This is a genomic window from Pseudomonas brenneri (assembly GCF_007858285.1).
Taxonomy (GTDB): Bacteria; Pseudomonadota; Gammaproteobacteria; order Pseudomonadales; family Pseudomonadaceae; genus Aquipseudomonas; species Aquipseudomonas brenneri.
On the sequence record NZ_VFIL01000002.1, the window covers coordinates 628035 to 682549 of the forward strand.

General features: G+C 59.9%; 58 protein-coding genes and 2 pseudogenes (2 of these 60 cut by a window edge). 31 read left to right on the top strand and 29 right to left on the bottom strand.

What is annotated here, in order from left to right:
* Both FJD34_RS06160 and arfB read left to right on the top strand, forming a co-directional pair.
* Nucleotides 1-795, top strand: partial view of an amino acid permease gene (locus FJD34_RS06160; RefSeq protein ID WP_032862537.1) — the 3' portion only. It extends 627 nt beyond the left edge of the window; the window shows 795 of its 1422 coding nt (coding positions 628-1422); its start codon lies beyond the left edge, outside the window; it ends in the stop codon at nt 793-795.
* 57 nt (nt 796-852) lie between these two features.
* Complete coding sequence (arfB, locus tag FJD34_RS06165; RefSeq protein WP_032862538.1) at nt 853-1266, top strand: alternative ribosome rescue aminoacyl-tRNA hydrolase ArfB; 414 nt, start codon at nt 853-855, stop codon at nt 1264-1266.
* Here the strand turns inward: arfB and FJD34_RS06170 are convergent.
* The 5 genes from FJD34_RS06170 to FJD34_RS06185 form a co-directional block, all read right to left on the bottom strand.
* Nucleotides 1263-2462, bottom strand: coding sequence for an MFS transporter (locus tag FJD34_RS06170; RefSeq protein ID WP_090291811.1), 1200 nt, complete (start codon nt 2460-2462; stop codon nt 1263-1265). The two genes, arfB and FJD34_RS06170, sit on opposite strands and share 4 nt — an antisense overlap.
* Nucleotides 2463-2567: 105 nt before the next feature.
* Nucleotides 2568-2747, bottom strand: coding sequence for a hypothetical protein (locus FJD34_RS06175; protein ID WP_032862540.1), 180 nt, complete (start codon nt 2745-2747; stop codon nt 2568-2570).
* Between the two features lie 74 nt (nt 2748-2821).
* Entirely contained in the window at nt 2822-2950 is a 129-nt protein-coding gene (locus FJD34_RS28620; protein ID WP_262975313.1) for a hypothetical protein, read from the bottom strand.
* 151 nt (nt 2951-3101) lie between these two features.
* Nucleotides 3102-3692: an HD domain-containing protein gene (locus tag FJD34_RS06180; protein ID WP_032862541.1), complete on the bottom strand. Its 591-nt coding sequence runs from the start codon at nt 3690-3692 to the stop codon at nt 3102-3104.
* A gap of 29 nt (nt 3693-3721) precedes the next feature.
* Complete coding sequence (locus tag FJD34_RS06185) at nt 3722-4033, bottom strand: DUF962 domain-containing protein (RefSeq protein WP_032862542.1); 312 nt, start codon at nt 4031-4033, stop codon at nt 3722-3724.
* Nucleotides 4034-4205: 172 nt separating this feature from the next.
* Here FJD34_RS06185 and FJD34_RS06190 point away from each other — a divergent pair, with 172 nt between their 5' ends.
* Nucleotides 4206-5267 (top strand): AraC family transcriptional regulator, encoded by a 1062-nt coding sequence (locus FJD34_RS06190; protein WP_082445657.1) that lies wholly within the window; start codon nt 4206-4208, stop codon nt 5265-5267.
* On the opposite strand, the gene FJD34_RS06195 is transcribed toward FJD34_RS06190, so the two are convergent.
* The 7 genes from FJD34_RS06195 to FJD34_RS06220 all read right to left on the bottom strand — a co-directional run bounded on the left by FJD34_RS06195 (nt 5224) and on the right by FJD34_RS06220 (nt 12822).
* Nucleotides 5224-6678, bottom strand: coding sequence for a TrkH family potassium uptake protein (locus FJD34_RS06195; protein WP_032862544.1), 1455 nt, complete (start codon nt 6676-6678; stop codon nt 5224-5226). The genes FJD34_RS06190 and FJD34_RS06195 overlap by 44 nt on opposite strands.
* A 181-nt stretch (nt 6679-6859) precedes the next feature.
* Nucleotides 6860-8203, bottom strand: coding sequence for an imelysin family protein (locus FJD34_RS06200; protein ID WP_065944017.1), 1344 nt, complete (start codon nt 8201-8203; stop codon nt 6860-6862).
* Nucleotides 8204-8365: 162 nt separating this feature from the next.
* Nucleotides 8366-10417: a putative bifunctional diguanylate cyclase/phosphodiesterase gene (locus tag FJD34_RS06205; RefSeq protein ID WP_032862546.1), complete on the bottom strand. Its 2052-nt coding sequence runs from the start codon at nt 10415-10417 to the stop codon at nt 8366-8368.
* A 300-nt stretch (nt 10418-10717) separates the two neighbouring features.
* Nucleotides 10718-10852: a hypothetical protein gene (locus FJD34_RS28625; RefSeq protein WP_262975314.1), complete on the bottom strand. Its 135-nt coding sequence runs from the start codon at nt 10850-10852 to the stop codon at nt 10718-10720.
* Between the two features lie 191 nt (nt 10853-11043).
* On the bottom strand, nt 11044-11640 hold the full coding sequence (locus FJD34_RS06210; protein WP_032862548.1) for a superoxide dismutase: 597 nt from the start codon (nt 11638-11640) through the stop codon (nt 11044-11046).
* A gap of 178 nt (nt 11641-11818) precedes the next feature.
* Entirely contained in the window at nt 11819-12418 is a 600-nt protein-coding gene (locus FJD34_RS06215) for a LysE/ArgO family amino acid transporter (protein WP_032862549.1), read from the bottom strand.
* 5 nt (nt 12419-12423) lie between these two features.
* The gene (locus FJD34_RS06220; RefSeq protein WP_032862550.1) at nt 12424-12822 is read right to left on the bottom strand and encodes an ACT domain-containing protein; all 399 of its coding nucleotides are present in this window, start codon (nt 12820-12822) and stop codon (nt 12424-12426) included.
* Nucleotides 12823-12924: 102 nt separating this feature from the next.
* On the opposite strand from FJD34_RS06220, the gene FJD34_RS06225 reads away from it, so the two are divergent.
* From FJD34_RS06225 to FJD34_RS06270, 10 genes are all read left to right on the top strand, one after another.
* A complete protein-coding gene (locus FJD34_RS06225; protein ID WP_032862551.1) occupies nt 12925-13818 on the top strand; it encodes a LysR family transcriptional regulator ArgP in 894 nt (297 codons plus the stop codon).
* A gap of 52 nt (nt 13819-13870) precedes the next feature.
* Nucleotides 13871-14869 (top strand): NAD-dependent epimerase/dehydratase family protein, encoded by a 999-nt coding sequence (locus FJD34_RS06230; RefSeq protein WP_032862552.1) that lies wholly within the window; start codon nt 13871-13873, stop codon nt 14867-14869.
* A gap of 112 nt (nt 14870-14981) precedes the next feature.
* A complete protein-coding gene (locus tag FJD34_RS06235) occupies nt 14982-15824 on the top strand; it encodes an ATPase (protein WP_032862553.1) in 843 nt (280 codons plus the stop codon).
* Nucleotides 15825-15965: 141 nt separating this feature from the next.
* Nucleotides 15966-17225, top strand: a complete 1260-nt coding sequence (locus FJD34_RS06240; RefSeq protein WP_090291808.1) for a D-mannose isomerase — start codon at nt 15966-15968, stop codon at nt 17223-17225.
* Nucleotides 17226-17331: 106 nt separating this feature from the next.
* Entirely contained in the window at nt 17332-18618 is a 1287-nt protein-coding gene (locus FJD34_RS06245; RefSeq protein ID WP_032862555.1) for an ABC transporter substrate-binding protein, read from the top strand.
* A gap of 156 nt (nt 18619-18774) precedes the next feature.
* Nucleotides 18775-19683, top strand: coding sequence for a carbohydrate ABC transporter permease (locus tag FJD34_RS06250; RefSeq protein ID WP_029296391.1), 909 nt, complete (start codon nt 18775-18777; stop codon nt 19681-19683).
* The gene (locus tag FJD34_RS06255) at nt 19676-20518 is read left to right on the top strand and encodes a carbohydrate ABC transporter permease (RefSeq protein WP_029296393.1); all 843 of its coding nucleotides are present in this window, start codon (nt 19676-19678) and stop codon (nt 20516-20518) included. Before FJD34_RS06250 ends, FJD34_RS06255 begins: the two co-directional genes overlap by 8 nt.
* 2 nt (nt 20519-20520) lie before the next feature.
* Nucleotides 20521-21678, top strand: coding sequence for an ABC transporter ATP-binding protein (locus FJD34_RS06260; RefSeq protein WP_032862556.1), 1158 nt, complete (start codon nt 20521-20523; stop codon nt 21676-21678).
* A gap of 192 nt (nt 21679-21870) precedes the next feature.
* Nucleotides 21871-23217 carry a carbohydrate porin gene (locus FJD34_RS06265; RefSeq protein WP_032862557.1) on the top strand — a complete coding sequence of 449 codons (1347 nt, stop codon included), beginning with the start codon at nt 21871-21873 and terminating at the stop codon, nt 23215-23217.
* Between the two features lie 213 nt (nt 23218-23430).
* Nucleotides 23431-24276 carry a D-hexose-6-phosphate mutarotase gene (locus FJD34_RS06270; RefSeq protein WP_032862559.1) on the top strand — a complete coding sequence of 282 codons (846 nt, stop codon included), beginning with the start codon at nt 23431-23433 and terminating at the stop codon, nt 24274-24276.
* A gap of 123 nt (nt 24277-24399) precedes the next feature.
* Here FJD34_RS06270 and FJD34_RS06275 read toward each other — a convergent pair whose 3' ends face one another.
* Nucleotides 24400-25260 (bottom strand): MurR/RpiR family transcriptional regulator, encoded by an 861-nt coding sequence (locus FJD34_RS06275; protein WP_169851198.1) that lies wholly within the window; start codon nt 25258-25260, stop codon nt 24400-24402.
* A 219-nt stretch (nt 25261-25479) separates the two neighbouring features.
* Between FJD34_RS06275 and zwf the strand changes: the two genes are divergently transcribed.
* From zwf to FJD34_RS06290, 3 genes are read left to right on the top strand one after another with little or no spacing between them, the layout of a single operon-like run.
* Entirely contained in the window at nt 25480-26946 is a 1467-nt protein-coding gene (gene zwf / locus FJD34_RS06280) for a glucose-6-phosphate dehydrogenase (protein WP_032862560.1), read from the top strand.
* Nucleotides 26933-27646, top strand: coding sequence for a 6-phosphogluconolactonase (pgl, locus tag FJD34_RS06285; RefSeq protein ID WP_090291806.1), 714 nt, complete (start codon nt 26933-26935; stop codon nt 27644-27646). The genes zwf and pgl overlap by 14 nt, the downstream gene beginning before the upstream one ends.
* A 17-nt stretch (nt 27647-27663) precedes the next feature.
* Nucleotides 27664-28329: a bifunctional 4-hydroxy-2-oxoglutarate aldolase/2-dehydro-3-deoxy-phosphogluconate aldolase gene (locus tag FJD34_RS06290; RefSeq protein WP_065944024.1), complete on the top strand. Its 666-nt coding sequence runs from the start codon at nt 27664-27666 to the stop codon at nt 28327-28329.
* A 141-nt stretch (nt 28330-28470) separates the two neighbouring features.
* On the opposite strand, the gene FJD34_RS06295 is transcribed toward FJD34_RS06290, so the two are convergent.
* Nucleotides 28471-29643: an aminotransferase class V-fold PLP-dependent enzyme gene (locus FJD34_RS06295; protein WP_090291803.1), complete on the bottom strand. Its 1173-nt coding sequence runs from the start codon at nt 29641-29643 to the stop codon at nt 28471-28473.
* 12 nt (nt 29644-29655) lie between these two features.
* Entirely contained in the window at nt 29656-29892 is a 237-nt protein-coding gene (locus FJD34_RS06300; protein WP_003213031.1) for a DUF3820 family protein, read from the bottom strand.
* A gap of 205 nt (nt 29893-30097) precedes the next feature.
* Between FJD34_RS06300 and FJD34_RS06305 the strand changes: the two genes are divergently transcribed.
* Nucleotides 30098-30565: a ferritin-like domain-containing protein gene (locus FJD34_RS06305; protein ID WP_032862564.1), complete on the top strand. Its 468-nt coding sequence runs from the start codon at nt 30098-30100 to the stop codon at nt 30563-30565.
* 146 nt (nt 30566-30711) lie between these two features.
* Here FJD34_RS06305 and FJD34_RS06315 read toward each other — a convergent pair whose 3' ends face one another.
* Nucleotides 30712-31182 carry a MaoC family dehydratase gene (locus tag FJD34_RS06315; protein WP_032862565.1) on the bottom strand — a complete coding sequence of 157 codons (471 nt, stop codon included), beginning with the start codon at nt 31180-31182 and terminating at the stop codon, nt 30712-30714.
* A gap of 68 nt (nt 31183-31250) precedes the next feature.
* Nucleotides 31251-32195 (bottom strand): alpha/beta hydrolase, encoded by a 945-nt coding sequence (locus FJD34_RS06320; RefSeq protein WP_032862566.1) that lies wholly within the window; start codon nt 32193-32195, stop codon nt 31251-31253.
* 210 nt (nt 32196-32405) lie between these two features.
* Here FJD34_RS06320 and fadD2 point away from each other — a divergent pair, with 210 nt between their 5' ends.
* Complete coding sequence (gene fadD2, locus FJD34_RS06325) at nt 32406-34094, top strand: long-chain-fatty-acid--CoA ligase FadD2 (RefSeq protein WP_090291800.1); 1689 nt, start codon at nt 32406-32408, stop codon at nt 34092-34094.
* 376 nt (nt 34095-34470) lie between these two features.
* Nucleotides 34471-36162, top strand: coding sequence for a long-chain-fatty-acid--CoA ligase FadD1 (fadD1, locus tag FJD34_RS06335; RefSeq protein ID WP_032862568.1), 1692 nt, complete (start codon nt 34471-34473; stop codon nt 36160-36162).
* Nucleotides 36163-36224: 62 nt separating this feature from the next.
* Here the strand turns inward: fadD1 and FJD34_RS06340 are convergent, their stop codons facing one another.
* Nucleotides 36225-36602 (bottom strand): hypothetical protein, encoded by a 378-nt coding sequence (locus tag FJD34_RS06340; RefSeq protein ID WP_065944029.1) that lies wholly within the window; start codon nt 36600-36602, stop codon nt 36225-36227.
* Between the two features lie 199 nt (nt 36603-36801).
* Here FJD34_RS06340 and FJD34_RS06345 point away from each other — a divergent pair, with 199 nt between their 5' ends.
* The 3 genes from FJD34_RS06345 (at nt 36802) to def (ending at nt 38665) form a co-directional block, all read left to right on the top strand.
* On the top strand, nt 36802-36993 hold the full coding sequence (locus FJD34_RS06345) for a CsbD family protein (RefSeq protein WP_032862570.1): 192 nt from the start codon (nt 36802-36804) through the stop codon (nt 36991-36993).
* A gap of 175 nt (nt 36994-37168) precedes the next feature.
* On the top strand, nt 37169-38122 hold the full coding sequence (locus FJD34_RS06350; protein WP_032862571.1) for a YihY/virulence factor BrkB family protein: 954 nt from the start codon (nt 37169-37171) through the stop codon (nt 38120-38122).
* Nucleotides 38123-38125: 3 nt separating this feature from the next.
* Entirely contained in the window at nt 38126-38665 is a 540-nt protein-coding gene (gene def, locus FJD34_RS06355) for a peptide deformylase (RefSeq protein WP_032862572.1), read from the top strand.
* Here def and FJD34_RS06360 read toward each other — a convergent pair.
* Nucleotides 38662-39078: a GNAT family N-acetyltransferase gene (locus tag FJD34_RS06360; protein WP_032862573.1), complete on the bottom strand. Its 417-nt coding sequence runs from the start codon at nt 39076-39078 to the stop codon at nt 38662-38664. The two genes, def and FJD34_RS06360, sit on opposite strands and share 4 nt — an antisense overlap.
* Nucleotides 39079-39883: 805 nt before the next feature.
* On the opposite strand from FJD34_RS06360, the pseudogene FJD34_RS28825 reads away from it, so the two are divergent.
* Nucleotides 39884-40660, top strand: a pseudogene (locus tag FJD34_RS28825) (PAS domain-containing protein); the annotation flags it as partial.
* Nucleotides 40661-40780: 120 nt separating this feature from the next.
* Nucleotides 40781-41203: pseudogene (locus tag FJD34_RS28830) on the top strand (methyl-accepting chemotaxis protein); the annotation flags it as partial.
* Nucleotides 41204-41328: 125 nt separating this feature from the next.
* On the opposite strand, the gene FJD34_RS06375 reads toward FJD34_RS28830, so the two are convergent.
* The 4 genes from FJD34_RS06375 to gntR all read right to left on the bottom strand — a co-directional run bounded on the left by FJD34_RS06375 (nt 41329) and on the right by gntR (nt 44496).
* Nucleotides 41329-41829 (bottom strand): hypothetical protein, encoded by a 501-nt coding sequence (locus FJD34_RS06375; RefSeq protein ID WP_065944031.1) that lies wholly within the window; start codon nt 41827-41829, stop codon nt 41329-41331.
* Nucleotides 41830-41978: 149 nt separating this feature from the next.
* On the bottom strand, nt 41979-42716 hold the full coding sequence (locus FJD34_RS06380) for an NAD-dependent epimerase/dehydratase family protein (protein WP_090291794.1): 738 nt from the start codon (nt 42714-42716) through the stop codon (nt 41979-41981).
* A 10-nt stretch (nt 42717-42726) separates the two neighbouring features.
* Nucleotides 42727-43359: a glutathione S-transferase family protein gene (locus FJD34_RS06385; protein ID WP_032862577.1), complete on the bottom strand. Its 633-nt coding sequence runs from the start codon at nt 43357-43359 to the stop codon at nt 42727-42729.
* Between the two features lie 105 nt (nt 43360-43464).
* Nucleotides 43465-44496, bottom strand: coding sequence for an HTH-type transcriptional regulator GntR (gene gntR / locus FJD34_RS06390; RefSeq protein WP_162237656.1), 1032 nt, complete (start codon nt 44494-44496; stop codon nt 43465-43467).
* 213 nt (nt 44497-44709) lie between these two features.
* Between gntR and FJD34_RS06395 the strand changes: the two genes are divergently transcribed.
* Both FJD34_RS06395 and FJD34_RS06400 read left to right on the top strand, forming a co-directional pair.
* A complete protein-coding gene (locus tag FJD34_RS06395) occupies nt 44710-45243 on the top strand; it encodes a gluconokinase (RefSeq protein WP_032862578.1) in 534 nt (177 codons plus the stop codon).
* An 83-nt stretch (nt 45244-45326) separates the two neighbouring features.
* Complete coding sequence (locus FJD34_RS06400; RefSeq protein WP_065944032.1) at nt 45327-46679, top strand: GntP family permease; 1353 nt, start codon at nt 45327-45329, stop codon at nt 46677-46679.
* Between the two features lie 46 nt (nt 46680-46725).
* On the opposite strand, the gene alaC is transcribed toward FJD34_RS06400, so the two are convergent.
* Nucleotides 46726-47937: an alanine transaminase gene (gene alaC / locus FJD34_RS06405; protein ID WP_032862580.1), complete on the bottom strand. Its 1212-nt coding sequence runs from the start codon at nt 47935-47937 to the stop codon at nt 46726-46728.
* A 195-nt stretch (nt 47938-48132) separates the two neighbouring features.
* On the opposite strand from alaC, the gene FJD34_RS06410 reads away from it, so the two are divergent.
* Complete coding sequence (locus FJD34_RS06410; protein WP_090291791.1) at nt 48133-48615, top strand: GyrI-like domain-containing protein; 483 nt, start codon at nt 48133-48135, stop codon at nt 48613-48615.
* A gap of 60 nt (nt 48616-48675) precedes the next feature.
* On the opposite strand, the gene FJD34_RS06415 is transcribed toward FJD34_RS06410, so the two are convergent.
* The 4 genes from FJD34_RS06415 to FJD34_RS06430 all read right to left on the bottom strand — a co-directional run bounded on the left by FJD34_RS06415 (nt 48676) and on the right by FJD34_RS06430 (nt 51318).
* On the bottom strand, nt 48676-49281 hold the full coding sequence (locus tag FJD34_RS06415; protein ID WP_032862582.1) for a pyridoxamine 5'-phosphate oxidase family protein: 606 nt from the start codon (nt 49279-49281) through the stop codon (nt 48676-48678).
* 31 nt (nt 49282-49312) lie between these two features.
* Complete coding sequence (locus tag FJD34_RS06420; protein WP_090291789.1) at nt 49313-50512, bottom strand: type II toxin-antitoxin system HipA family toxin; 1200 nt, start codon at nt 50510-50512, stop codon at nt 49313-49315.
* On the bottom strand, nt 50505-50759 hold the full coding sequence (locus FJD34_RS06425) for a helix-turn-helix domain-containing protein (protein WP_032862584.1): 255 nt from the start codon (nt 50757-50759) through the stop codon (nt 50505-50507). The genes FJD34_RS06420 and FJD34_RS06425 overlap by 8 nt, the downstream gene beginning before the upstream one ends.
* 70 nt (nt 50760-50829) lie before the next feature.
* Entirely contained in the window at nt 50830-51318 is a 489-nt protein-coding gene (locus tag FJD34_RS06430) for a GNAT family N-acetyltransferase (RefSeq protein ID WP_032862585.1), read from the bottom strand.
* A gap of 148 nt (nt 51319-51466) precedes the next feature.
* Here FJD34_RS06430 and FJD34_RS06435 point away from each other — a divergent pair, with 148 nt between their 5' ends.
* The 4 genes from FJD34_RS06435 (at nt 51467) to FJD34_RS06450 (ending at nt 54037) form a co-directional block, all read left to right on the top strand.
* Nucleotides 51467-51898, top strand: a complete 432-nt coding sequence (locus FJD34_RS06435; protein WP_032862586.1) for a YybH family protein — start codon at nt 51467-51469, stop codon at nt 51896-51898.
* Between the two features lie 66 nt (nt 51899-51964).
* A complete protein-coding gene (locus tag FJD34_RS06440; protein ID WP_032862587.1) occupies nt 51965-52309 on the top strand; it encodes a YciI family protein in 345 nt (114 codons plus the stop codon).
* Between the two features lie 34 nt (nt 52310-52343).
* A complete protein-coding gene (locus tag FJD34_RS06445; protein WP_032862588.1) occupies nt 52344-52820 on the top strand; it encodes an SRPBCC family protein in 477 nt (158 codons plus the stop codon).
* On the top strand, nt 52817-54037 hold the full coding sequence (locus tag FJD34_RS06450; RefSeq protein ID WP_032862589.1) for an RNA polymerase sigma factor: 1221 nt from the start codon (nt 52817-52819) through the stop codon (nt 54035-54037). Before FJD34_RS06445 ends, FJD34_RS06450 begins: the two co-directional genes overlap by 4 nt.
* A gap of 119 nt (nt 54038-54156) precedes the next feature.
* On the opposite strand, the gene FJD34_RS06455 is transcribed toward FJD34_RS06450, so the two are convergent.
* On the bottom strand, nt 54157-54515 hold the 3' portion of the coding sequence (locus FJD34_RS06455) for a LysR family transcriptional regulator (RefSeq protein ID WP_032862590.1). Its footprint extends 496 nt past the window's final position; only the last 359 of its 855 coding nucleotides appear in the window; the start codon falls outside the window, past its right edge — the gene reads right to left on this strand; the stop codon is at nt 54157-54159.

Genomic DNA, 54515 nt, shown 5'->3' on the forward strand with positions numbered 1-54515 from the left:
ATCATGTTCTCCTTCGGTGGCCTGGAGATGCTCGGTTTCACCGCCGCTGAAGCAGACCAGCCACGCACTGTGATTCCCAAGGCGATCAATCAGGTGATCTACCGCATCCTGATTTTCTACATTGGCGCCCTGGTGGTGCTGTTGTCGCTGACCCCGTGGGACAGCCTCCTGGCGACACTCAACGCGTCCGGCGATGCCTACAGCGGTAGCCCGTTCGTGCAGGTGTTCTCGATGCTGGGCAGCAACACCGCCGCGCATATCCTCAACTTTGTGGTGTTGACGGCGGCGCTGTCGGTGTACAACAGCGGTACTTACTGCAACAGCCGCATGCTGCTGGGCATGGCCGAGCAGGGCGATGCGCCGGCGGCATTGGCGAAGATCGACAAGCGCGGCGTACCTGTGCGCTCGATCCTGGCCTCGGCAGCAGTCACCCTGGTGGCGGTGCTGATGAACTACTGGATGCCGCAACACGCACTGCAACTGCTGATGTCCCTGGTGGTGGCCACGCTGGTGATCAACTGGGCGATGATCAGCTTCTCGCACTTCAAGTTCCGCCAGCACATGAACCGCACGGGCCAGGTGCCCTTGTTCAAGGCGCTGTGGTATCCCTACGGCAACTATGTGTGCCTGGCGTTCGTGGTGTTTATCCTGGCGATCATGCTGATGACGCCGGGGATTCAGAAGTCGGTGTATGCGATCCCGGTATGGCTGGCGTTCATGTGGGTCTGCTATTTTTTCAAGAATAAGCGCAAGGCTCGGGAAAACCTGAGTGCGGTATCCTCGCTCAACAACTAGCCCACCCTGCAGGAGCCGGTAAGCCGGCTCCTGCAGGTGTCAACGGACCTGCTTTCCATGTTGGTGATCTCCAATAATGTGCACCTGCCCGATGCCGAAATCGAGTTGACGGCCATCCGTGCCCAGGGCGCTGGCGGGCAGAACGTCAACAAGGTCTCCAGCGCGGTGCATTTGCGCTTCGATATTCCGGCCTCGTCACTGCCGCCGTTCTACAAGGAGCGGCTGCTGGCGCTGCGCGACAGCCGTATCACCAGCGAAGGCGTGCTGATCCTCAAGGCCCAGCAATACCGGACCCAGGAACAGAATCGTGCCGATGCCCTGGAGCGCCTGGTGGAGTTGATCCTCAGCGCGACCAAGGTCGAGAAAAAACGCCGCCCGACCAAACCCACCCTGGGCTCGAAAAAGCGTCGCCTGGAATCCAAGACCAAGCGCGGCAGCATCAAGGCCGGGCGCGGCAAGGTGGATTTTTAGCCGGCGTTACGTTCGTCGCGGTATTTGGGGGTCTGGCGATACAGGTACAGGCTCAACAGCAGCCCGGCGAAGGCGGCCAGCGCGGCAAACAAAAAGATCGAGGCAAAGCCGAAACCCGCCGCAATCGCCCCGGCCAGTGGCCCGGTGATGCCTAGGGACAAGTCGATAAACAGCGAGTAGGCACCCACCGCCGCGCCACGGCTGGAGGCGGGTACCAGGTTGACCGCTTCGACCCCCAGCGCCGGAAACACCAGGGAAAACCCGAAACCGCTCAAGGCCGCGCCCGCCAGGGCCAGCTCGGCATTCGGTGCCAGCCACAACAGCAGCAGGCCGAGGGTTTCCACCGACAGGCAGGCAATTGCCACGCGAAAGCCACCAATCCGGTTGATCAAATTACCAAACAGCAAGCGCGCGCCGATAAAGCTGGCGCCGAACAGGCTCAGGCACAGCACGGCGTTGTCCCAGTTCTGGGTCGCGTAATACAGGGTGATAAATGTGGCGATGGTGCCAAAGCCGATGGAGCCCAGGGCCAACCCGCAGCCGTGGGGCAGTACGCGGCCCAGCACATGCATGAAGGGCAGGCGTTCGCCCGCCACGATGGGCGCCGCGACTTTCGGCCAGGCCAGCAGCAGGCCCAGCACCGCCAGTACAATGATGCTGGCGCCCATGCTCCACAGCCCAAGCCGGCTGACCAGCAGCACCCCCAGCGGTGCGCCAATCGCCAGGGCACCGTAGCTGGCGATACCGTTCCAGGAGATGACCTTGACGGTATTCGCCGCGCCGACCCGGCCGATGCCCCAGCCAATGGAGCCCGAGCCCACCAGGCTTTCGGCACTGCCCAGGACCAGACGGCCAATCAACAGGCTGGTCAGGCTCAAGGCCGGCAGATGGGTCAATGCGGCGGATACCAGCATGAATACCCCGCTCAAGCCGCAGCCGGCCAGGCCGTACATCACTGCACGCTTGCTGCCACGGTTATCGATGATGCGTCCGGCATACGGGCGGCTCAACAGGGTGGCCAGGTACTGCACGCTGATCACCAGGCCCGCGATCACGGCGCCAAAGCCCAGGTCGCTGTGGACATAGCCCGGCAGTACGGCCAGGGGAATGCCGATATTCAGGTAGCCGATAAAGGTGAACAGCACGATGGAGACGACTTGCAGCGTGACCGCCATGGGGCGCTGGGTATCTGGCATGGGAAAGATCCACCGTCGCGGCAGGAAAAGATAGGCTGCTTATGATACCGGTGCTTTGCGCTGCGCAGGGAGGCAAAACACAACCCCGCACAAACTCTGTAGCCGTTATGTTTCAGGGTTGAGCATCCGGGTGGTCACTAGGGCTGCCAGGGCGTTTTCCTGGGTGCCAAAGCGCTTGAGCAGCAGCGCCTGTTTTTCCGGGCTGAGGCGGCTCCACACATCGACCATTTGCAGGGCGGCGCCGAGTATCGCTTCATCGGGGGAATGCTTGGGGGTGTCAGGCATGTTGCGTGTCTCTTGATTCAGGCGGTGTGGAAAGCGCGCAATGTCACGCTTTCCACACGGTCTGGGTGCTGCGGTCAGTCTTCGCTATCGCTGTCGACCGGTGCTGCTTGTGCTGGCGCTTGTTTATCGCTGCCGGCCTGTTGTGGGGTTGGCTGCTCGGTCTCGTGCAGGCTTGGGAAGGGGAGATTGGGAATCTCGTGCATCGTCGTCGCTCCTCGCAAGGTCTGTTGTGGGATTGCAGATGTGCCACGCTTTTTACAAAGCCTGGGCAGGATACAGCACTGCAAATGACAAAAAGACTTTTATCTCGCCAAATCCACCAACCTTCCTCTGCAACACACAAGTGACAAGAGGTCACACGCTGGCCTGGCGCGCCATGGCGGCCTTGTAGATCGAGTTCCTGGGCTGGGCAAAGACCCGGGCCAGCATCGGTTCGAAAAAGCTCAGGGGCAGGGTGTCGTAGGCCGGGTCGAAGGCAGCTGCGTCATACAGGGCGCAGAACTCGATGGTTTGCTCATACTGCGGGTGTTCGCCAAATTGTTCGCGCAGATGGCGATCCATGCCCAGGTGATGAAAGAAATAGTACCCCTGGAAAATCCCGTGCTTTTCCACCATCCACAGGTTCTGTGGGCTGACGAACGGTTTGAGGATCGCGGCGGCAATGTCCGGGTGATTGTAGGAGCCCAGGGTGTCACCAATGTCATGGAGCAGTGCGCAGACCACATATTCTTCGTCGCGGCCATCGTGCCAGGCGCGGCTGGCGGTTTGCAGGGAATGGGTCAGGCGGTCCACCGGGAAACCGCCGAAGTCGCCCTCCAAAAGCCGCAGGTGCGCCAGGATGCGCCCGGGCAGTTGTCGGGCGTAGGCACTGAAATCGGCGGCGATGATTGCCCAGTCTTCCTGGGTGCCGTCCTGCATATGAGTGAAGCGGGCCTGCTGGTTCATCGGCGCGTCTCTTATTGTTTTTGGGGGAGTTAGAACGGTACCTTGCCCAGAATCATGTCGCGGTACATGACGAAATCCCCCAGCAGGCTGTAGAACGGATGCTGGAAAGTTGCCGGACGGTTCTTCTCAAAGAAGAAGTGCCCGACCCAGGCAAAGCTGTAGCCGGCCACCGGCAGTACCCACAGCAGCCACCAGGCGCCCTTGCCGATGGCGAACGCGAGAATAAAAATCACCAGGCTGGTGCCGATAAAATGCAGGCGCCGGCAGGTACTGTTGCCGTGCTCGCTCAGGTAATACGGGTAGAACTCGGCGAAGCTATTGAATTGTCTGATATTTTCCACGGTAGCCGGCCCTCTGGTTTTTGTTGTACCCGACGGATGTTCGGCGGGGAGCTTATTTGAGTCTAGAGTCATCACTGGCAAGGGCCAGTGACAATAGACGCCACTTTAGTATCCTTGGGTTCCTGGCTGCCGTTTTAGCCGTCCCTTCATACAACGCGTGCAAGAAAACGCCATGAACGAACGAACGACTTCTGCAAGTTGGGCGATGGGGATAGTCAAGGCGCTGGAGCTCGAAGGCCTGGATTGCCGCAGCCTGTTCAAACAGCTGGGCCTGGATTACAGCGCCCTGGATGACCCCGATGCGCGTTTCCCCCAGGACTCCATGACCCGGCTCTGGCAGCGGGCGGTGGAGGTGTCGGGCAATCCGGCCATCGGCCTGAATATGGGCAAGGTGGTGCGCCCGGCATCGTTTCATGTGGCGGGTTATGCCTTGATGTCCAGCAGCACCCTGGCCGAAGGGTTCGCCCGGCTGGTGCGCTACCAGCGGATCATTGCCGAAAGCGCTGACTTGAGCTTTCGCCTGTTGCCCGAAGGCTATGCGTTGATCCTCACGGTACACGGCGATCACCTGCCACCCACCCGGCAAAGCGCCGAGGCTTCGCTGGCATGTGCCCTGGCGTTATGTGGCTGGCTGACCGGGCGCACGTTGCAGCCGCGCAAGGTGTTGGTGCAGGGCGATCAGCCAGTGGATCTGGAACCCTATAAGCAGGCCTTTCATGCGCCATTGGTGTTCAACGCGCCGTATGACGCGCTGATTTTCGAGCGAGCGGATATGGAAGCGCCGTTGCCCACGGCCAATGAGGCGATGGCGCTGCTACATGATCGGTTTGCCGGGGAATACCTGGCGCGGTTTTCCGAGAGCCGGGTGACCCACAAGGCCCGCCAGGTATTGTGCCGGCTGTTGCCCCAGGGCGAACCCAAGCGTGAGGTGGTGGCGCAGACGTTGCACCTGTCCCAGCGCACGCTGCAGCGACGCTTGCAGGAGGAGGGCACCAGCTTCCAGGCCTTGCTCGACGACACCCGTCGCGAACTGGCTGAACAGTATTTGGCGCAGCCGAGCATGACCCTGCTGGAAATTGCCTATTTGCTGGGGTTTGCCGACCCGAGCAACTTCTTCCGCGCCTTTCGTCGCTGGTTCGATGCCACGCCCGGCGAGTACCGGGCGCGGTTGCTGGAGACGTCGGCGAGTGTCAGTGCCGCCAGAACGCCGGAATACACAGCACAAACACCGTGATGATCTCCAACCGACCCAGCAGCATGCCCAGGGACAGGATCCACTTGGCGGCATCCGGCAGGGTGGCGAAGTTACCGGCCGGGCCGATGGTCTCGCCCAGCCCCGGACCCACTCCGGATACGGTACTGGCGGCGCCGGTCAAGGCGGTCATCCAGTCCACGCCCAGCAGGGACAGGGCCAGGGCGATCATGCAGATGGTAATGGCAAAGAAGAACGAGAACGTCAGGATCGACCGCACGATCTCTTCGTCCAGGCGATGGCCGTTGTATTTCTGCTTGATCACCGCCCGTGGGTGAATTAACTGATTCAAGTTGGCCTTGAGCAGGATATAGGCGACCTGGAAGCGGAAGATCTTGATCCCGCCCGCAGTGGAGCCCGAGCAACCGCCGACAAAACCCAGGTAGAAGAACAGCATCAGTGAGAAATTGCCCCACAGGCTGTAGTCGCCGAGGGCGAAGCCGGTGGTGGTGACCACGGACGTGACGTTCAGCGCCACATGGCGCAAGGCGTCCAGCCAATGCAGGTCGGTGGTCCACCAGTACCAGGTGCCGAGCACGATCCAGGTCACCAGTAGCATTGCGAGCAGGCCCTGCACCTGTTGGTCCCTGATCAGTGCCTTGCGGTTGCCGCGCAACGTGGCGACATACAAGGCAAACGGCAGGCTGCCCAGGATCATCACCACCACCGCCACCCAGTGCACCGCCGGTTGTTTCCAGTGGGCCAGGGACTCATCGGAGGTGGAGAAGCCGCCCGTGGAAATGGCCGACATCGCGTGGTTGATCGCGTCGAACAGGCCCATGCCGGCCCACCAGAACCCCAGGCTGCCGAGGATGGTGATACCGACATAGGCCGCCACGATCAGCCGCGCCACCATATGCGAGCGGGGCATGACTTTTTCGGAGCGGTCCGAGGATTCGGTCTGGAACAGGCGCATGCCACCGATGCGCAGCAGCGGCAGGATCGCTACCGCCATGCCGATAAAACCGATGCCGCCGAGCCAGTGCAGCATCGAGCGCCACATCAGGATCCCCGGCGACATGGTGTCCAGGCCACTGAGCACGGTGGCGCCAGTGGCGGTGATGCCAGACATGCTTTCAAAGAACGAGTCGGTATAGCTGATGTGCTGGGTCAGCAAAAACGGCAGCGCGGCAAAGATACATACCACCACCCAACTGCTGACGGTCAGCAGGTACATGTCCCGGGGGCGTAGTTGGACCTGCTCCGGGCGCCCGGGAATCACCAGGGCCAGGCCTGCGATAAAGGTGATCATGCTGGCCCAGAGAAAGGACGGCAGGTCGCTGGTGCGCTCGAAAAACACCAGGGTGGCCATGGGCACGACCATGGCGACCGCGAGGGTAATCAGGAAGATGCCGATGATGAAACCAATGATCCGCAGGGTCGGCATTGCCATGAATTGCGCTCGGGTGACAGTTGGAGGCGCCATTCTACCTACGGTGCAGGGCTTGTAAACCGGGGGCTGCAAAGCCTGCGCCGATCCCATGTAGGACTGGGCTTAATGTGGGAGCAGGCTTGTGGTAATAGCCAGGCATAAAAAAGGCGACCCGAAGGTCGCCTCATTCAAACAGCGCGGATCAGAACTCGTGATCAGCGTTGTCCGGGTTCAGGTCGCCGATCCCCAGCTTGCCGGCAGCCTGTTCGATGGAGCCGGTCTGCTTGACCAGGGCGGCGATGGCGTCGCGCACGATCTGGTTGCCTGCGGTATTGCCGGCGGCGATCAACTGGTCGTAGTGCTCACCCTTGTTGGCGTGGTCAACCATGACCTGGATCTTCGCTTCGGTAGCCGCCAGGTCAGCCTTGAGGGCTTCATCGGCGGCCGGGTCAACCTTGGCCACCAGCGACGACAGGCTGGCGCCGGTCAGCTTGGTGCCATCGGTGCGGGTGTATTCGCCCAGGTAAACGTTACGGATGCCCTTGGCATCGTAGAACTGCGAGTTGTGGGTGTTGTCGCTGAAGCAGTCGTGCTCGTCTTCCGGCGAATTGGCCTCCAGGGACACCTTCATGCGCTCGCCCGCCAGTTCACCCAGGGACAGGCTGCCCATGCCGAACAGCATCTTGCGCAGGCCGTCGGTGCCAGGTTCTGCTTCCAGGGTGGCGCGGTAGTTGTCTTCGACGTTGGGCTTCCAGTTGCCGACCATTTCTTCGAGGTCGCTGACCAGCAGTTGGGTCACGGCGCGCAGATAAGTGCGGCGACGCTCGTTATGACCGCCGGTGGCGCCGTCGCCTTGCAGGTAGTCCGACGCAGGACGGTTGCCGGCGCCAGGGCCGGTGCCGTTCAGGTCCTGGCCCCACAGCAGGAATTCGATGGCGTGGTAGCCGGTGGCGACGTTGGCTTCGGAGCCGCCCAGCTCATTGAGGCTGGCGAGTTTCTCCGGGGTGATTTCCTTGACGTCGATCTTGTCTTCGCCGACCTGGATCTCGGTGTTGGCAATGATGTTGGCGGTGGCGCCCGGGTTGCCGAGGGCGTGTTCGTAGGATTTGTCGACATAGTCGATCAAGCCTTCGTCCAGCGGCCAGGCGTTCACCTGACCTTCCCAATCATCAATGATGGTATTGCCGAAACGGAACACTTCGCTCTGCAGGTACGGAACGCGCGCGGCGATCCAGGCGGTGCGGGCGGCCTTCAGGGTCTCGTCGTTGGGGTTGGCGAGGAAGGTGTCGATCGCGGTCTGCAGGGTTTTTGCAGTGGATTCGGAGTCGCTGTACACCGCGAACACGATGTCTGCGTAGTGCGCGACGACCGCCTTGGCGGCAGCCTCGTCAACCTGGCCGGCGGTAGCGGCAGCCGCTGGAGCGGTAGTGCTGGCAGCAGGCGTAGGCGCCTGAGGAGCGGCGGCCTTGTCTTTACCCTCGCCGCAACCGGCGAGAGAAATGGCGATGGCCAGCAGACTGGCGGTGGCCAGGGGCATACGAATCATGGCGAACATCCTGCTTCGGGAGTTGATCGGGGGCGCAGTGCGGCGCGCAAAACTGCGACATAATGCGAAAGATTTGCATTTTCTGTAAAGAGTTAACGCAGTAAAAAATTAACATTCCACTGCCAGCCACCCAAGGCGGTGCCTCGGGTGGCCATCATGGCTTTACAGGATAGCGGCGTTATTGCGCTCGGCTTGCTTGAGGTAGGCCACCAATTCCCGGGCCGGCAGGGGTTTGCTGTAGTGATAGCCCTGGCCTTCGTGGCAGCCTTCGTTGATGACGTAGGCTTCCTGCTCGGGAGTCTCCACGCCTTCGGCGATGACCTGCATGCCCAGGCTTTTGCCCAGTTGGATGATCGCCCGCACGATGGTGGCATCGTCGTCGTCATCCAGCAGGTCCTGGACGAAGCTCTTGTCGATCTTGATTTTGTCCAGGGGCAGGCTTTTCAGGTAACTGAGGGAGGAATAGCCGGTGCCGAAGTCGTCGATGGCAATCAGCGCACCGGAGCGGCGCAGGCTCAGCAAGTGTTGGGCGGCGGTGCTGATGTCGTCCATCAGGCCGGTTTCGGTGACTTCCAGCTCCAGGCTGCGCGGGGGCAGGCGATAGATCTGCAGCAGATTATTGACCACCCGTGGCAGCTCGGCGTGGTGCAGTTGCACCGTGGACAGGTTGACCGCCATGCGCAGCTCGGTGAACCCCAGGTCATGCCATTCGCGCAGTTGCCGGCAGGCCTGGTCCAGCACCCATTCGCCAATGGCAATGATAGTGCCGTTCTGTTCCGCCAGTGGGATAAACAGGTCGGGTGGCACCAGGCCGTGTTCCGGGTGCTGCCAGCGAATCAGCGCCTCGACGCCGACCACGCGATGATCGACATAGCTGATCTGCGGTTGGTACACCAAGTGAAACTGGTCGCGGCCCAAGGCCTCGCGCAAGTCTTTCTCCAGTTCGCGACGACGACGCATCTCGCTGTCGACACTGGCGATATAGAACTGGTAGCGATTGCGCGAGCGGCTCTTGGCCAGGGTCATGGTCTGCTCGGCCTTTTGCAGCAGCTTTTCGGTGCTGTCACCGTCCTCGGGGAACAAGGTGATACCGATGGTGGCGCGCAGGCGGATCTGTTCGTGATCGAGGGCGAATTCGGCTTCCAGGTCATCGAGGATGCTTTGTGCCAGTTCGGCGGCTTCGTAGGGTTGCTCGATATCGGCCTGCACCAGGGCAAACTGGTCGCCACCCAGGCGGGCGAGGGCGCCGAGCCGACCACTGTGGGCCCGCAGGCGGTCGGCCAGGGCTAGCAGCAATTGGTCGCCGGCCTGGTAGGTGTACTGCTCGTTGACGCTCTTGAAGTCATCCAGCCCCACGCATAACACGGCGACCCGGCGTTGCCGGCGCCCGGCGTCGATCAGGATCTTGTCCAACTGTTCTTGCAGTTTCTGGCGGTTGGGCAGGCCGGTGAGAAAGTCGTACTGGGCCATGCGTTGCAGGCTGTTTTCCGCCTCGTGACGCAGGTGGGTATTGCGCTCGATCGACGCCAGCAACTGGTTGGCGGTGTTGATCCACAGCCCCAGTTCATTCTTTTCGTGGCCCTTGAGCTGCGGGATCTTGTGCTCGCTGGGCCGGTCGGGGTTGATCGAGCTCAGGTGGCCGATGATCCGCGACAGTGGCTTGGTCAGCAGCCAGTGATAGACCAGGTACAGCACCAGCCCCATGGCCAGGGCGCGTAGCACCCCGGAGATGAAGATGATCACCGAATTGACGATAAAACCCTGGCCATAGGTGGCGGTGTCGAGGGTGATGCTCAGGTCACCGTAATACTCACTGTAAGGCCCGCGCCCCACCAGTGGGATGCTGAAGGTGCGTTCCTGGCCAAGAATCACGTCCGTCAGCCAGCGGCTGGGGGAGTGCTGCAGGTCCCGGCTCTTTTCGGCGAGCATGGGCTCGTTGGGATGGCCAATGGAGGCCATGCGCACCGCATCATCCTGGAACAGGCCTTCTATCACCTGCATGCCCATCTCACGGTCCAGGCTGTAGACGGCCTGGGTCGAGGGATCGCGAAACATGTCGAGGATGCGCTGGGCATCGCCTGCCACAGCCTGGCGCGTCTTGTAGGCATCAAAGACGATCTGCGCCACGCTCAGTGCAACGCCCACTATCAGTGCCGACAACAGCACCACCCGGAGCAACTTCACTGACAAGCTGTTTTTGAGTTCCAGCTTCAAAGGGTCATTCCTTGTTCCTTGCGGGTAGCCTCAATATGCCATGAGTATTGGCAATCCCGTGGTGGCAGTCAAAGGAACATTGAAGCGCAAGGTGCTTTGGACTTTGGCAGGAGAGCTTTTGACAGGCGCTACATAGAGGTGGGCGCCGCATGGAAGGGGTTACGGCGGTTATTGCGCTGAACCTTTGGTAGAACAGGAGGCGTGTTACATCCGCCTCCTCTTACGCCGCTTGGCTTGTTGCACCGTAGGGCGCGTGTTCCAGGCCTCTGGGAAGGAGCGTGGGGAGGCGCGTGGCGTTACTTATTCACCGCCGATTTTCGCGGGGTTATTGTCTCCAGCCTGCGCCAGCATTGCAGACAGGTCCGGTTGATCTTCACCCTGGCCTTGGCCCTGGCTCTTGGACCCGCCACCCATCGCATCCATGATCCCTTTCATTGCTCCACCGATCATACCGCCTACTGCTTCGCCTATTCCGCCCATGATTGTAAGTTCTCCAGAATGGTATGAGAGGGATATTCCTCTCACTGCATAGGTGGCAACTTCCCGTCATTGAGTTCCACTTTTCCGTCTTTAGCGCCTACAAAAAAGCCCGGCAATCGCCGGGCTTTTTGTACTGTCAGTGTCACTTACGCAGTGAAGGTCTTGCCTTCGAACTGCTCGGCAACGAACTTCCAGTTGACCAGGTTCCAGAACGCTTCCACATACTTTGGACGCACGTTGCGGTAGTCAATGTAGTAGGCGTGTTCCCAGACGTCGCAGGTCAGCAGCGGGGTGTCGCCGCTGGTCAGCGGGTTGCCGGCGCCGATGGTGCTGGCCAGGGCCAGGGAGCCGTCAGCCTTTTTCACCAGCCAGCCCCAACCGGAACCGAAGGTGCCGACGGATGTCTTGGTGAACTCTTCCTTGAACTTGTCGAACGAACCGAACGCGGTGTTGATCGCCTCGGCCAGTGCGCCAGTGGGTTGGCCGCCGGCGTTTGGCGCCAGGCAGTTCCAGTAGAAGGTGTGGTTCCAGACCTGGGCGGCGTTGTTGAAGATGCCACCCGAAGAGGACTTGACGATCTCTTCCAGGGTTTTGCCTTCGAACTCGGTGCCAGGCACCAGGTTGTTCAGGTTCACGACATAGGTGTTGTGGTGCTTGTCGTGGTGGAACTCCAGGGTTTCCTTGGAGATGTGCGGCTGCAGGGCATCGTGTGCGTACGGCAGCGGCGGCAATTCGAAAGCCATGATAATTCTCCTAATCAGGTCAGTTGCGGTGAGCGCAAGGCCGATCACGGGCGGCCAAACAAGCGCCGGGGAGTTTGTACTCTTTGCGGCGCAGGGTCTGGATCATAGCACCGGGGGTGCGGCAAAACCACGCAACAACTGTGTGGAATAGAGGTTCCAGAGCGTTTTGGAATAATCCTCAGGTGCTGATCAATTGATAGGCCACGCTGAACATCATCACCGCCACCAGCAGGTCCAGCAGGCGCCAGGTTGCCGGGCGCGCCAACCACGGGGCCAGCCATGCGGCGCCGAGGGCCAGGGCGGAAAACCACAGGAACGAAGCGCTGGCGGCGCCTGCCACATAGGCGCCCGGTTCGGTTTGCTGGGCGCCGAGGGAGCCGATCAGCAAAACGGTGTCCAGGTACACGTGCGGGTTGAGCAAGGTCACGGCCAGGGCACTGAGCATCACCGCGCGTAATGAGCGCACCTTGTGGCCTTCGCCTTGGCCCAGGCTTTGTTTAGAACAGGCGCGGCGCAGGGCCAGGGCGCCGTACCACAGCAGGAACGCCGCACCGCCCCAGCGTGCAACGGCCAGCAACAACGGGTTATGCGCCAGGACCGTCGCCAGGCCAAACACCCCGGCGGCCACCAGCAGTGCATCACATACCACGCACAAGGCTGCCACCGGCAGGTGATGCTCGCGACGCAGGCTCTGCGCCAATACAAACGCGTTTTGTGTACCGATGGCCATGATCAGCCCCAAGGCGACCAGCAGGCCGTTCACATAGCTTTGCCACATAGGGTTTACTCCGCGTTCGCTGCCAGTTGTTGCAACACAGCCATCGCCCGCTCGGCATCGTCGCGGCCGACAAACAGGTGATCGTGGTAAAAGCCGGCGATCACATTGCAACTGATCCCGGCACGCCCCAGGGCGCTGGCGAAGGCGGCGGTCAAGCCGACGGCTTCCAGGGCCGAATGCACATTCAAGGTAATCCACGCCGCCACGTACTCGAAGGCGAGGCCGGCCTGCTCGGCCTGTTGGCGCTCGACAATCACCGTCAACCCTTCCTGTTCGCGAAAGCTGCCGATCACCTCGCAGTCGGGCAGGCGGTTGTCGGCCAGGGTGCAGAACACATAGTCGCCCGCGTTGAGTTGTGGGCTCATGCTGCGCAGCAGGGTTGCCAGGGCGGTTTCGCCAGCCATTGGGAGATCCTTGAAAGAAGATAGACACGGGATGCTGGTCATTCTCCGGTCTGGCGCTGTATAAGAAAAACAAATATTGCTCATCGCTCATTAGGAAAACTGATGTTCGACTATAAATTGCTTTCTGCCCTGGCGGCGGTGGTGGAACAGGCCGGTTTCGAGCGCGGCGCCCAGGTACTCGGGGTGTCGCAATCGGCGATCTCCCAGCGCATCAAATTGCTTGAAGCGCGCATCGGCCAGCCGGTACTGGTGCGGGCGAGCCCGCCAACGCCCACGGAAATCGGCCGGCGCCTGCTCAACCATGTGCAGCAGGTGCGCCTGCTGGAGCGCGACCTGCAAAGCCAGGTGCCGGCGCTGGATGAAGAGGGTATGCCCGAGCGCCTGCGCATAGCCCTCAACGCCGACAGCCTGGCGACCTGGTGGGCCCAGGCGGTGGGCGACTTTTGCGCCGAGCAGCATGTGTTGCTGGACCTGGTGGTGGAGGACCAGACCGTCGGCCTTAAACGCATGCGCGCCGGCGAAGTGGCGGCCTGCGTCTGCGCCAGCGAGCGCCCGGTGGCCGGTGCCCGCAGCCTGCTGTTGGGAGCCATGCGCTATCGGGCGCTGGCCAGCCCGGCGTTTATCGCCCGGCACTTTCCCGGCGGAGTGCGAGCGGAGCAATTGGCACGCACCCCGGCGCTGGTGTTTGGCCCGGATGATTTTTTGCAACATCGCTACCTGGCATCGCTGGGCGTGGACGGCGGTTTCGAGCACCATTTATGCCCGTCCTCCGAAGGCTTTATCCGCCTGACCGAGGCCGGCCTGGGCTGGGGGCTGGTGCCGGAGTTGCAGGTGCGTGACCAGTTGCAGCGAGGCGTGCTGGTGGAGCTACTGCCAGATAAACCCATCGATGTGCCGTTGTACTGGCATCATTGGCGCAGTGGTGGGCAATTGCTTGGCTTGTTGACCGAGCATCTGGCACGGGCGACTGGTCAATTGTTGGTGCCGTTGGAGTGACTGTCGGCGTCAACGCAACGGCGATGAAAAATGAAAGAGCACGGAGTAACACATGAAAATTCTGGTCACCGGCGCAAGCGGCTTCATTGGCGGACGTTTTGCGCGTTTTGCCTTGGAGCAGGGCCTGGACGTGCGGGTCAACGGGCGACGGGCCGAAGGTGTCGAGCACCTGGTACGGCGCGGCGCCGAGTTTATCCAGGGTGATTTGAATGATGCGGATCTGGTACGCGACCTGTGCCGCGATGTCGAGGCTGTGGTCCATTGTGCCGGCGCCGTGGGAGTGTGGGGGCGTTATCAGGATTTCTATCAGGGCAATGTGCAGGTCACTGAAAACGTGGTCGAAGCCTGCCTGAAACAACGGGTCGGGCGCCTGGTGCACCTGTCGTCGCCATCGATCTATTTTGATGGCCGCGATCACCTGGGGCTGACTGAAGAGCAAGTGCCCAAGCGCTTCAAACACCCCTATGCGGCCACCAAGTACCTGGCCGAGCAAAAAGTCTTTGGCGCCCAGGAATTCGGTCTTGAAGTGCTGGCCCTGCGCCCGCGCTTTGTCACCGGTGCCGGTGATATGAGCATCTTCCCGCGCCTGTTGAAAATGCAGCGCAAGAACCGCCTGGCCATCGTCGGCGACGGCCTGAACAAGGTCGACTTCACCAGCGTGCACAACCTCAACGAGGCCCTGCTCAGCAGCCTGCTGGCCACGGGTTCGGCGCTGGGCAAAGCCTACAACATCAGTAATGGTGCGCCGGTGCCGGTGTGGGACGTGGTCAACTATGTGATGCGTCAGATGGAAATGCCCCAGGTCACCCGTTACCGCTCCTACGGTTTGTCCTACAGCGTCGCGGCGCTCAATGAAGCCTTTTGCGCGATGTGGCCGGGGCGCCCGGAGCCCTCCCTGTCACGCCTGGGGATGCAGGTGATGAACAAGGATTTCAGCCTCGATATCAGCCGTGCGCGGCACTACCTCGACTATCAGCCCAAGGTCAGCCTGTGGACTGCCCTCGATGAGTTTTGTCACTGGTGGAAAGTCCAGGAACCGGGGTCCAGGTAGAACCGGCAACACCGGGAACCGATTTTTCGGTTGCGGCTCGACCAAGGTGACGGGTCAGGGGTTTATACTCGCGCCGCTTGTTTTTTTTGTGGGGTTATTTCAAGGTTGATTCATGCGTAACGATACTAAAGACGACTTCGACAATGTGCCGAGCCTGCGTGCCGACGTTGGCGACGACGATGATTTTGTGCCAACTGCTGCCACGTCCATGCGTTCGCGCCCGGCCCCAGTGGTCAAGGTCAAGAGCGCCAGTACCGGGCCGTTGTGGGCCCTGGTCGGCGCGTTGTTGTTCGCCTTTGCAGGCCTGGCGTGGTGGAGCTTCCAGCAGATTTCCCTGATGGGGCAGCAACTGGTGGCGACCCAGGAGAGCTTTGCACGCATCAGCGAAGAGGCCGCTGGCCGTTTGCAGGATATTTCCGGCAAGGTGGTGGCCAGCGAAGCCAGCGTCAATACCGGCAGTGAAGCGCTGAAGCTGCAAATCAAGCAGTTGGAAAGCCAATTGCTGGAACAGGGCAAGCAGCAGTTGGGCGTGGCGGGCCAGGCCACTGACCTGGACCAGCGCCTGGCGCAGATGAGTGCCAGCACCACGGAACTGACCACCGCCAATACCCAGTTGCAGGCCCAGGTGCAAACCCTGGCGAGCGAACTGACGGCCCTCAAGGCTGCACAGGTTGAAGCTGGCAAGTTGAATGCCGAAGTCAAGGAACTGACCACGGATGTGGCGGCCTTGAAGAAGCAGGGTAATCCGGCCACGGCCATTGCCCGCCTGGAACAGGACCTGTTGGTGATCAAGAGCGAACTGGACAATCGTGCGGCCACCGAAGGGCCGTCGAATAAAGAGTTTGACGTGTTCCGCATCCAGACCACCCGCAACATCACCACCTTGCAGACCCAGATGCAGAACCTGCAACGGGAAATGAGCGCACCGGTCAAGTTCACGCCCCTGGGCCAGTAACCCCATTATTTTTGTAGGCGCCGGCTTGCCGGTGCCTACAAATGTCACTGTTCGGTGACATTTCCCATCCCTTTCGTTACATGTCCCTTCTCGGCCCTTGTTTAGACTGCGGTCATCCCACAAAAACAAAAAGGGCGACCCATGACCATCCAACCACTGCCTGCCAGCAGTTGGCTGAACGCACCAGCCCATCACGCCTGGCTTGCCGCCGAAGGCCAGCGCCTGCTGGCGTTTGCCAAGGCTTCCCGGCTGCCTGACGGCTTCGGCAACCTTGACGACCAGGGCCGCCTGCCCATCGATGCCCGTGCCGAAACCATGAACACCGCCCGAATGACCCACAGCTTCGCCATGGCCCACGCCCAGGGGCTGCCGGGGTATGCCGAGCTTGTGGAACACGGGGTTGCCAGCCTCGGCGGCCCGTTGCGTGATGCCTTGCATGGCGGCTGGTTTGCCGTTTCCGGTGCAGCAGATGGCAATACGGGCAAGGCCGCCTACCTGCACGCCTTTGTCGCCCTGGCCGCCAGTTCTGCGGTGGTGGCCGATGCTCCCGGAGCGCAAGCCTTGCTGGCGGATGCCATCCACATCATCAACCAGCATTTCTGGTGCGAGGAGGAGGGCGCCATGCTCGAATCCTTCGCCCAGGACTGGAGCGGCGAGGAAGCCTATCGCGGCGCCAACAGCAACATGCACGCCACCGAAGCCTTCCTTGCCCTGGCCGATGTCACCGGCGATAACCTCTGGCTGGGCCGGGCGTTGCGCATCGTTGAGCGAGTGATCCACCAGCACGCTGGCGCCAATGAATTTATGGTGATCGAACATTTCGACCGCTACTGGCAGCCCCTGCACCGTTACAACGAAGACAACCCGGCCGATGGCTTTCGCCCCTACGGCATCACCCCCGGCCATGGGTTCGAATGGGCGCGCCTGGTGCTGCACCTTGAAGCTGCGCGCCAGCAGGCGGGGCTGGTCACGCCCGGCTGGCTGCTGGACGCTGCCAAAGGCCTGTTCGCCAGTGCCTGCGAACATGGCTGGTCGGTGGACGGTGCCCCGGGCCTGGTCTACACCCTGGACTGGCACTCTCGCCCGGTGGTGCGCGAGCGCCTGCATTGGACCCACGCCGAAGCCAGCGCGGCTGCCCAGGCGTTGCTCAAACGCACGGGCGAGTGGCATTACGAGGTTTGGTACCGGCGGTTCTGGGAGTTCTGTGAAACCCGGTTTATCGACCGTGTCCATGGCAGTTGGCATCACGAACTTGATCCGCAAAACGTGCCCGCCAGCAAGATCTGGGGCGGCAAGCCGGACCTGTACCATGCCTGGCAGGCGGTGTTGCTGCCTGGGCTACCGTTATCGCCAAGCATGGCCAGTGCGCTGGGGGCCGGTTGTTATGTCACCAAGTGGTGACATTTGCCCGTCCCTTTGTTACGTGCCTGGCAAAAAACCCTGTTTAGAATCCTATGCAGCGCAAGCTCCAGACTTGCATGCATAACAACAAGAAAAAGGTACTCAGATGAACGCGATTAATCGCCTCGCCGTTGCTATTTCCATTGCCTCGTTGTTTCCCCTCAGTGCTTTTGCCGCCGACTCGAAAGGGACGGTTGAAGTTGTGCATTGGTGGACCTCGGGCGGTGAGAAGGCGGCGGTGGATGTCCTGAAGGCCCAAGTTGAGAAAGACGGCTTCACCTGGAAAGACGGGGCTGTTGCAGGTGGCGGCGGCGCCACCGCCATGACCGTGCTGAAAAGCCGCGCGGTCGCCGGCAACCCGCCAGGCGTTGCCCAGATCAAGGGCCCGGACATCCAGGAATGGGCGTCCACCGGGCTGCTCGATACCGACGTCCTCAAGGACGTGGCCAAGGCCGAGAAGTGGGATGGCCTGCTCGACAAAAAAGTCTCCGATACCGTGAAATACGAAGGCGATTACGTGGCCGTGCCGGTGAATATCCACCGCGTCAACTGGCTGTGGATCAACCCGCAAGTCTTCAAGAAAGCCGGCATCACCAAAAACCCTACGACCCTCGAAGAATTCTACGCTGCCGGCGACAAGCTCAAGGCCGCAGGCTTCATCCCGCTCGCCCACGGTGGCCAGCCTTGGCAGGACAGCACGGTGTTCGAAGCCGTGGTGCTGTCGGTCATGGGTGTCGATGGCTACAAGAAAGCCCTGGTCGACCTCGACAACGCAGCCCTGACCGGCCCGGACATGGTCAAGTCGCTGACTGAACTGAAGAAAGTCGCGACCTATATGGATGCCGACGGCAAGGGCCAGGACTGGAACCTGGAAGCCGCCAAGGTCATCAACGGCAAGGCCGGCATGCAGATCATGGGTGACTGGGCCAAGAGCGAGTGGACAGCGGCCAACAAAGTCGCCGGCAAGGATTACGAGTGCGTAGCCTTCCCTGGCACCGAAAAGGCCTTCACCTACAACATCGACTCCCTGGCGGTGTTCAAGCAGAAAGATGCCGGCACCTCGGCCGGTCAGCAGGACATTGCCAAAGTGGTGCTGGGCGAGAACTTCCAGAAGGTCTTCAGCATCAACAAAGGCTCGATCCCGGTGCGCAACGACATGCTCAGCGATATGGGCAAGTACGGTTTCGACGCCTGTGCCCAGACCGCTGCCAAGGACTTCCTGGCGGATGCCAAGTCCGGTGGCTTGCAGCCAAGCATGGCGCACAACATGGCGACCACTCTGGCGGTACAGGGTGCGTTCTTTGATGTGGTGACCAACTTCATCAACGACCCGAAAGCCGACCCGGCCGACACTGCCAAGAAGCTTGGCGCAGCGGTCAAGTCTGCCAAGTAACCCTTGGAAGGCTGGGCTTGAGTGTGGGAGCGGGCTTGCCCGAGATGCAGGCGCCTCGGTGTATCAATGACACCCAGGTGATGCCATCGCAGGCAAGCCAGCTCCCACCTAAAGCCGGCCCCCACTAGTCCCTTATTCCTTGCCCTGGATTTTCCCATGAGTTCTGTTGCTGTGTTCAGCAAGGCCTCGCCGTTCGATGCATTGCAGCGCTGGCTCCCTAAACTGGTGCTGGCGCCGAGCATGTTCATCGTTCTGGTGGGCTTCTATGGCTACATCCTGTGGACGTTCGTGCTGTCGTTCACTAACTCGACGTTCCTGCCGACCTATAAGTGGGTAGGCCTGGCGCAATATGCGCGCTTGTTCGACAACGATCGCTGGTGGGTGGCGAGCAAAAACCTGGCGCTGTTTGGCGGCATGTTTATCGGCATCACCCTGGTGATCGGCGTGCTGCTGGCGGTATTTCTCGACCAGCGCATCCGTCGCGAAGGCTTCATTCGCACTATTTACCTGTACCCGATGGCGCTCTCGATGATCGTCACCGGTACCGCCTGGAAATGGCTGCTCAACCCCGGCATGGGCCTGGACAAACTGCTGCGCGACTGGGGCTGGGAAGGCTTTCGCCTGGACTGGCTGATCGACCCGGACCGCGTGGTGTATTGCCTGGTGATTGCGGCGGTATGGCAAGCCTCGGGCTTTATCATGGCAATGTTCCTCGCCGGCTTGCGTGGGGTTGACCAATCGATCATCCGTGCCGCGCAGATCGACGGTGCGAGCCTGCCGCGCATCTACTGGAGCGTGGTGCTACCTAGCCTGCGTCCGGTGTTCTTCAGTGCGGTGATGATCCTCGCGCACATCGCGATCAAGAGCTTCGACCTGGTGGCTGCTATGACGGCCGGTGGCCCAGGTTATTCGTCCGACCTGCCGGCGATGTTCATGTACTCCTTCACCTTCAGTCGTGGCCAGATGGGCATGGGGTCGGCCAGTGCGATCCTGATGCTCGGTGCGATCCTCGCGATCATTGTGCCTTACCTGTACTCCGAGCTGAGGACCAAGCGCCATGACTAGTCTCGCCAAACCTTCCATCAGCTTCAGCCGTGTCGCGATCCATGCGGTGTTGATCCTGGCCGTGGTGCTGTACCTGGTGCCGCTGGTGGTCATGCTGCTGACCAGTTTCAAGACCCCGGAAGACATCAGCACCGGCAACCTGCTGAGCTGGCCGACGGTGATTACCGGTATCGGCTGGGTCAAGGCCTGGGCCACGGTGAACGGTTACTTCTGGAACTCGTTCCTGATCACCGTCCCGGCAGTACTGATCTCCACCACCATCGGCGCATTGAACGGCTACGTGCTGGCGATGTGGCGTTTCCGTGGCTCGCAGTTGTTCTTCGGCCTGTTGCTGTTCGGCTGCTTCCTGCCGTTCCAGACCGTCTTGCTGCCAGCCTCGTTCACCCTCGGCAAGATGGGCCTGGCCAGCACCACCACCGGCCTGGTGTTTGTGCATGTGGTCTACGGCCTGGCGTTCACCACGCTGTTCTTCCGTAACTACTACGTGAGCATTCCGGATGCGCTGGTCAAGGCGGCACGCCTGGATGGCGCAGGATTTTTCACCATTTTCCGTCGGATCATTTTGCCGATGTCGACCCCGATCATCATGGTCTGCCTGATTTGGCAGTTCACCCAGATCTGGAACGACTTCCTGTTTGGCGTGGTGTTCTCCAGTGGTGATTCGCAGCCGATCACGGTGGCGCTGAACAATCTGGTCAACACCAGCACCGGGGCCAAGGAATATAACGTTGATATGGCGGCGGCGATGATCGCCGGGCTGCCGACCCTGCTGGTCTATGTGGTCGCAGGCAAGTATTTCGTGCGCGGTCTCACGGCCGGCGCGGTCAAGGGGTAATCATGGCTACGCTCGAACTTCGCAACGTAAACAAGACCTATGGTGCCGGCCTGCCGGACACTCTGAAGAACATTGAACTGTCGATCAAGGACGGCGAGTTCCTGATCCTCGTCGGGCCCTCGGGCTGCGGTAAATCCACCCTGATGAACTGCATCGCCGGCCTGGAAAACATCAGCGGCGGCGCGATCATGATCGGTGACCAGGACGTCAGCGGCATGAGCCCCAAGGACCGGGACATCGCCATGGTGTTCCAGTCCTACGCGCTGTACCCGACCATGAGCGTGCGCGAGAACATCGAATTCGGCCTGAAAATCCGCAAGATGAGCCAGCCGGCCATCGATGAGGAAGTGGCGCGGGTGGCCAAGCTGCTGCAGATCGAGCACCTGCTCAATCGCAAGCCAGGCCAGCTCTCGGGCGGCCAGCAGCAGCGGGTGGCCATGGGCCGGGCCTTGGCGCGGCGGCCGAAGATCTACTTGTTCGACGAACCGCTGTCCAACCTCGATGCCAAGCTGCGCGTCGAGATGCGCACCGAAATGAAACTGATGCACCAGCGCCTGAAAACCACCACGGTCTACGTGACCCACGACCAGATCGAAGCCATGACCCTGGGCGACAAAGTGGCGGTGATGAAGGACGGCATCATCCAGCAATTCGGCACGCCGAAAGAGATCTACAACGATCCGGCCAACCTGTTTGTCGCCAGCTTCATTGGCTCGCCGCCGATGAACTTCATTCCCCTGCGTTTGCAGCGCAAGGAAGGCCGCCTGCTGGCCCTGCTCGACAGCGGCCAGGCGCGTTGCGAGTTGCCGCTGGGCATGAGCGATGCGGGTCTTGAAGAGCGTGACGTGATCCTCGGCCTGCGCCCGGAACAGATTGTTTTGGCCGCCGGTGAAGGCAATGGTTTGCCGAGCATTCGTGCCGAGGTCCAGGTCACTGAGCCCACCGGCCCGGACACCCTGGTGTTCGTCCAGCTCAATGACACCAAGGTCTGCTGCCGCCTGGCGCCGGATGTGGCACCGCAAGTGGGCGAGAGCCTGACCTTGCAGTTCGATCCGGCCAAGGTGCTGCTGTTTGACGCCAAGACCGGCGAGCGCCTGGGCACTGCCGCCTCGCAACCGCTGCAACACGCCGACAACGTCACCCAATTCAAGGGCCGCTGAAGATCAATAACTGTAGGAGCGAGCTTGCTCGCGAAAAACGTGAGAGCGCCGCGTTCATCCAAGATGCCCGCGTCAGGGTTAACGATCTTCGCGAGCAAGCTCGCTCCTACAGGGATGCATGTTTCAGATAAAAATAGATGTAAACCGCGTTAGATAAAAACAGTTAATAACAATAAAGACGAGGATGTAGGGATGAAAAAGCAACACAACAACACCCGGCTGATCTGCCAACTGTCAGCGGCAGCAGCCCTGGTCTTGTCTGCCAATGCGATGGCGGACGATGCCTTCAGTGCCGACTCCAAGTGGATGACCGGCGATTGGGGCGGTGAGCGTACCAAGCTGATCGAGCAAGGTATCGACATCAAGGCTGACTACGTTGGGGAGGCAGGCTACAACGCGCGCGGCGGCTACAACGATGACAAAACCGGGCGTTACGCTGACCAGTTCGGACTTGGGGTCGCGCTGGACCTGCAAAAACTCTGGGGCTGGGACAACACCCAGGCCAAGATCCAGATGACCAGCCGTAATGGCCGCAACATCTCCAATGACCGTATTGGCGATCCGCGTGCCGGCACCTTGAGTTCGTCGCAAGAAGTGTATGGCCGTGGCCACATGGTGCGTCTGACCCAGTTCTGGATCCAGCACCAGATGTTCGACAAAAAACTGGACGTGAAGCTCGGTTACTTCGGTGAAGGCGAAGACTTCAACACCTTCCCGTGCGAGTTCCAGAACCTGTCGTTCTGCGGCTCCCAGGTCGGTAACTACGTCAACACCTGGTACAACTGGCCGGTCAGCCAGGCCGCTATCCGCGTGAAGTACCACATCACCCCTGAGTTGTATGCGCAGATCGGTGCGTACAACCAGAACCCATCGCAGCTGGAGCACGGCAACGGCTTCAAACTCAGCGGCAGTGGTACCAAAGGTACGGTGATTCCGGTGGAGTTGGTCTGGTCGCCGAAGGTCAATAACCTGCCGGGCGAATACCGTGTGGGTTACTACAAGAGCGCCGCGGATGCGCCTGATGTGCGTGAGGACGTCAACGGTAACGATGCCGCCACCACTGGCGCTGACTACCGCACCCGCAGCAGCAAGAAAGGCTACTGGTTCGTTGCGCAACAGCAACTCACCACCCATAACGGCGACGCGTCTCGTGGTCTGAATATCGCGGCCAACGCCACGTTCCACGACAAAGAAACCAACACCGTCGATAACTACCAGTCGATCATGCTGGTGTACAAAGGCCCATTCGACGCGCGTCCAAAAGATGACGTAGGGATTGGCGCCGCACGTCTGCACGTCAACGAAGATGTGAAGAAAAACGCCGAGCTGCGCAACATTTCCAACGGTGTGAGTGACTACGACAATGCGCGGTTCTCGCCTCTGCGCGAAACCGAGTACAACTTCGAAATCAACTACGGCTTCCACGTCACCAACTGGCTGACCGTGCGTCCCAACCTGCAATACGTTGTCCAGCCGGGCGGCGTGGATAAAGTCGATAACGCGCTGGTGGCCGGCCTGAAAATTCAGTCGGTGTTCTAACGCTGTTGCGATAAGCTCCTTCTCTCTGTGCGCATTTGCGGGTAGCCATGGCTATCCGCTTTTTTTTGCTGTAGGAGCGAGATTGCTCGCGAAAAATTCAAGGGCACCACGTTCATTCTGGATGCCTGCGTCATCGTTGAAAACCTTCGCGAGCAAGCTCGCTCCTACAGGTATGTACACATTTGCGCGACATGATTATCAGGACTGTGGCACATGCATGAGCAACCGCTGCAACGCTTTTTCAAATCCCTGCGCGAGCAACCGGTGTTTGCCTGGGAGCGCTTTCAGATGCGCGACGTGTTGGTGATCGACCACCCGTTGTGCCAGGCGGTGTTCAGTCGCCAGGGCGCACAGTTGCTGCATTTCCAGCCCACAGGCCAGAAACCCTGGCTGTGGTGCGCGGCCAAGTGGCCGCAAGTCGGGGCGATTCGCGGTGGCGTGCCGGTGTGCTGGCCGTGGTATGGCCGTCATCCCAGCGAAAATGCCTGGCCGTCCCACGGTTGGGCGCGCCTGATCGACTGGAAACTGCTCGACAGCAGCAGCGATGACGACGGCGTGCGCCTGCACTGGCAACTGCAACTGTGCGACTGGCAGGTCGACCTGCACGCGCACCTGGGCGAAAGCCTGGAACTGCGCCTGAGCACCGAGCATCAGGATGAGCTGCCGTGCCAATTGAGCCACGCTTTGCACGCTTACTGGCGTATTGGTCACGTTGATGAGATAGCGCTGTCTGGGCTAGACGGGGCGCAGGGTTACGACCAGTTGAGCCGTCAGGCCTGCCAGCAGGAAGGTGAGTTGCGCGTCGATGGCGGCTGCCAGCGGGTGTTCCAGCATGAGGGCGAACTGCAGATCAAGGACCATGCGTGGCAGCGCGAGTTGTGCATCGATACCGGCGACAGTGCTAACACCGTGGTCTGGCATCCGGGCAGCCGGCCGCTGCTGGGGGTGAGCTTTAACGAGGCGTCGGGGTTTGTGTGTGTGGAGTCGGCGATGGCCGGGGCCAGCCTGGCGCCGGGGGAGAGGGCGCATTTGAGTTTGCAGGCCCGGGCTGGGGTTTAGTGGTGTTGCTGATGCCCTCTTCGCGAGCAAACCCGCTCCCACATTTTTGATTTGTGAACACATTCGAATGTGGGAGCGGACTTGCTCGCGATAGGGCCGGCCCTGCTGGAGGAGATTCCAGCTTTAGTTGAACTCATCCCCCACCGGATACCGGCTGTCATTCAAGCTCTCCTTGATCTTGCGCAAATGCGGCTGGAAATCTACGCCGCGGCGCAAGGTCATGCCAGTGGCCAGCACATCCAGCACCGTCAACTGAATGATCCGCGAGGTCATCGGCATATAGATGTCGGTGTCTTCCGGCAACGGAATATTCAGGCTGACCGTACTGGCCTTGGCCAGGGGCGAATTCTCTGCGGTCACGCCCAGCACCGAGGCGCCGTTTTCCCGGGCGATGCGCGCCACTTCCACCAGCTCGCGGGTACGGCCGGTGTAGGAAATGATCACAAACAGCTCGCCGGTATGCGCCACCGAGGCAATCATCCGCTGCATCAGCACATCGGCATGGGCTGTGACCGACAGGTTGAAGCGGAAAAACTTGTGCAGGGCATCCATGGCCACCGGTGCCGAGGCGCCCAGGCCGAAAAAGTGGATCTGCCGCGCCTGGATCAACAGGTCCACGGCCTTGCTGATCAGGTTTGGGTCCAGGGCCTGGCAGGCGCTGTCCAATGAGGCGATGGCGCTGCCAAAGATCTTCTGGGTGTAGGCCTCGGGGTTATCATCGGCTTCCACGGCGCGGCTGACATAGGCGGCGCCACTGGCCAGGCTTTGCGCCAATTGCAATTTCAGTTCAGGGTAGCCACTGACACCGAACGAGCGGCAAAAGCGGTTGACCGTCGGTTCACTGACCGAGGCGGCTTGGGCGAGGGCAGCGATCGAGAAGCGGGTCGCCTGCTGCGGATTGAGCAGGATGACCTCGGCGACTTTTTTCTCGGCCTTGTTCAATTCTTCGAGGCGGTTCCGGATCTGTTCCAGAAGATTTCGCACGCGGTCCATTCAGTCTTTCCTTCGGGCGACGATGCAAATAAGGGCCTGTAATGGGTCGCAGAGCGACCCTTGGCGGTGGCCTATCCTACTGAGGGTAGTTGAACACCACCACTCGCAATGCGTATTTCGGTAAAATGTTGTGGTTATTACTACATTTTCCCTTGAGTGATGCCTTGAAAAAAGGTATTTGTAGCTTAACTTGATAAAAGAACAAACATCATGCCTTCGATAACCGTAGAACCCTGCACCTTTGCCCTGTTTGGCGCCTTGGGTGATCTGGCGCTGCGCAAGTTATTTCCTGCCCTCTATCAACTCGATGGCGCCGGGCTCCTGCACGCCGACACGCGCATCCTGGGCCTGGCCCGTGAGGCCGGTTCCGAGCAGCAGCACCTGGACCACATCGAGCACGAACTGCGCAAATACGTCGGCCAGGAGCTGGACGAAGCCGTGGCCGCGCGCTTCCTGGCGCGCCTGTCCTATGTACACGTCGACTTCATGAAGGCCGATGACTACGTGGCCCTGGCAGACAAGGCCGGTACCGAACAACGCCTGATTGCCTACTTCGCCACCCCGGCGGCGGTGTATGGCGCGATCTGCGAGAACCTGTCCAAGGTCGGCCTGGCGGAAAATACCCGGGTCGTCCTGGAAAAACCCATCGGCTCTGACCTGGAGTCCTCGCGCAAGGTCAACGACGCCGTCGCGCAGTTTTTCCCGGAAAACCGCACCTACCGCATCGACCACTACCTGGGCAAAGAGACCGTCCAGAACCTGATCGCCCTGCGTTTTGCCAACAGCCTGTTTGAAACCCAGTGGAACCAGAACTACATCTCCCACGTGGAAATCACCGTGGCCGAGCAGGTCGGTATCGAGGGGCGCTGGGGCTATTTCGACAAGGCCGGGCAACTGCGCGACATGATCCAGAATCACCTGCTGCAGCTGCTGTGCCTGATCGCCATGGACCCGCCGGCCGACCTGTCCGCCGACAGCATCCGCGACGAGAAGGTCAAGGTGCTCAAGGCCCTGGCGCCGATCAGCCCGGAAGGCCTGACGACCCAAGTGGTGCGCGGCCAGTACATCGCCGGCTACAGCGCTGGCAAGCCGGTGCCGGGTTACCTGGAAGAAGAGAACTCCAATACCCAGAGCGATACCGAGACGTTTGTTGCCTTGCGTGCCGATATCCGCAACTGGCGTTGGGCCGGGGTGCCGTTCTACCTGCGCACCGGCAAGCGTATGCCGCAAAAACTGTCGCAGATCGTGATCCACTTCAAGGAACCGTCCCACTATATCTTCGCCCCCGAGCAGCGCCTGCAGATCAGTAACAAATTGATCATCCGCCTGCAGCCGGACGAAGGCATTTCCTTGCGCGTGATGACCAAGGAGCAGGGCCTGGATAAAGGCATGCAACTGCGCAGCGGGCCACTGCAACTGAATTTTTCCGACACCTACCGTAGTGCGCGGATTCCCGATGCCTACGAGCGGTTGCTATTGGAAGTGATGCGCGGCAATCAGAACCTGTTTGTCCGTAAAGATGAAATCGAAGCCGCGTGGAAATGGTGTGACCAGTTGATCGCTGGGTGGAAGAAGTCCGGTGATGCACCCAAGCCGTACGCGGCGGGTTCCTGGGGGCCGATGAGCTCCATTGCACTGATCACGCGGGATGGGAGGTCGTGGTATGGCGATATCTGATTTGAAACTGCCGCAGGGCGTAACACCCCATGAGTACCGCACGCCGGTACTGCTGGCCGAAGGTTTGGCCAATGACGTGGCCGAACAACTGCGCACGGCCATCAGTGCCCGTGGCGAGGCGACGCTGGTGGTGTCCGGTGGCCGTAGCCCGGTGGCGTTTTTCCAGAACCTGGCACGACAGGGCCTGGACTGGTCCAAGGTCACCATCACCCTGGCCGACGAGCGCTGGGTGCCGGTGGAGCATGCCGACAGCAACGCTGGCCTGTTGAAGAAATATCTGCTGCAAGGCCCGGCGGCCAAGGCCCGGTTCTTGAGCCTCTACAGTGCCGCCGCGAACCTGGACGCGGCTGCCGAACAGGCCGATCGCCTGCTGGCTGAACTGCCGGCGATCGATGTGCTGGTGCTGGGCATGGGCGATGACGGGCATACCGCCTCGCTGTTCCCCAACAGCCCGAACCTGGCCGAAGCGCTGAAACCGGATGGCACCCGCCGTTGCTGGCCGATGCTGGCGCCCAGCGTGCCCCGTCAGCGCCTGACCATGAGTCGCGCCCTGCTGGCTACTGCCAACTACACCGTGTTGTCGATTGCCGGCGATTCGAAACTCAACACCCTGAGCGAAGCGCTGGCCAGTGACGATGTCGCCGGCATGCCGATTCGCGCGTTTTTGCAACCCACTCTAGAGATTTACTGGTGCCCATGAGCCAAGGATCAGCCGCTATGAAAAGCCCTCACCCGACCGTGTCCATGGCGGATAAAGTTGCCCTGATCGACAGCCTCTGTGCCAAGGCGCGGATCCTGCCGGTGATCACCATTGCCCGCGAGCAGGACATTCTGCCCCTGGCCGATGCCCTCGCGGCAGGTGGCCTGACCGCGCTGGAAGTGACCCTGCGTTCGCAGTTCGGTCTCAAGGCCATCCAGGTCCTGCGTGAGCAGCGCCCGGAGTTGGTCACCGGTGCGGGCACGGTGCTCGATCGCACGATGCTGGCGGCTGCCGAAGCGGCGGGCTCGCAATTTATCGTCACCCCAGGCATTACCCGCGACCTGCTCCAAGCCAGTGTCGACAGCCCGATCCCGCTGCTGCCCGGCATCAGCAATGCTTCCGGCATCATGGAAGGCTATGGCCTGGGTTATCGCCGCTTCAAGCTGTTCCCGGCGGAAGTCAGCGGCGGTGTAGCGGCGATCAAGGCCCTGGGCGGCCCGTTTGGCGAAGTGAAATTCTGCCCGACTGGCGGCGTTGGCCCGGCCAACATCAAACACTACATGGCGTTGAAAAACGTGATGTGCGTGGGCGGTAGCTGGATGCTTGATCCGGAGTGGATCAAGAACGGCGACTGGGCTCGCATCCAGGAAGTCACCGCCCAGGCGCTGGCACTGCTGGACTGATTGGATTTACCGAATCGTTGTTGCTGTGCTTCACGGCATTTTTGCGGTGCACTTGGTCGGTGCGCCGCTTTTTTTTGCCTACAGAAAAGCGGTAGATCGCCGCAATCCAAATGTGGGAGCAGGCAAGCCAGCTCCTACTTTTTAATCGGCGTTCAGCCTGGTAATCGCGTTGACCAGCACGCCAATGTCCGCCGCCGAGGTCACCAACCCCGGTGTCACCCGTATGCAGGTACCAAACGCCGCCCCACTGCGCAGGGTGGTAAACAGGTTGTACTCATCGAGCAGTCGATCCGCCATCACCTGCTGGTCGCGCCCGGTGAACTTGAACGCCGTAATCGCGCAATACAACCGTGGATCATCCGACGTCAGCACCTCGACCCCCGGCACTGGCCGTACCTGGCTGACCCACAGATCCCGCAGGTACTTGACCCGTGCGCCCTTGGCCGACGCACCACCCAGGGCCCGATGTTCTTCGAACACCAGCGGCAAGGTCATCAGCGCCGGAAAGTTCGGTGTGCTGTAGGACGTGCGAGCACGGACGTCGGTGGCCGGGTAATGAAACTCGCCCATATCCGGATCGATATCCGCCAGACGCTGCGGGGCAATATAGAGAAAGCCCAGGGTCAGCGGCGCACCGATCCACTTGTGCAGGTTAAAACCGGCGAACGAAATGCCTAGCTGCGCCAGGTCGAAGTCGATCTGGCCAAGCGCATGGGCGCCATCGAGGATCACATCGACGCCATGTTCCTGTGCAGCCTGGGCGATGGCCTCGACCGGCATCACCAGGCCGGTACGGTGGGTGACATAGGTCAGCGCCATCAGTTTCAGGCGTGGGTAGCGGCTGAAGGTGTCGCGATAGGCCTGCACCAGGCTGTCGAAACTGGCCGGGTGGGCGTGGGACACTTCTATCACCTCCACACCCCGGTAGCCGGCGAGCCAGCGCATGGCGCCTTTGACTGTGTCGTACTCCAGGTCGCTGATCAGCACCTGATCACCCGGTTGCAGGCGGTTGTAGTTGCGGATCAGCGATTGCAAGGCTTCGGTGGCATTACGGGTGAAGGCAACGGCTTCAGGATCCGTGTGGATGAGTTCGGCCAGTTGTCTGCGAATCTGCTCATTCTCCCCTTGCTCGAAGCGCTGGCGTACATGCACAGAGTTGCTGCGATTGATAAACGCAACGTGCTCCTGATACTGCGCCAGCACGGCCCGGCTCATACGCCCGAAGTAGCCGTTTTCCAGGTTGATGGGGCCGGGCTCCAGGTCATAGCGCTGGGCAATGGCCTGCCAATAGGCTTCGTCGCGGGTGTTGGGCATGGTCGGGCTCGATTAGTGGCGCGGGGCGGGTTTTCCGTGTTTGGCGCGCAGCGGTTCCAGCAGTTCGGACAGGCCGTTGTGGTCGATTTCCTGCATCAATGCCAGCAGGCCGCCCAACTCGCCGTGGGGGAAACCTTCACGGGCAAACCAGTTCAGGTAAGGGCCGGGCAGGTCGGCAATGATCCGGCCCTTGTATTTGCCGAACGGCATTTCGCGGGTGATCAGCAGTTCGAGTTTTTCAGGGTTCATGCGGGCTTCAGACACTCAGGAAGAAGCCTTGGAAAATACAGGCAATCTGCATGAAGGCCAAATGACAGATCATGCAAATAAAGCGGATACAGATTTTTTGTTATTTATAACTTGCTGAAAAATAAAGATTAAATCTTTATTAAAGACCTGGCACGGGCGCTGCAACTACCTCAATACATTTCTAAACCCGTGAAGGAATTGAAAAATGACTGATATCAACAAAGAATCGATCTCTGTACTCAATGACCTGATCGAGACCAGTAAAGACGGCCAGGAAGGCTTCAAGACCTGCGCAGAAGATATCAAGCATCCAGAGCTCAAGGCGCTGTTCACCAAGCGTTCAGCTGACTGCGCTTCGGCGGCTGCCGAACTGCAGACGGCCGTGCGTGCCTTGGGTGGTGACCCGCAAGAGTCTGGCAGCGTGGCCGGTGCATTGCACCGTGGCTGGGTCGACGTGAAGTCGCTGGTGACTGGCAAGGATGAAGAAGCGGTGCTTAACGAGGCCGAGCGCGGTGAAGACCACGCCTTGAAGGCTTACAAAGAAGCCATCGAGAAGATCAACAAGCACAACCTGGTAGGCATTCGTGACCTGGTTGAGCGTCAGTACCATGGTGCGCAGCGCAACCATGACCAGGTGAAAGCCCTGCGTAACCAGGCTCGCGCCCAGTCCTGAGCCGCGCCGCAGTAACCAATGTGGGAGCGGGCTTGCTCGCGATGGCAGTGTGTCAGTCGACATCTTAATTGACTGATCCACCGCTATCGCGAGCAAGCCCGCTCCCACATTTTGTTTTTTACATGGCCTGAGATAGCGGTGTTTAATCAGCCGATGCTGATGGCCGGCAACTCGGTCAGGGTCACCACCTGTTGCTTGCGTGGCGCCAGGATCTCCGCTTCGCCATCCACCACCAACTCATCGCGCTGGTTGAACACCTGGGTGGCAATCCGCACGCGGAACTTGGGCAGTTTTTCGAGAATTTCCAGACGTACGGTCAGGGTGTCGCCGATTTTCACAGGTTTCTGGAAGCTCATCTGCTGGCCGATATAGATGGTGCCCGGCCCAGGCAGCTCACAGGCGACTGCCGCGCTGATCAAGGCGCCGCTGAACATGCCATGGGCGATACGCTCCTTGAACATGGTCGCTTTGGCGAATTCGGCATCCAGGTGAACCGGGTTATGGTCGCCGGACATGGCTGCGAACAGCTGGATATCGCGCTCTTCCACGGTTTTGCTGTAGGTGGCTTTCTGGCCGACTTCGAGGGCTTCGTAAGGCGTGTTGGTAACCTGGGTCATCTAATCGTGCATCCTGTGGCTAATCGATAATTTTAATTCGTTGATTTTAAACGAAAATATATTTAGGTTCATTCGCAGCGCGCCGGTCGGCGGTGGTTCACGGCCTGGGCTATCCACGCCAGTACATCGGCGGTGACCGCGTCGCGGTTGGTTTCATTGAAGAGTTCGTGGCGCGCTTGCGGGTAGATATTCAACTGCAGGTTCTGGCAGCCGGCATCGCGCAGGGCATTGGCCAGGCTGGTGAGACGCTTGCCCTCACTGACCGGATCACATTCGCCGCCCATCACCAGGATTGGCAGGCCCGGATCAATCTGTTTGAGATTGGACGCTTTGCTGATTTGCTGCAAGCCACCGAGCAGGTCGACCCACAGTTGGTTGGTGCAACGAAAGCCGCACAGGGGGTCGTTGATGTACTTGTCCACTTCGTCCGGGTCGCGGCTCAGCCAGTCGAATGCCGTACGGTTGGGTTTGAAGGCCTTGTTGAACGAGCCAAACGACAGGAACTCGATCAGCGCACTGCGCCCCCGCAGGCCCTGGCGCAGCCGCTCGGCCCGGGCGATCAGGCGGGCGGCGCGGTACAGGGCCACCGGCTGGAAATTCGAGCCACTGAGAATCGCCCCGTGCAGGCTGGCGCTGTGATGCAGCAGATAAGCCTGGGCGATGTAACTGCCCATGCTGTGGCCGAGCAAAATGATCGGCACGCCAGGCGCCTGCTGGCCGATGTGCTGGTTGAGCGCGGCCAGGTCGCCCACCACTTTGCTCCAGCCATCGCGCTCGGCAAACAGGCCCAGGGTGCCTTCATCGGCGGTACGGCCATGGCCGCGCAGGTCCAGGGCATATACGCCGTAGCCGGCATCACACAGGGCCTGGGCCAGGCGTGCATAGCGGCCGCTGTGCTCGGCCATGCCATGGGCCAGCATGATCAACGCCTTGGGTGGCTCGTCCGGTAGCCACTGGTTGACGTACAGGCGGCTGCGATCGTTCGCGCTCAGCCAGAAAGTGGTGTGGTTCATGGCGCTTCCTTTGCTCAGGGTCGTTGCAGTGTATAGCTCATCCGTGGGGTGGCGTCTGATCAGCCCTGGCCTCAGGGGCAAGATTCATACAATCAATGACACGTTTTTGTGTATTTGCCTGTTTGGCCATAACTGCTAACGTCCCCGAAGCTCCGCTTCCCATCAGCATTTGGAATGCGGTCGGGCACACTCAGGTAGAGGACAAGAATAATGCAACCTGATTTCTGGAATGACAAACGCGCAGCAGGCGTTCCCAACGAGCTTGACCTGTCGGCGTACAAGTCAGTGATCGAAGTCTTCGAGCGTTCCTGCAAGGCCTTTGCCGACCGTCCGGCATTCAGCAACATGGGGATCACCCTGACCTACGCGGATCTTGCGCGCCAGAGCGCGGCGTTCGCCGGCTACCTGCAACACCACACCGACCTCAAGCCGGGCGACCGCATTGCGGTGCAGATGCCCAACGTCCTGCATTACCCGATTGCCGTATTCGGCGCCTTGCGCGCCGGGTTGGTCGTGGTCAACACCAACCCTTTGTACACCCCGCGGGAAATGCGTCATCAGTTCAAGGACGCGGGCATTCGTGCCCTGGTCTACCTCAACCTGTTCGGTTCCAGGGTCCAGGAAGTGACGGCCGATACCGAGATCGAATACCTGATCGAAGCGAAAATGGGCGATTTCATGCCCGTTGCCAAAGGCTGGCTGATCAACACCGTGGTCGACAAGGTGAAGAAGATGGTCCCGGCGTACAGCCTGCCCCGGGCGGTTTCGTTCAAGCGTGCCTTGCGCATGGGCGCAGGCCTGGCCGTGACCCGCCATCCGGTAGCCCTGGATGACATCGCGGTGTTGCAATACACCGGTGGCACCACTGGCCTGGCCAAGGGCGCGATGCTGACCCACGGCAACCTGGTGGCGAATATGCAGCAGGTGCGGGCGTGCATGTCACAGCTACGCGAAGACGGGCATCCGCTGGTCAAGGAAGGGCAGGAGGTGATGGTCGCGCCGCTGCCGCTGTACCACATCTATGCCTTCACCGCGAACTGCATGTGCATGATGGTCACCGGCAACCACAACGTGCTGATCACCAACCCACGGGACATCGGCGGCTTTATCAAGGAGTTGAAAAAGTGGCGTTTTACCGGGCTGCTGGGGCTCAACACGCTGTTTGTCGCGCTGATGGAACACCCGGATTTCAAGACCCTGGATTTCTCCCACCTGAAAATCACCAACTCTGGCGGCACAGCCCTGGTCAAGGCCACTGCCGAGCGCTGGAAGCAGATCACCGGTTGTTCCATCGGCGAAGGCTATGGCCTGACGGAAACGTCGCCGGTGGCCAGCACCAACCCGTACGGCGATAAATCACGCCTGGGCACGGTGGGTATTCCGGTGCCGGGTACGGCGATGAAAGTCATCGATGACGCCGGCGTGGAGTTGCCGTTGGGCGAGCGCGGCGAGTTGTGTATCAAGGGCCCGCAGGTCATGAAAGGCTATTGGCAGCAACCGGCGGCCACTGCCGAGACCCTGGACGCCGAAGGCTGGCTCAAGACCGGCGACATTGCGGTGATCGACCCGGATGGATTTGTGCGCATTGTCGACCGCAAGAAGGACTTGATCATCGTCTCGGGCTTCAATGTGTACCCCAACGAGATCGAAGACGTGGTGATGGCCCATCCGAGCGTGGCCAGCTGCGCGGTGATCGGCGTGCCGGACGAGCGTACTGGCGAAGCGGTGAAGCTGTTCGTCGTGGCGCGCGCCCAGGGCGTCAGCCTTGAGGAACTGAAGACCTACTGCAAGGCCAACTTCACCGGCTACAAGGTGCCCAAGCACATCGTGTTGCGGGACTCGTTGCCGATGACGCCGGTAGGCAAGATCCTGCGCCGGGAGCTGCGCGACATCGCCTGACCTGAAATGCGCTTGAAAATTGTGGGAGCGGGCTTGCTCGCGATAGTGGTGTATCAGTGCCAGATGTATTGCCTGACACACCGCATTCGCGAGCAAGCCCGCTCCCACATTTACGGTGTACACCCGCAAAATAGAGCTGTTTCAGGGGGTATAGAATTTTTGCTCTAAAAATGACTACTGCATATTCTTGAGTCATGTTTATGACTGTAGGGCCCTCTTTTGGCTCTAGGCGGCCCTTTGCAAAGCTGCTACTCTCGGCGCGCTTTGTGACCTCTCGGCCTGCTTGAAACAGCCAGAATCACCTAAAAAAACACACACAAATAATAATCGCATCAAATGCGGTGAATGAATTCGCGTCGCTGAGGAGTGGGCTTCCATGATCGAAGACTTTTGGAAGGATAAGTACCCCGCCGGGATTGCTGCAGACATCAATCCAGACGAGTATCAAAATATTCAGGCGGTACTGAAACAGTCCTGCCAGCGCTTCGCCGACAAACCGGCTTTCAGCAACCTGGGCAAGACAATCACCTACGGTGAGTTGTACGAATTGTCCGGTGCTTTTGCCGCGTACCTGCAACAGCATACCGACTTGCAGCCCGGTGATCGAATCGCCGTGCAATTACCCAACCTCCTGCAATACCCGGTCGCCGTGTTCGGGGCTATCCGTGCCGGCCTGATCGTGGTCAATACCAACCCGCTGTACACCGCGCGGGAAATGGAACACCAGTTCAACGACTCCGGGGCCAAAGCCCTGATCTGCCTGGCCAACATGGCGCACCTGGCAGAAAAAGTCGTACCCAAGACTGCCGTCAAGTACGTGATCGTCACCGAAGTGGCTGACCTGTTGCCGCCGCTCAAGCGGCTGCTGATCAACAGCGTCATCAAGTACGTGAAAAAAATGGTCCCGGCCTATCACTTGCCCCAGGCGATCAAGTTCAACGACGTCCTGGCCAAGGGCCATGGCCAGCCGGTCAATGAAGTCAGCCCCGCCAGCGAAGACGTGGCCGTGCTGCAATACACCGGCGGCACCACCGGCGTGGCCAAGGGCGCGATGCTGACCCATCGCAACCTGGTGGCCAACATGCTGCAGTGCAAGGCGCTGATGGGCTCCAACCTCAACGAAGGCTGCGAGATCCTGATCACACCGCTGCCGCTCTACCACATCTATGCCTTCACCTTTCATTGCATGGCGATGATGCTGATCGGCAACCACAACATCCTGATCAGCAACCCGCGCGACCTGCCGGCGATGGTCAAGGAGTTGTCGAAGTGGAAGTTCAGCGGCTTTGTCGGCCTGAACACCCTGTTCGTAGCCCTGTGCAACAACGAAGGCTTCCGCAAGCTGGATTTCTCGGCGCTCAAGGTCACCCTGTCGGGCGGCATGGCCCTGCAACTGGCGGCGGCCGAGCGTTGGAAGGCCGTGACCGGCTGCAACATCTGTGAAGGTTACGGCATGACCGAAACCAGCCCGGTGGCCACGGTCAACCCGATCCAGCATATCCAGATCGGCACCATCGGCATTCCGGTGCCCTCGACCCTGTGCAAAGTCATCTCCGACGAAGGTGTCGAGTTGCCCCTGGGCGAAATCGGCGAGCTGTGCGTCAAGGGCCCGCAAGTGATGAAAGGCTACTGGCAGCGCGAAGATGCCACGACCGAGATCCTCGACAGCGAAGGCTGGTTGAAGACCGGTGACATCGCGATCATCCAGCCAGACGGCTACATGCGCATCGTCGACCGCAAGAAGGACATGATTCTGGTCTCGGGCTTCAACGTCTACCCCAACGAGCTGGAAGACGTGCTGGCGGGCCTGCCAGGCGTGCTGCAATGCGCGGCCATTGGTGTGCCGGACGAGAAGTCGGGCGAGCACATCAAGCTGTTCATCGTGGTCAAGCCGGGCGCAACCCTGACCAAGGAGCAGGTGATGGAGCATATGCGCGCCAATGTCACCGGCTACAAAGTGCCGAAGGCTGTTGAATTCCGCGAAGCGCTGCCGACCACCAACGTGGGCAAGATCCTGCGTCGTGAGCTGCGTGACGAAGAGCTGAAGAAGCTGGGCCTGAAGAAGTAAACAAAAAGCCCCGCAAATGCGGGGCTTTTTATTGGGTGCTGATTGGAGTGCAATCCAAATGTTTACAGGGCGAACTGCGCGAAGTTCACGCCAGCACCCGCCGGGCGCACATCCTTGAGGAACGAATCCTTATCCGCGCTCAGCTCCAGGGTAATCTCCGGCTTGCGCTTGCCCGCATTGCGCACCACCAACCCTTCAAGCTTTTCACGCAGGAACGCGGTCGGTACTTTCAGGTGCAGCAACTGGTCGGTCTCGGCGTTGTGCATCAACAAGTGAATCCACTCGTATTGGCCGATGGCAATGCGCGCCACTGGCAGGTCGAACCACCAGATATTGCGCTTGCGGTCCAGGTCGGTGAAATGGCAGTTGTTGACACCGAGCACGGCACCGCCCAGTTCCAGGTTTCTGCGGGCGATGGCCTGTGATTTATTGAGTTTCATAACCTTCCTACGGGATCTGTTATTCAGCGATTGAGCCTGAATCTGCCGGGCATTCTCGGGGGTTGGCCGCAAAACATAAAGCCAAACCTGTATTGGGTGATGAAATGCCTTACGCAAATAATTGAAACTCTGCGCAAAGGCCCAGGGTCAACCCTTACGTAATGACCAAAACCCTTGATTGTTCTTACGGAGAAATACCATGGGCAGCACAGCGGATAAGGCAAAAGGTTTAGCGAACGAAGCTATCGGCAATATCAAGCAAGGCATCGGCAAAGCCACAGACAACACCAAGCTTGAGGCCGAAGGCAAGATTCAAGAGAAGAAGGGCGAAGCCCAGCAAGCGGTTGGCAAGGTCAAGGACGCGGTAAAGAATACGGTCGACAAAGCCTGATTAACCCGACGGCCAACACGTAGCATAACGGTCATCCACGGATGGCCGTTTTTATGTCACATCTGCTGACTAACGTTTCGAAATTGTTTCAAGGTCGCCAAATAGGCTACCTTGATGTAGAAAACGGCCCCTGAGTCGCCCACGACCTCAACCTTTTGCGGCGAAAGGAGACGCTATGATTTTTCCGGTATTAAAAGGCCTGCCGCTGCACCGCGTGCTGATGCGCACCGTCAAAGAGTTCGTCGATGACGAGATGTCTACCTACGCTTCGGCACTGGCCTACCAGATGCTGTTTTCGCTGTTCCCCTTCCTGCTGTTCCTGATTGCCCTGATCGGTTTCCTGCATCTGCCGGATTTCTTCAGCTGGTTGCGCCTGCAATCGGAACTGGTGTTGCCGCCCCAGGCTCTTGAGCAGGTCAACCCGGTGATCGACCAGTTACAGCAATCCAAGGGCGGGCTGTTGTCGGTGGGTATCGTCATCGCGCTGTGGACCGCCTCAGCAGGTGTGCGCCTGATGATGAGTGCAATGAACGCCGCCTACGATGTGGTGGAAGGCCGGCCGATCTGGAAACGCTTCCCGCTGTCGATTTTCTACACCGTGGGCATCGCCGGGATGTTGCTGGCCGCCGCCGCGCTGATGGTCCTGGGGCCGCAAGTGATGGAGTGGCTGGCTGGGCAGATTGGTATGCAGGAATTCGTGGTCACCCTGTGGACTATCCTGCGCTGGCCCTTGATCGTGATCCTGCTGATGTTTGCCGTGGCCTTGATGTACTACGTGATGCCGGACGTGAAGCAGAAGTTTCGCTTTATCACGCCAGGCTCGGTGCTGGCGGTAGTGGTCTGGATCGTTGCATCGCTGGGCTTTGGCTATTACGTCAAGACCTTCGCCGACTACAACGCCATGTATGGCAGCATCGGCGCGATTATCGTCCTGCTGCTGTACTTTTACATTTCTGCCGCCGTCCTGCTGCTGGGGGCGGAGATGAACGCGGTGATCGAGCATATGTCCGCCGAAGGCAAGGATCCGGGGGAAAAGGACTTTGGCGAACACCACCACGATGAAAAACAGCATGTCTCGGGCCTCGGCCGGGACCATTCGCTTCCCAAGCCCACCACTGATGAAACCTGACCGATGATTCGTGAAATCCTGAAAATGGGCGACGAGCGCCTGCTGCGCATCGCGCCACCGGTGCCACCGGAAATGTTCGACAGCCCCGAGTTGTGGCAACTGATCGACGATATGTTCCAGACCATGGAACACGTGGGCGGTGTCGGCCTGGCCGCGCCGCAGGTCGGTGTCGACCTGCAGTTGGTGATTTTCGGCTTCGAGAGCAGCGAGCGCTACCCGGATGCCCCGGCGGTGCCCCAGACCATCCTGATCAACCCGCTGATTACCCCGCTGAGTCCGGTGTTGGAGGAGGGCTATGAAGGCTGCCTGTCGGTGCCAGGGCTGCGTGGTGCGGTGGATCGTTACCAGCAGATTCGCTACGAGGGGTTTGACCCCAAGGGCGAGCCGATTGTGCGGATTGCCGACGGTTTCCATGCGCGGGTGGTGCAGCATGAATGCGATCACCTGATCGGTCGGTTGTACCCGTCGCGGATCACTGATTTCAGCAAGTTCGGGTTTATCGAGGTGATGTTCCCGGACATGGACCCTGCCGCTGACGATTAACCCTGGCGGCACACGCCCATGGCAATCATCGGTTTGTTGCGTTTATAGCGCACCAGGCGCTCGGCCAGCGACTGCGGCAACACGGTCTGCTGGCTGAAGCCCTGGGCTGTATAAAACCCTTCCAGATCCGGGTGGCACAACAGCCACACCGTCCCTTCGGCGGGTGCGATCGCGTGTGCGATCAGCCGCGTCGCCAGCCCTTGCCCGCGTAAGGCCGGATCGACAAACAGCCCAGTCAACCACTGGCCGCCGACCACGGGGCTCAGGCACAGCCCGGCGACGATCTCGCTGTTGCGCGCCACCCACAATTGGCCGCCCTTGAGGGCTTTCATCGAAGAGTTGTGGCTACGGTAGAACTTGTTCAGCAGCGGCCACAGGGGCTCTGCCAGTCGATCAAAGTGCAACTCGGGCATGGTGGTTTGACAGGCGTGATCAAGGGGCGGGGATTATAAGTCGGGCAAAGCGCCTTCTGTTGGGCAATAGGTGTTATACCCCTTGTTACTTCCTCTGTTAGTGGAGCATGCATCATGGCCAAAGGTATGGATTCAAAGAAAGCCGCGAAGAAAAAACCGGCAAAGACCGCCGATGAAAAACGCGCGGACAAAAAAGCCAAGAAGACCGAGACAGGTCTGTTTGGTCACTGAGTACTTCACTGTAGGAGCGAGCTTGCTCGCGAAGAGCGCTAACGAAAACGCGTGTTTGCAGGTAAAGCGCGGCGCTCTCAAGCTTTTCGCGAGCAAGCTCGCTCCTACAGCGGCATCGATACATCCTGCCCCTGCACATCCCCTCCAACACCTGTTTATCAATGCTGGCTGATTAATGGCCTTGCATAGCGCCAAGCCCTGTCTATGCTCACCCATAACCCTTTATGTCGCTTGCCATATGAAGCGTTTTGGGTGGCTGTTTGCATAGTGGTTGATGAGCACTATACAAACTGTGAATGGATAAGTGCGTATGTCAAAGCGCCGGGAAAAAGGAGCTTCAGGTTAAATGGATTTACGTGTGTCGGTTAAAGCGGGCCCCAGACGGGGTCATCAAGAAAAGGATGCCTTGAAACGAGTGTTGCCTCATGGACTCTCCGATTAGCCATCATTTATCTATCGCCTGACACTTGTCCTGTCTCTGGACGGATGCGTTTGCCTGTTTTGTGGAAAGTTGTACTGGGTCAAATCCAAGAACTAACCGTCATTCAAAGACAGCGCTGAAGGTGATCCGATCATGTTTAACCTCCACCACAAATCCGACCTGCTGGAGATCGAGCGTTTTTCCTGCGCGCTGACCCAGGCCCAGGCTAAGCTCGCGGCCATCAGTCGTTCCATGGCGATGATTGAGTTCGATCGCGACGGCGTGGTACTGGATGCCAACGAAAACTTTTGTAGGACCATGGGCTATAGCGCCGAGGAAGTACGTGGCAAACACCACCGAATCTTCTGTGAAGAGGCCTATTACCGTAGCGATGCCTACGCCAAATTGTGGCGGGACCTGGCTCAGGGCGAGCCCATCAGTGGCACGTTCATGCGCTTGACCAAAAGTGGTCAGGAAGTGTGGCTGGAGGCCAGCTACATGCCGGTGTATGGCCCGGATAAACAGGTGCAGAGCGTGATCAAGGTGGCGTCGGATATTTCCGAACGGGTTCACCACGAACATGAAAACCAAAGCCTGATCGATGCCATTGGCCGCTCCATGGCGGTCATCGAGTTCACGCCCCAGGGGCAGATCCTCAATGCCAACCAGAACTTCCTGAAGACGGTGCAGTATTCCCTCGGCGAAATCGTTGGCCAGCACCACAGCATGTTCTGCCATCGCGCCGAGGTGGAATCACCGGCTTACAAAGCGTTCTGGGCGTCACTTAACCGGGGTGAATTCCACTCCCATCGTTTTGAGCGGCGCAACAAGCATGGTCAGACGCTGTTTCTGGAAGCCTCCTACAACCCTATCTTCGATGCCAGCGGGCGTCTGTACAAAGTGGTGAAGTTCGCCAGTGATATCACCGACCAGGTCACCACGTTGCGTACTGCTGCCGATTCGGCCCACGCCACCTCGGTGCAGAACGACGCCTGTGCCCGCAAGGGCTCGGAGGTGGTGCAACAGACGGTGCAGATCATCGAAGAAATTTCCCGCGACCTCAATCAAGCGGCGGTGAGCATCGACGCGGTGAGCAAGCAGTCGGACATCATCGGCACCATCGTCCAGACCATTCGCGGGATTGCCGATCAAACCAACCTGCTGGCGCTGAACGCGGCCATTGAAGCTGCGCGTGCGGGTGAGCATGGCCGGGGCTTTGCCGTGGTGGCGGACGAGGTACGCAGCCTGGCGGCACGCACCAGCCAGGCGACGCTGGAGATTGTCGAGGTGGTGCGCAAGAACCACGACTTGTCGTTGAGTGCGGTGTCGAGCATGCAGTCGAGCCTGAGCCGCACCGGGTTGGGAGTGGAGTTGGCCAATGAAGCGGGGCAGGTGATCCTGGAGATCCAGGAAGGCTCGCGGCATGTGGTCGATGCCATTGGCCAGTTCAACTCCACCCTACAACTGCAATAGTGCCTCTTTGTAGGAGCGAGCTTGCTCGCGAAAAACCTGAGATCGCCACGGGGAACCAGATACCCCGCGTTATCGTTGAGGCTTTTCGCGAGCAAGCTCGCTCCTACAAGGGGCGTTGTGTTGTGTCAGATGGCCGCCAGGGTGTCTTTCACGGCCTTGATCTGCGGGTCGGCAGTCTTCTCGGCATACTGCTGCGCAGCCTGCATCTTCAGGCGATCAGTGACTTCCTGGGCAATGGCATTCTGCTGTTCGATAGGCATCGCTTTCACATCTTCTTCGGTCAGGCCCTTTTCCTTGAGGATCTGATCGCGAATGCGCTCGGCCGGCGTCTTGCTCATGTAGTCGTTGAAGTCGGCGCGCGCCTGGGTATTGGCTTCGGTTTTCGGTGTAGCGCTGGCCGGCGGCGTTGCTTGCAGTTGCAGGCGGGTCTTGGCAAAAGCGGCATCCACATTGCTGGCCGTGGTGTCGGTGGCCTTTTGCGTGGTCTGCAACTGGGTCGCGGCTGCGGCGTTCTGCACGTTTTGCATGACGCCGCTGTACAGCGCACTGGCGGCGGCGTTGGCCGGGTCCAGATCGGGGCGCTTGGACTGTTGGATCACGGAAGAGACTTGGGTATTGACCAACATGATCGGGTACCTGTGGTGTTGAACGGTCCACAGGGTTTAGCAATTACTGTGCCGGGAGCTAAAGCCCCGCAATCACTGGTTGTCAGGGCTTTGTCGAGGCAAGCGATGTGCGGCTGGCGGCCAATAGTTGCCGTCGGCGGACATTGCCTTCAGTAGGTAATGGGAATATCGAATGTTTGGAAGGCATCATCCTGCGGTTCATAACCCAGGACCCGCGTGGTCTCGCTCAAATCCAGGCGCTTGAAGCGGTTATTGGAAATGCCATGGGCGACCAGGTGCTTGACCCCCGGGGTTTCCACCGAACGCTGCAACAACTGGACGGCATCCCGAGGGCTGAGCCAGGCGCTGAGGTCGCGAGCGTTGTTCAGGTCATGGGTTTGCGCAAACTCAAAGGCGCCAATACGCAAGGCGATGGTGGAGAGCGGGGTTTTTGCCGCGTAGTACCCGCACAGTGCTTCACCGTAGCATTTGCTCACGCCATACAGGTTGGCCGGCAGCACCGGCATGCCTGGGGTGATTTGCCGGTCCACCGGGTAGCCTTCGATGGTCTGGGCACTGCTGGCAAAGACCAGGCGCTTTACGTTGGCAGCCACGGCAGCTTCGAACAGATAAGTAGTGGCGAGGATATTGTTGGGTAGCAGTTCGTCGAAGGTGGCGCTGGCATGGGGGATGCCCGACAGGTGCACGATCACATCGATGCCGTCGAGCAACGCTGCCAAGGTCGTTTTGTCGCTCAAGTCGGCCTGTACGAAACGATGGTCGCCGAGGGCGAAGTCCGGTTCGACGCGGTCGGTTAGGGTAAAGCGGTAGCGCTCTTTCGAGGCTTCGAAAAACGTCTTGCCGATTCTGCCGCAGGCACCGGTGAGCAGTACGTTGAATCCTTTCATCGGGTAATCCTTAGTTGTGACCGTCGAGGGCAAACGCCTTGAAACCAGGGCGCTGGCTGAGTCGCGCGTAGTACGCATCGACAGCCGGGTAGGAAGGGCGCTCCATGGGCGTCATCCGCCAGCGGTGTACCGACAGGCCAATCAGGATGTCTGCGAGTGTGAAGTCGTCACCGGCCACATAGGCGCCGGTGTCGATCAACCGTTGCTCCAGCAATCCCATCTTGTCGTTCCAGCCGCGCACGCCGGCGGCAATGCGCTGCGGGTCCTGGAAGTCCGGATTCTTGCGCACCAGGGCGTGGAAGGCATAGCCCCAGGATGGGTTGAGTTCGGTGGCTTGCCAGTCCATCCATTGCTCAACTTTGGCCCGAGGCCAAGGCTCGGCTGGCAGCAGGTCGTGGCGTCGGTGCAGGCCCACCAGATAGCGGCAGATGGTGTTGGACTCCCACAGTACGCCGTTGTCGTCGACGATTACTGGCACCTGGGCGTTGGGGTTCAAGGCCAGGAACTCGGGTGATTGGGTGGGGGTGAAGCCGATGCCCCAGTCTTCCCGGTCGTAGGCGATGCCTAGTTCCTGGCAGGTCCACAGGACTTTTCGTACGTTGATGGACGAAGTGCGACCCAAGATCTTCAGCGCGTGTCCCATGGTGCTTCCCTGGCAAAATGTGAGTTGGGCAATTTAGCAGGGACGCGCAAGGACAGCGATAGGGTTAAGTGTGGGAGCGGGCTTGAATCCCTTCAGTTGATCGGCCTAGGTACTCTCGCGCACCTTCAACTCAAACCCCATATCCACCACCGGCCTGGCGATCTTGTTGCCTGCCATCACCGTCAGCAAATGTTCCGCCGCGCGTCGGCCAATGGCTTCGCGCGGGGTGCTGATGCTGCTCAGGCGCGGCACCATGAAGCTGGAGGCGGGCAGGTCGTTGAAGCCCAGGACCGCCACTTGCTGCGGAACCTTGATCCCATGGCGCAAGGCTTCGAGCAAGGCGCCATGGGCCAGGTCGTCGTTGCCGAAGAAGATCGCGTCCACATCCGGATGACTGGCCAGCAGTTGCAGGAACAACTCGCCACCCAGGCCGACTGAAGAAGGGCGCGGTGTCAGTAACTCCAGCGCCGGGTCATACAGCCCAGCCTGTTGCAGCCCGCGACGGAAACCTTCACCGCGCAACAAGGTGCGCTGGTCCAGTTGTGCACCCACATAGGCCAGGCGCTTGCGCCCCCGGGAGATCAGGTGCGCGGCAGCAGTTTCGCCGGCACTGGTCTGCGAGAACCCGACACAATTGAGGCCGGCCGCCGGGTCCAGGTCCATCATGTACACGCACGGCACATTGCTCGACTCCACCAGGCGCCGGGCGCTTTCGGTGCGGTCAAAGCCGGTCAGCAGCAAACCCCGCGGCTGATAGGCCATGTAGTTGCGCAACAGGTTTTCTTCTTCGTCCCGGGAATAGTGAGTGTTGCCGATCAACACTTCGAAGCCCTTGGGCCGCAAAACCTGATGAATGGCTTCCAGGGTTTCAATAAACAGCAAGTTGGACAGTGAGGGCACCAGCACCACTACCGACTGGCTCTGTGCAGAGGCCAGGGCGCGGGCGGCAGGGTTGACCACGTAGCTCAGCTCGGCGGCGGCTTTCTGCACCTTTTCCACCAGGTCGGGGGCCACGGTGCTGATGCCGCGCAAGGCCCGGGAGGCCGTGATCGGACTGACGCCCGCCAGGCGGGCAACTTCGTTCAAGGTAGGGCGACCCGTCGTGCGGGTATTTTTATCGTTCTTGGAGGTCATCAGGCGGCTTGCCAAACAAAAATCGAGGCACTAAGGTAGCGCTGTCTCCAAAGGCCTGCAAATACTTGCGCACAGGGTTGCCTGATCCTTGCTCAAACGGTTGGAGCGGATGCACGCGTCACTCCATAAAAATGACAATTAGGCGCGGGAAAAGCCTGTTTTTGCACTAGCCTTAAGGCGTGCAAAGGTAGCGCTGTCTGCGTCCTGAGGTGTTTCATGAGTCAACCTGTTACTGCCCTGGTCATCATGGGTGTTTCCGGCTGTGGCAAGTCCAGTGTCAGCGAGGCCCTGTGCCTGTTGAACGGCGCCACCGCCATTGAAGGCGACAGCTTTCACCCGGCCGCCAACATCGAAAAGATGAGTGCTGGCCATCCTCTCAACGACGACGACCGTGCCGGCTGGCTCGATATCCTCTGCGATGAGCTGCGTCGTGCGCTCAAGGCCGGCGAGCATCCCGTGCTGACCTGTTCGGCGCTGAAGAAAAAATACCGCGATCACCTGCGCGAAGCCGCGCCGGGCCTGGGGTTTGTCTTCCTGGAACTGACCCGTGAGGTGGCCGCCGACCGCGTGTCCCATCGCCCTGGCCATTTCATGCCGGCCAGCCTGATCGACAGCCAGTTCGCCACCCTCGAATCGCCCATCGGCGAACCGCTGACCCTGGCCCTCAATGCCAGTGAAGACAGCATCGAGGCCTTGGCCGAGCAGACCCATGCCTGGTGGCTGACCCATGGCTTTGAACCTTCCCGATGATTTTTTGCCCGAAAGATAGCGCTATCCGGCGGCACAAAATTCAACACCCGCTTTAATAACAACAACAAACAGGAGAGACCCCCATGTTTGGAATGTCCCACGAGTCCTACCTGCTGCTCGATGCAGTAGTCACCATTATCGGGCTGATCGTGTTGATCACCCGGTTCAAGGTTCACCCCTTTATTGCGCTGATCATCGCCGCAGGCTTTCTCGGCCTGACCTCGGGCATGCCCGTGGAGAAGATCATCAAGGCGTTCCAGGACGGCTTCGGCGGGGTGCTCGGTTTTGTCGGGATTATCCTGGCGCTGGGTACGATGCTCGGCAAGATGATGGCCGAATCCGGCGGTGCCGATCAGATCGCACAAACCCTGATCCGTGCCTTTGGCAAGGACAAGGTGCAGTGGGCGATGATGTTCGCTGCCTTCCTGGTGGGCATTCCGCTGTTCTTCGAGATTGGCTTTGTGCTGCTGATCCCGCTGGTGTTTATCGTCGCGCGCCGCACTGGCGTGTCGCTGATCAAGATCGGCATCCCGCTGCTCGCCGGCCTGTCGGCGGTCCACGGCCTGGTGCCGCCGCACCCGGGGCCGTTGCTGGCCATTGGTGTGTTTGGCGCAGACATTGGCAAGACCATTCTCTACGGTCTGATCGTCGCCTTGCCGACCGCCATCATTGCCGGGCCGATCTTCGGTACGTTCATTGCCAAGCATATCCCGGGCAATCCGTCCCAGGAGTTGGTGGACCAACTGGCCCGCGAGACCGACTCGAAAAACCTGCCGAGCTTCAGCATCACCCTGATTACCGTGCTGCTGCCGGTGTTCCTGATGTTGCTCAAAACCTTTGCTGACATCGCCTTTGCCGAAGGCAATGCGGTGCGCAACTGGATGGACATGATCGGCCACCCGATCAGTGCCTTGCTCCTGGCCTTGCTGTTGTCGCTGTACACCTTTGGCCATCGCCAGGGCATCCACTCCAAGCAGATCCTCAAGCTGCTCGACGCCAGCCTGGCACCCACTGCCGCGATCATCCTGATCATCGGCGCCGGCGGTGGTTTCAAGCAGATGCTGGTGACCAGCGGCGTGGGTGACGTGATCGGCCATATGGCGGTGACGGCGCAGATCAACCCGCTCCTGCTGGCCTGGTTGGTGGCGGCGGTGATTCGGATTGCCACGGGTTCGGCGACTGTGGCCACCATTACGGGCGCGGGCATTGTGGTGCCGGTGGTGGGGATGGTGCCGGGGGTCAACCTGGAGTTGCTGGTGCTGGCGACGGGGGCGGGGTCGTTGATTCTGTCCCACGTTAACGACGCAGGGTTCTGGCTGGTGAAGCAGTACTTCAACATGACCGTGGCCGAGACGTTCAAGACCTGGACGGCGATGGAGACCATCCTGTCCATCGTGGCACTGGGCTTCATCATGTTGCTGTCGTTGGTGGTGTAACCCCATCAAGAAGTGGGAGCGGGCTTGCCCGCTCCCACAGTTGTTATCAGGCTTTGGTGACCAGGCCATCAGCCCGGAACATGCCCCGAATCCCGCGCACCGCCTGGCGAATCCGGTCCTGGTTCTCGATCAGGGCAAAGCGCACATGGTCATCGCCATACTCGCCAAAGCCGATCCCCGGCGACACACACACCTTGGCTTCCAGCAGCAATTTCTTGGCAAACTCCAGCGAGCCCATGGCGGCATACGCCTCGGGGATCTTCGCCCAGACATACATCGATGCCTTCGGGTTCTCCACCATCCAGCCCAGTTCATGCAGGCCCTTGACCAGCACGTTACGGCGCTGGCGGTATTGCTCGGCGATGTCCTTCACACATTGCTGGTCGCCTTCCAGCGCGGCAATGGCCGCCACTTGCAGCGGGGTGAAGGTACCGTAGTCGTGGTAGCTCTTGATGCGTGCCAGGGCGTTGACCAGTTCCGGGTTACCGACCATGAAGCCAATACGCCAGCCGGCCATGTTGTAGCTCTTGGACAGGGTGAAGAACTCCACCGCAATGTCCTTGGCGCCCGGTACTTGCATGATCGACGGGGCTTTCCAGCCGTCGTAGACGATATCGGCGTAGGCCAGGTCGTGGATCACCAGTACGTCGTACTGCTTGGCCAGGGCAATCACCCGTTCGAAGAAATCCAGCTCCACGCACTGTGCGGTGGGGTTGGACGGAAAGCCGAGGATCATCATCTTCGGCTTGGGGATCGAGCCGCGAATCGCCCGCTCCAACTCGGCGAAGAAGTCCACGCCGGGAATCAGCGGCACCGAGCGCACCTGGGCGCCGGCAATCACGGCACCGTAGATGTGAATCGGGTAGCTGGGGTTGGGCACCAGCACGGTGTCGCCCTGGTCCAGGGTGGCCAGCATCAGGTGTGCCAGGCCTTCCTTGGAACCGATGGTCACGATGGCTTCGGTTTCCGGGTCGATATCCACCTCATAGCGGTCCTTGTACCAGCGCGAAATAGCGCGGCGCAGACGTGGGATGCCTTTGGAGGTGGAGTAGCCGTGGGTGTCTTCGCGCTGTGCGACGGTCACCAGTTTCTCCACGATATGCGGTGGAGTCGGGCCGTCAGGGTTACCCATGCTCAAGTCGATGATGTCTTCGCCGCGCCGACGCGCAGCCATCTTCAGCTCGGCAGTGATATTGAACACGTAAGGGGGGAGTCGATCTATGCGCGCAAAGCGGCGCGGCGAACCTTGGTCTGCCATTGTTGCCTCGGAGTACGTAAGCGCCCGGAACCGTCCGAGCGACGTCGGCCACTGCGGTGGCCTGCGGGGCGGACAATACGGCGGGTGAAGGGCAATTGTCCAGATACTGTCGGAAAATTTTCTGTCTGGAGTATGACGCGCGTATGCCCCTATACTCGGTATGGTTTTGGTCACTCACCCATGGAGATTGTGCAGATGAACCAACAGGCAACGCTACCCTTGGAGCCCCGCATGGAAGAGGGCAAGGCCATGGTGATCGCAGGGGTCGGCGGTCATTACGGCAAGGCGACGCTGGGGGATATCCCGAAGCTGTGGGAGTTGTTCGACACCTGCATCAAGGACATCAAAAAGCGCATTGGCGGCGTGACCTACGGCGTTTGCTACAACGCCACGCAGGAAGAGTTTGATTACATCGCCGGGGTTGAAGTGCCGGCCAAGAGCGATGTGCCGGGCAACTTTGAATGCATTGAAGTGCCGGCCAGTCGTTATGCGGTGTTTGCGCACTACGGGCCGGTGTATGCGCTGACCCAGACCTATGAGCGGATCATGTACGAGTGGCTGCCGACTTCGGGGTACAAGGTCGCAGGGCCGGACATCGAGCGATACAGCGCTGACTTTGATGTGGATAAGGGCACCGGCACCGTGGAAGTCTGGCTGCCTATAGAAAAGTCTGCATAACCTGTAGGAGCCGGCTTGCCGGCGATGGTGATCTGAAGGACGCCATCGCCGGCAAGGGCATCAATATAACGTGGCCTTGACCCGCTCCGGCATTTCCCGGTCATACGCCTCGGCATCAAATTGCCCATCATTCAACCGCTTGTGAATGGCCCCCGCGGACGGCAGCGCCGAGCGCTCCAGATGCTTGTCGGGGTTCCAGCAATCGGAGCGCACAAAGGCTTTCGAGCAGTGGAAATACGCGGCTTCTACCTGCACCAGAATCACCGACCGCGCCGGTTTGCCATGCACCGCAAAGCTCTCCAGCAATTCAGGATCGATGGAAATCTGCGCCCGCCCGTTGACCCGTAGCGTTTCTCCGATTCCCGGAATGATGAACAGCAGCGCAATCCGTGGATCCAGCACCAGGTTACGCAAGGTATCGAGCCGGTTATTGCCCGGCCGGTCCGGGATCGCCAAGGTACGCTCATCAATGATCCGCACAAACCCCGGCACATCGCCGCGAGGCGAGCCGTCGAGGCCATCGGCGCCTGAGGAGCTGACAATTACCAGCGGTGAGGCTTTCACCATTGCCTGGTAATCCTCATTGAGAAACGCGATTTCCTTGTGCACGGCGCGTTCGTGGGGTTTGCCGTAGAGGGTGTCGAGTTGTTCGAGAGTGGTCAGCATGGGAGGCTCCTTGTCCATCAAAGGCTGGCAGTTATCCGCCAAAGCTACGTTGGTAATCCTGCGCCGATTTTCGGATGGCTTGAGCAACGTTGGGCGCTTGTCGACAATAGTCGTCCTCACGCTTGAGCACACTCTCCAGCGTCTGGAGCAGGGCCTGGATGCGTTCCTCGGGCTTTTCTATCTCGCAGGTCCTGGCAAACTCAAGAATGCCCAGGCGTGACGCAAAAAATGAGCGGTTGCCAGCCAAGTCCAGGGCCAAGGCATCTTCGGGAATATAGGCGGTGGTATTGGCAATGTCATAAGCCGGCGCAAGGCGAGCGTCGTGCCTGATGGGATCGCTGTAGAGCAAGCCAAAGTTTTTCAGATGGGCATCACCGTTGCCAACGATACAGCTCAATGCAACGCTATCGAACAATTGCTCCAGGGAGCTGCGTTGATGTTCGATTGCACAATAAAGGCGCACGGCCTTGGCAATCATGGCGTAGCTCTTGCTGTATTTCTGCTCGGCGGACAGGCCCATGAGTGTGGCCATGTCTTCAAAGCCCAGCGGGTTGAGATACTCGTCTCGGTCGAAACGCCGCATGATGAAAAGCTTGTGGTTCTGTGACAAGTAGAACGGTGGAACCGGTATGCCTGCGTCCTTGGCGACTGACATGCACAGGTACTCGTTGATGGCCAATCCCGGAAACTCGTCGCGTCCGCTCTTGATAATCAGATCATTGGTTTTCGAGGTGAATTTGTGTTCCGCAGCTTCCGGCACCAGCACCTTGGGCTGTACTCCGGAAATTCCCGCGCGAAGAATGTAACGGTCGACCAAGCAGGTGAACAAATCCTCAGTGCCATCCCACGCGAGGATTTCATCCAGGTTCTCGCCACGGGAGGGAGGGCTGTTGTGCTTAATCAACTGGTTTACTTGAGGCGATGAGACAAAGACCCGGCCGATAGGTGCGCTGCTGCCTGACAGTGCCAACAACAGCATCGGGTCGACTTTGACGGTCTTTGCCAGCCTGTTTTTAAGCTGTTCCAGCACATAGCCTTCCGGCAGGTTCATCTGGAAGATCGGGTGTAAATCACGGCGACGATAATCCTCTGCACGAACGGGCATCAGCAGGCTGATCGCGCTGTGCTCCGGCGCATCATCGCCATAGCGAAAATGGTAGTCGTCAGCACCCACGAATACGCTGCCGCTGGCACCTTGCGGTGTATGGACTTGCAGTCGGTGATTACTCATTGAACAAGTCCTCCACGTCATCCAGCGTCGGCATGGAAACAGGGACCAGTTTCACTTCAGTGCCCAGTGCTGCAAAAACCCGTGCATAGGCATTCATTGAGACTGACAGGCTGCCTTGCTCGATTTCGATCAGTTTCTGTCGGGTAGTGCCTGCCAGTTGCGCCAGCTCTGCCTGCGTGTGGCCACGATTGAGGCGCATCGAGCGGATTTGGAGGCCGATTCTTTGACCAAGAAGTGATGAGTCCATGTCGTGATACCGTTACATTAAACTTGACTAGTTATGTATACGTTACATTTAAAAGCTGTCAATGCCGACATTAGCCGAGTGCTAACGCCAATCGTCGTTCATAGGCCGTGGTGCTTTTATACGCTTCTCCGCGATCAACCCAACCCGCATGCAGGTATAACCCCATCGCCGTGACATTTGCGCTGTCCACCGACAGCTCCAACGCCTTGATCTGCGGCCACACCAGGCGTGCCGCAATGGGCAGCGCCTGCAGGCAGGCCTTGCCCAGCCCCAGGCCCTGATGGCGGTGATCGACTTGCAGCGCATGCAGCGTGGCACTGTGTTCATCGGCCCAGTGGGGCAGGCAAGGCGGGCGCTTGAGCAGCAGGAAGGCCACGGGAATCTCGTCAGCCAGCAGGGCAAAGCCCTTGATGCCGGGGCTGGGATTGACCAGCAGACTGTTCAGCGCGCAATAGATATCGCCGCACCAGGGCAGTTGCTCGGGATGGACTTCGAGGGCGCTGAGTTGCTGTTGTTGCGCAGCAGTCAACGTCTCATAGGGCACGAGGCGGGTTTCCATCGAACAGATATCCAAAGTCTTACAGGGAAGTCGCAAATTCTAGCGGTTTTGCCCCAGTCGCAAATTTTTTTCCTAGGCTTGTCGATTGACGGGATGCCCAACCGACTAAAGGCGTATTCCGTGATTTTCCCCTGAAAGGAGCATTGGCATGAATACCCAAGTGAACAGCGAAATCAGCACCTTGATTGAACAGTGGAAACAAGCCGTGACCACCAAGGATGTCGACAAAATTGTCAGTTTTTATGCGCAGGACATTGTTGCCTTTGACGCGGTGACAGCCCTGCAATTCAAGGGCCGCAAGGCCTACAAGGCGCACTGGCAGGCCTGCATGGAGATGTGCCCCGGTGGAGGTATTTTCGAGTTTCACCAAATGAATATCGTCGCGGCTGCCGACAGTGCCTTCGCCCACTGGCTGGCCCGCTGTGGCGGCACTGGGCCCGATGGTGTGGAGAAGGTCTGCTGGATGCGGGTCACTGCCGGTTATCAACGGATCAACGGTCAATGGCAAGTGGTGCATGAGCATTGGTCGGCCCCCTTCGACATGCAAAGCGGGACGGCCTTGTTCGACCTGCAACCCTGATCGTCGGGAAAACCTGCAAAGCGCCAATCTGCAGCCATAGTTGATAGTCCGAAAACGGAGAATCCCATGAAATACCTATGCCTGGTCTACAGCGACGAACGTCTGTTGCACAGCCAGCCTGACAGCCCCAAGGACACTGAATGCCATACCTACGCCGAAGCGGTGCAGGCCAGTGGCCGGATGCTCGCCGCCCAGGCGCTGGAGCCGGTGAGGAGCGCCACCACGGTGCGGGTGCGCAACGGCAAGCTGTCGATTACCGACGGGCCGTTTGCCGAAACCAAGGAGCAGCTTGCCGGTTTCTACCTGATCGACGCCAAGGACTTGAATGAGGCGCTGCAAGTGGCCGGTGGCATTCCGGCGGCACGGGTCGGCAGTGTGGAAGTACGCCCCGTGCGTGAATTGAATCTCTGAACCCAACAATCATAAGACTCAAGGAGGTTGATCCATGAACACTCAACCCGCGCAATTCGAACTGTCCATCAGCCGCGTAATCGACGCGCCACCCAGCCGGGTATTCCGTGCCTGGACCGAACCTGCGCTGTTGCAACAATGGTGGGGCCCACACGGCATGACCACGCCTGTGTGCGAAATGAACCTGTGGGTCGGTGGTCTGTTTCGCACCCTGATGCGTGCGCCGGACGGCAGCGAGTACCCGACCCAGGGCGTCTTCCTGGAGATCGACGCACCGCGTCGCCTGGTGTTTACCGATGCGTTCCTGCCTGGCTGGATTCCCTCGGGCAAGCCGTTCATGAGCGCCGAGGTGACCTTCGAGGACGTTGGCGGCAAGACCCGCTACACCGCCCGCGCCATGCACTGGAGCGAAGCCGACAAGCAGGCCCACGAAGCCATGGGTTTTCATCAGGGCTGGGGCGAAAGCCTGGACCGGCTGGTGACCCTGGTGACTCAGGGCATGCCCGATTGACCGTCAAGGCCCAGGTCGAGGCGGTCTACCGCAGCGAGTCGCGGCGCATCCTGGCGACCCTGATTCGCCTGCTGGGGGACTTCGACCTCGCCGAAGAAGCCCTGCATGAGGCGTTCTTCGTCGCGGTCGAGCGCTGGCAGCAGGACGGTGTGCCGGATAATCCCCGGGCATGGCTGGTGTCGACTGGGCGCTTCAAGGCCATCGACCGTTTGCGCCGCCAGGCCCGGTTCACCCCGTTGTTGCAGGAGCAGGCCGAGGCGCTGGAAGCGGTTGAGTGGAGTGACGAAGACGTGGAAGACGACCGCCTGCGCCTGATTTTCACCTGCTGCCACCCGGCCCTGGCGGCGGATGCGCAGGTACCGCTGACCTTGCGTGAGATCTGTGACCTGACCACCGAGGAAATCGCCCGGGCGTTTCTTGCCACACCGGCCACCATTGCCCAGCGCATCGTGCGGGCCAAGGGCAAGATCCGCGAAGCGAAGATCCCCTATCAGGTGCCATCGCTGGCGGAATTGCCCGAACGTCTGGACAGCGTTTTACGTGTGATTTACCTGGTGTTCAACGAAGGATATTCAGCGTCCATGGGCGCCGATCTGACCCGTGAAGAATTGACCCGCGAAGCCATCCGCCTGGGCCGCCTGTTGCTGGAATTGCTGCCGGAGCCGGAGGTCATGGGCCTGCTGGCGTTGATGCTGCTCCATGAATCACGACGCCCGGCTCGCACCTCGCCAGCCGGTGAATTGGTGCTGTTGGCTGAGCAGGACCGTGCATTGTGGGGCGCGGCCTTGATAGCCGAAGGCTGTGCCCTGGTGGAACAGGCCCTGGCCACGCGGCGTTTTGGCCCGTATTGCCTGCAAGCGGCGATTGCCGCGGTACATGCCGAAGCGACGACTGCTGCCGATACCGACTGGGTGCAGATTGTCGGGCTTTACGATGTGTTGCAAAGACTTGTGCCTTCGCCTGTGATCGAACTCAATCGTGCGGTCGCCCTGGCCATGCGTGATGGACCGTTGGCTGGGTTGCAGCAAGTGGAGGGGATTCTGGCACGGGGCGAGTTGCTGGATTACCACCTGGCGCATTCGGCGCGCGGGGAGTTTTGTCGGCAACTGGGTCGTATGAAAGAGGCACGCCAAGCCTATGAAAAAGCCCTGGGCCTGACCCAGCAGGCCCCGGAAAAACGCTTTATCGAACGTCGCCTGGCAGAACTTTCAGGATAAAAACCGGAGCGTGCTCGCGTCTGGCGTCAACGATAAGCCGTGTTTGCAGGGTAAACGCGGCGTGCTCAAGTTTTTCGCGAGCAAGCTCGCTCCTACATGAATGCCAGCCTGGGTTGTCGTTATTCGAGCATCCTTTCCAGCAGCCAGCTCCCCGCTGGCCCCGGCGGATGTTGCCTCGACCACAATGCATCCACCGCCACCGAGCGCGGCCAGCCGCGAGCCTTGAGCTCCACCAACTGACCATTGGCAAAACGCTCCACCAGCCAGCGCGGCAACGGCGCCCAACCAAAACCGAGGATGGCCATTTCCATCAACATCAAAAAGCTGGGAGCGGACCAGACCCGGCCCGTCAGCCGGTTTTCATTGGGGTTGATGATGCTTGCCAGGCGCAGTTCCCGGTGTTGTTGCAGGGTTTGCCGGTCGATGCCATCGAGGTTGGCCAGTGCATGCAGCGGCGAAACAAACAGTGCCAGTTGCG

What these genes read in the sequence shown, in the direction of transcription:
- arfB (WP_032862538.1), top strand. Translation starts at nt 853, where the DNA reads ATGTTGGTGATCTCCAATAATGTGCACCTGCCCGATGCCGAAATCGAG.
- FJD34_RS06170 (WP_090291811.1), bottom strand. Translation starts at nt 2,462, where the DNA reads ATGCCAGATACCCAGCGCCCCATGGCGGTCACGCTGCAAGTCGTCTCC.
- FJD34_RS06175 (WP_032862540.1), bottom strand. Translation starts at nt 2,747, where the DNA reads ATGCCTGACACCCCCAAGCATTCCCCCGATGAAGCGATACTCGGCGCC.
- FJD34_RS28620 (WP_262975313.1), bottom strand. Translation starts at nt 2,950, where the DNA reads ATGCACGAGATTCCCAATCTCCCCTTCCCAAGCCTGCACGAGACCGAG.
- FJD34_RS06180 (WP_032862541.1), bottom strand. Translation starts at nt 3,692, where the DNA reads ATGAACCAGCAGGCCCGCTTCACTCATATGCAGGACGGCACCCAGGAA.
- FJD34_RS06190 (WP_082445657.1), top strand. Translation starts at nt 4,206, where the DNA reads ATGAACGAACGAACGACTTCTGCAAGTTGGGCGATGGGGATAGTCAAG.
- FJD34_RS06195 (WP_032862544.1), bottom strand. Translation starts at nt 6,678, where the DNA reads ATGGCAATGCCGACCCTGCGGATCATTGGTTTCATCATCGGCATCTTC.
- FJD34_RS06200 (WP_065944017.1), bottom strand. Translation starts at nt 8,203, where the DNA reads ATGATTCGTATGCCCCTGGCCACCGCCAGTCTGCTGGCCATCGCCATT.
- FJD34_RS28625 (WP_262975314.1), bottom strand. Translation starts at nt 10,852, where the DNA reads ATGAAAGGGATCATGGATGCGATGGGTGGCGGGTCCAAGAGCCAGGGC.
- FJD34_RS06210 (WP_032862548.1), bottom strand. Translation starts at nt 11,640, where the DNA reads ATGGCTTTCGAATTGCCGCCGCTGCCGTACGCACACGATGCCCTGCAG.
- FJD34_RS06215 (WP_032862549.1), bottom strand. Translation starts at nt 12,418, where the DNA reads ATGTGGCAAAGCTATGTGAACGGCCTGCTGGTCGCCTTGGGGCTGATC.
- FJD34_RS06220 (WP_032862550.1), bottom strand. Translation starts at nt 12,822, where the DNA reads ATGGCTGGCGAAACCGCCCTGGCAACCCTGCTGCGCAGCATGAGCCCA.
- FJD34_RS06225 (WP_032862551.1), top strand. Translation starts at nt 12,925, where the DNA reads ATGTTCGACTATAAATTGCTTTCTGCCCTGGCGGCGGTGGTGGAACAG.
- FJD34_RS06230 (WP_032862552.1), top strand. Translation starts at nt 13,871, where the DNA reads ATGAAAATTCTGGTCACCGGCGCAAGCGGCTTCATTGGCGGACGTTTT.
- FJD34_RS06235 (WP_032862553.1), top strand. Translation starts at nt 14,982, where the DNA reads ATGCGTAACGATACTAAAGACGACTTCGACAATGTGCCGAGCCTGCGT.
- FJD34_RS06240 (WP_090291808.1), top strand. Translation starts at nt 15,966, where the DNA reads ATGACCATCCAACCACTGCCTGCCAGCAGTTGGCTGAACGCACCAGCC.
- FJD34_RS06245 (WP_032862555.1), top strand. Translation starts at nt 17,332, where the DNA reads ATGAACGCGATTAATCGCCTCGCCGTTGCTATTTCCATTGCCTCGTTG.
- FJD34_RS06250 (WP_029296391.1), top strand. Translation starts at nt 18,775, where the DNA reads ATGAGTTCTGTTGCTGTGTTCAGCAAGGCCTCGCCGTTCGATGCATTG.
- FJD34_RS06255 (WP_029296393.1), top strand. Translation starts at nt 19,676, where the DNA reads ATGACTAGTCTCGCCAAACCTTCCATCAGCTTCAGCCGTGTCGCGATC.
- FJD34_RS06260 (WP_032862556.1), top strand. Translation starts at nt 20,521, where the DNA reads ATGGCTACGCTCGAACTTCGCAACGTAAACAAGACCTATGGTGCCGGC.
- FJD34_RS06265 (WP_032862557.1), top strand. Translation starts at nt 21,871, where the DNA reads ATGAAAAAGCAACACAACAACACCCGGCTGATCTGCCAACTGTCAGCG.
- FJD34_RS06270 (WP_032862559.1), top strand. Translation starts at nt 23,431, where the DNA reads ATGCATGAGCAACCGCTGCAACGCTTTTTCAAATCCCTGCGCGAGCAA.
- zwf (WP_032862560.1), top strand. Translation starts at nt 25,480, where the DNA reads ATGCCTTCGATAACCGTAGAACCCTGCACCTTTGCCCTGTTTGGCGCC.
- pgl (WP_090291806.1), top strand. Translation starts at nt 26,933, where the DNA reads ATGGCGATATCTGATTTGAAACTGCCGCAGGGCGTAACACCCCATGAG.
- FJD34_RS06290 (WP_065944024.1), top strand. Translation starts at nt 27,664, where the DNA reads ATGAAAAGCCCTCACCCGACCGTGTCCATGGCGGATAAAGTTGCCCTG.
- FJD34_RS06295 (WP_090291803.1), bottom strand. Translation starts at nt 29,643, where the DNA reads ATGCCCAACACCCGCGACGAAGCCTATTGGCAGGCCATTGCCCAGCGC.
- FJD34_RS06300 (WP_003213031.1), bottom strand. Translation starts at nt 29,892, where the DNA reads ATGAACCCTGAAAAACTCGAACTGCTGATCACCCGCGAAATGCCGTTC.
- FJD34_RS06305 (WP_032862564.1), top strand. Translation starts at nt 30,098, where the DNA reads ATGACTGATATCAACAAAGAATCGATCTCTGTACTCAATGACCTGATC.
- FJD34_RS06315 (WP_032862565.1), bottom strand. Translation starts at nt 31,182, where the DNA reads ATGACCCAGGTTACCAACACGCCTTACGAAGCCCTCGAAGTCGGCCAG.
- FJD34_RS06320 (WP_032862566.1), bottom strand. Translation starts at nt 32,195, where the DNA reads ATGAACCACACCACTTTCTGGCTGAGCGCGAACGATCGCAGCCGCCTG.
- fadD2 (WP_090291800.1), top strand. Translation starts at nt 32,406, where the DNA reads ATGCAACCTGATTTCTGGAATGACAAACGCGCAGCAGGCGTTCCCAAC.
- fadD1 (WP_032862568.1), top strand. Translation starts at nt 34,471, where the DNA reads ATGATCGAAGACTTTTGGAAGGATAAGTACCCCGCCGGGATTGCTGCA.
- FJD34_RS06340 (WP_065944029.1), bottom strand. Translation starts at nt 36,602, where the DNA reads ATGAAACTCAATAAATCACAGGCCATCGCCCGCAGAAACCTGGAACTG.
- FJD34_RS06345 (WP_032862570.1), top strand. Translation starts at nt 36,802, where the DNA reads ATGGGCAGCACAGCGGATAAGGCAAAAGGTTTAGCGAACGAAGCTATC.
- FJD34_RS06350 (WP_032862571.1), top strand. Translation starts at nt 37,169, where the DNA reads ATGATTTTTCCGGTATTAAAAGGCCTGCCGCTGCACCGCGTGCTGATG.
- def (WP_032862572.1), top strand. Translation starts at nt 38,126, where the DNA reads ATGATTCGTGAAATCCTGAAAATGGGCGACGAGCGCCTGCTGCGCATC.
- FJD34_RS06360 (WP_032862573.1), bottom strand. Translation starts at nt 39,078, where the DNA reads ATGCCCGAGTTGCACTTTGATCGACTGGCAGAGCCCCTGTGGCCGCTG.
- FJD34_RS06375 (WP_065944031.1), bottom strand. Translation starts at nt 41,829, where the DNA reads ATGTTGGTCAATACCCAAGTCTCTTCCGTGATCCAACAGTCCAAGCGC.
- FJD34_RS06380 (WP_090291794.1), bottom strand. Translation starts at nt 42,716, where the DNA reads ATGAAAGGATTCAACGTACTGCTCACCGGTGCCTGCGGCAGAATCGGC.
- FJD34_RS06385 (WP_032862577.1), bottom strand. Translation starts at nt 43,359, where the DNA reads ATGGGACACGCGCTGAAGATCTTGGGTCGCACTTCGTCCATCAACGTA.
- FJD34_RS06395 (WP_032862578.1), top strand. Translation starts at nt 44,710, where the DNA reads ATGAGTCAACCTGTTACTGCCCTGGTCATCATGGGTGTTTCCGGCTGT.
- FJD34_RS06400 (WP_065944032.1), top strand. Translation starts at nt 45,327, where the DNA reads ATGTTTGGAATGTCCCACGAGTCCTACCTGCTGCTCGATGCAGTAGTC.
- alaC (WP_032862580.1), bottom strand. Translation starts at nt 47,937, where the DNA reads ATGGCAGACCAAGGTTCGCCGCGCCGCTTTGCGCGCATAGATCGACTC.
- FJD34_RS06410 (WP_090291791.1), top strand. Translation starts at nt 48,133, where the DNA reads ATGAACCAACAGGCAACGCTACCCTTGGAGCCCCGCATGGAAGAGGGC.
- FJD34_RS06415 (WP_032862582.1), bottom strand. Translation starts at nt 49,281, where the DNA reads ATGCTGACCACTCTCGAACAACTCGACACCCTCTACGGCAAACCCCAC.
- FJD34_RS06420 (WP_090291789.1), bottom strand. Translation starts at nt 50,512, where the DNA reads ATGAGTAATCACCGACTGCAAGTCCATACACCGCAAGGTGCCAGCGGC.
- FJD34_RS06425 (WP_032862584.1), bottom strand. Translation starts at nt 50,759, where the DNA reads ATGGACTCATCACTTCTTGGTCAAAGAATCGGCCTCCAAATCCGCTCG.
- FJD34_RS06430 (WP_032862585.1), bottom strand. Translation starts at nt 51,318, where the DNA reads ATGGAAACCCGCCTCGTGCCCTATGAGACGTTGACTGCTGCGCAACAA.
- FJD34_RS06435 (WP_032862586.1), top strand. Translation starts at nt 51,467, where the DNA reads ATGAATACCCAAGTGAACAGCGAAATCAGCACCTTGATTGAACAGTGG.
- FJD34_RS06440 (WP_032862587.1), top strand. Translation starts at nt 51,965, where the DNA reads ATGAAATACCTATGCCTGGTCTACAGCGACGAACGTCTGTTGCACAGC.
- FJD34_RS06445 (WP_032862588.1), top strand. Translation starts at nt 52,344, where the DNA reads ATGAACACTCAACCCGCGCAATTCGAACTGTCCATCAGCCGCGTAATC.